The sequence below is a fragment of the Limimaricola sp. AA108-03 genome (genome assembly GCF_050847355.1).
Classification (GTDB): Bacteria; Pseudomonadota; Alphaproteobacteria; order Rhodobacterales; family Rhodobacteraceae; genus Limimaricola.
In genome coordinates this window covers 1813730-1871400 of record NZ_CP193755.1, presented here as the reverse complement: position 1 = coordinate 1871400, position 57671 = coordinate 1813730, and the positions used below count along the sequence as shown (strand labels likewise).

45 protein-coding genes and 3 pseudogenes (2 of these 48 running past the window's edge) are annotated in these 57671 nt (G+C 63.8%); 26 read left to right on the top strand and 22 right to left on the bottom strand.

Going from position 1 to position 57671, the window contains the following annotated elements; all coding sequences use genetic code 11:
• Positions 1 to 100, bottom strand: the 5' portion of a protein-coding gene (locus tag ACRAQ3_RS09160) for an ATP-binding protein (protein ID WP_432254411.1). 1307 nt of this gene lie to the left of the window's left edge; the window shows 100 of its 1407 coding nt (coding positions 1–100); it begins with the start codon at positions 98 to 100; its stop codon lies off the left edge, out of view.
• Positions 97 to 762, bottom strand: a complete 666-nt coding sequence (locus ACRAQ3_RS09155) for a response regulator (protein ID WP_269398574.1) — start codon at positions 760 to 762, stop codon at positions 97 to 99. Before ACRAQ3_RS09155 ends, ACRAQ3_RS09160 begins: the two co-directional genes overlap by 4 nt.
• Before the next feature lie 84 nt (positions 763 to 846).
• On the opposite strand from ACRAQ3_RS09155, the gene dsbD reads away from it, so the two are divergent.
• From dsbD to ACRAQ3_RS09125, 6 genes are all read left to right on the top strand, one after another.
• Entirely contained in the window at positions 847 to 2691 is a 1845-nt protein-coding gene (gene dsbD / locus ACRAQ3_RS09150) for a protein-disulfide reductase DsbD (RefSeq protein ID WP_432254410.1), read from the top strand.
• Positions 2688 to 3506: a prolipoprotein diacylglyceryl transferase family protein gene (locus ACRAQ3_RS09145; protein WP_432254409.1), complete on the top strand. Its 819-nt coding sequence runs from the start codon at positions 2688 to 2690 to the stop codon at positions 3504 to 3506. Before dsbD ends, ACRAQ3_RS09145 begins: the two co-directional genes overlap by 4 nt.
• Positions 3503 to 4255 (top strand): L,D-transpeptidase, encoded by a 753-nt coding sequence (locus ACRAQ3_RS09140; protein WP_432254408.1) that lies wholly within the window; start codon positions 3503 to 3505, stop codon positions 4253 to 4255. The genes ACRAQ3_RS09145 and ACRAQ3_RS09140 overlap by 4 nt, the downstream gene beginning before the upstream one ends.
• A complete protein-coding gene (locus ACRAQ3_RS09135; protein ID WP_432254407.1) occupies positions 4252 to 4884 on the top strand; it encodes a DsbA family protein in 633 nt (210 codons plus the stop codon). Before ACRAQ3_RS09140 ends, ACRAQ3_RS09135 begins: the two co-directional genes overlap by 4 nt.
• A gap of 77 nt (positions 4885 to 4961) precedes the next feature.
• Complete coding sequence (locus tag ACRAQ3_RS09130) at positions 4962 to 5540, top strand: L,D-transpeptidase (protein WP_432254406.1); 579 nt, start codon at positions 4962 to 4964, stop codon at positions 5538 to 5540.
• 99 nt (positions 5541 to 5639) lie between these two features.
• Entirely contained in the window at positions 5640 to 6596 is a 957-nt protein-coding gene (locus ACRAQ3_RS09125) for an MBL fold metallo-hydrolase (protein ID WP_432254405.1), read from the top strand.
• Positions 6597 to 6879: 283 nt separating this feature from the next.
• Here ACRAQ3_RS09125 and ACRAQ3_RS09120 read toward each other — a convergent pair whose 3' ends face one another.
• The 3 genes from ACRAQ3_RS09120 to ACRAQ3_RS09110 all read right to left on the bottom strand — a co-directional run bounded on the left by ACRAQ3_RS09120 (position 6880) and on the right by ACRAQ3_RS09110 (position 8958).
• Positions 6880 to 8217 carry an IS1182 family transposase gene (locus ACRAQ3_RS09120; protein WP_432256273.1) on the bottom strand — a complete coding sequence of 446 codons (1338 nt, stop codon included), beginning with the start codon at positions 8215 to 8217 and terminating at the stop codon, positions 6880 to 6882.
• A gap of 223 nt (positions 8218 to 8440) precedes the next feature.
• Positions 8441 to 8632: a hypothetical protein gene (locus ACRAQ3_RS09115; RefSeq protein WP_432254404.1), complete on the bottom strand. Its 192-nt coding sequence runs from the start codon at positions 8630 to 8632 to the stop codon at positions 8441 to 8443.
• A 143-nt stretch (positions 8633 to 8775) separates the two neighbouring features.
• Positions 8776 to 8958, bottom strand: coding sequence for a hypothetical protein (locus tag ACRAQ3_RS09110; RefSeq protein WP_432254403.1), 183 nt, complete (start codon positions 8956 to 8958; stop codon positions 8776 to 8778).
• A gap of 166 nt (positions 8959 to 9124) precedes the next feature.
• Here ACRAQ3_RS09110 and ACRAQ3_RS09105 point away from each other — a divergent pair, with 166 nt between their 5' ends.
• Positions 9125 to 9394 carry a hypothetical protein gene (locus ACRAQ3_RS09105; protein WP_432254402.1) on the top strand — a complete coding sequence of 90 codons (270 nt, stop codon included), beginning with the start codon at positions 9125 to 9127 and terminating at the stop codon, positions 9392 to 9394.
• An 841-nt stretch (positions 9395 to 10235) separates the two neighbouring features.
• Here ACRAQ3_RS09105 and ACRAQ3_RS09100 read toward each other — a convergent pair.
• The 5 genes from ACRAQ3_RS09100 to ACRAQ3_RS09080 all read right to left on the bottom strand — a co-directional run bounded on the left by ACRAQ3_RS09100 (position 10236) and on the right by ACRAQ3_RS09080 (position 15585).
• Positions 10236 to 12056, bottom strand: coding sequence for a DUF262 domain-containing protein (locus ACRAQ3_RS09100; RefSeq protein WP_432254401.1), 1821 nt, complete (start codon positions 12054 to 12056; stop codon positions 10236 to 10238).
• Between the two features lie 364 nt (positions 12057 to 12420).
• Positions 12421 to 14172 (bottom strand): recombinase family protein, encoded by a 1752-nt coding sequence (locus ACRAQ3_RS09095; protein WP_432254400.1) that lies wholly within the window; start codon positions 14170 to 14172, stop codon positions 12421 to 12423.
• Positions 14169 to 14309 (bottom strand): hypothetical protein, encoded by a 141-nt coding sequence (locus ACRAQ3_RS09090; RefSeq protein WP_432254399.1) that lies wholly within the window; start codon positions 14307 to 14309, stop codon positions 14169 to 14171. Before ACRAQ3_RS09090 ends, ACRAQ3_RS09095 begins: the two co-directional genes overlap by 4 nt.
• Positions 14310 to 14551: 242 nt before the next feature.
• Complete coding sequence (locus ACRAQ3_RS09085) at positions 14552 to 15025, bottom strand: hypothetical protein (RefSeq protein WP_432254398.1); 474 nt, start codon at positions 15023 to 15025, stop codon at positions 14552 to 14554.
• Positions 15022 to 15585, bottom strand: coding sequence for a hypothetical protein (locus tag ACRAQ3_RS09080; protein ID WP_432254397.1), 564 nt, complete (start codon positions 15583 to 15585; stop codon positions 15022 to 15024). Before ACRAQ3_RS09080 ends, ACRAQ3_RS09085 begins: the two co-directional genes overlap by 4 nt.
• Before the next feature lie 664 nt (positions 15586 to 16249).
• On the opposite strand from ACRAQ3_RS09080, the gene ACRAQ3_RS09075 reads away from it, so the two are divergent.
• Entirely contained in the window at positions 16250 to 17881 is a 1632-nt protein-coding gene (locus ACRAQ3_RS09075; RefSeq protein ID WP_432254396.1) for a hypothetical protein, read from the top strand.
• Positions 17882 to 17883: 2 nt separating this feature from the next.
• On the opposite strand, the gene ACRAQ3_RS09070 is transcribed toward ACRAQ3_RS09075, so the two are convergent.
• Positions 17884 to 18381 carry a hypothetical protein gene (locus tag ACRAQ3_RS09070; protein ID WP_432254395.1) on the bottom strand — a complete coding sequence of 166 codons (498 nt, stop codon included), beginning with the start codon at positions 18379 to 18381 and terminating at the stop codon, positions 17884 to 17886.
• Positions 18382 to 18702: 321 nt separating this feature from the next.
• Between ACRAQ3_RS09070 and ACRAQ3_RS09065 the strand changes: the two genes are divergently transcribed.
• From ACRAQ3_RS09065 to ACRAQ3_RS09055, 3 genes are all read left to right on the top strand, one after another.
• Positions 18703 to 18978: a hypothetical protein gene (locus tag ACRAQ3_RS09065; protein WP_432254394.1), complete on the top strand. Its 276-nt coding sequence runs from the start codon at positions 18703 to 18705 to the stop codon at positions 18976 to 18978.
• Between the two features lie 136 nt (positions 18979 to 19114).
• The gene (locus ACRAQ3_RS09060) at positions 19115 to 20572 is read left to right on the top strand and encodes a sensor histidine kinase (protein WP_432254393.1); all 1458 of its coding nucleotides are present in this window, start codon (positions 19115 to 19117) and stop codon (positions 20570 to 20572) included.
• A 42-nt stretch (positions 20573 to 20614) separates the two neighbouring features.
• The gene (locus ACRAQ3_RS09055) at positions 20615 to 20998 is read left to right on the top strand and encodes a response regulator (RefSeq protein WP_432254392.1); all 384 of its coding nucleotides are present in this window, start codon (positions 20615 to 20617) and stop codon (positions 20996 to 20998) included.
• Here ACRAQ3_RS09055 and ACRAQ3_RS09050 read toward each other — a convergent pair.
• The 8 genes from ACRAQ3_RS09050 to ACRAQ3_RS09015 all read right to left on the bottom strand — a co-directional run bounded on the left by ACRAQ3_RS09050 (position 20889) and on the right by ACRAQ3_RS09015 (position 30260).
• Positions 20889 to 22907, bottom strand: a complete 2019-nt coding sequence (locus tag ACRAQ3_RS09050) for a recombinase family protein (protein ID WP_432254391.1) — start codon at positions 22905 to 22907, stop codon at positions 20889 to 20891. The genes ACRAQ3_RS09055 and ACRAQ3_RS09050 overlap by 110 nt on opposite strands.
• Complete coding sequence (locus tag ACRAQ3_RS09045; RefSeq protein WP_432254390.1) at positions 22904 to 23311, bottom strand: recombinase family protein; 408 nt, start codon at positions 23309 to 23311, stop codon at positions 22904 to 22906. The genes ACRAQ3_RS09050 and ACRAQ3_RS09045 overlap by 4 nt, the downstream gene beginning before the upstream one ends.
• Before the next feature lie 102 nt (positions 23312 to 23413).
• Complete coding sequence (locus ACRAQ3_RS09040) at positions 23414 to 24616, bottom strand: IS256 family transposase (RefSeq protein ID WP_432254231.1); 1203 nt, start codon at positions 24614 to 24616, stop codon at positions 23414 to 23416.
• Positions 24617 to 24718: 102 nt separating this feature from the next.
• The gene (locus tag ACRAQ3_RS09035; protein WP_432254389.1) at positions 24719 to 24883 is read right to left on the bottom strand and encodes a hypothetical protein; all 165 of its coding nucleotides are present in this window, start codon (positions 24881 to 24883) and stop codon (positions 24719 to 24721) included.
• A gap of 246 nt (positions 24884 to 25129) precedes the next feature.
• Entirely contained in the window at positions 25130 to 25657 is a 528-nt protein-coding gene (locus ACRAQ3_RS09030) for a hypothetical protein (protein WP_432254388.1), read from the bottom strand.
• A gap of 407 nt (positions 25658 to 26064) precedes the next feature.
• Positions 26065 to 26514, bottom strand: coding sequence for a hypothetical protein (locus tag ACRAQ3_RS09025; protein ID WP_432254387.1), 450 nt, complete (start codon positions 26512 to 26514; stop codon positions 26065 to 26067).
• A complete protein-coding gene (locus ACRAQ3_RS09020) occupies positions 26511 to 27068 on the bottom strand; it encodes a hypothetical protein (protein ID WP_432254386.1) in 558 nt (185 codons plus the stop codon). Before ACRAQ3_RS09020 ends, ACRAQ3_RS09025 begins: the two co-directional genes overlap by 4 nt.
• Positions 27069 to 27689: 621 nt before the next feature.
• Positions 27690 to 30260, bottom strand: a complete 2571-nt coding sequence (locus tag ACRAQ3_RS09015) for a DEAD/DEAH box helicase (protein WP_432254385.1) — start codon at positions 30258 to 30260, stop codon at positions 27690 to 27692.
• Between the two features lie 456 nt (positions 30261 to 30716).
• On the opposite strand from ACRAQ3_RS09015, the gene ACRAQ3_RS09010 reads away from it, so the two are divergent.
• Complete coding sequence (locus ACRAQ3_RS09010) at positions 30717 to 31919, top strand: IS256 family transposase (protein ID WP_432254231.1); 1203 nt, start codon at positions 30717 to 30719, stop codon at positions 31917 to 31919.
• Between the two features lie 58 nt (positions 31920 to 31977).
• On the opposite strand, the pseudogene ACRAQ3_RS09005 reads toward ACRAQ3_RS09010, so the two are convergent.
• Positions 31978 to 32280: pseudogene (locus ACRAQ3_RS09005) on the bottom strand (transposase); the annotation flags it as partial.
• 59 nt (positions 32281 to 32339) lie between these two features.
• On the opposite strand from ACRAQ3_RS09005, the pseudogene ACRAQ3_RS09000 reads away from it, so the two are divergent.
• Positions 32340 to 32684, top strand: a pseudogene (locus tag ACRAQ3_RS09000) (transposase); the annotation flags it as partial.
• A gap of 56 nt (positions 32685 to 32740) precedes the next feature.
• Here ACRAQ3_RS09000 and ACRAQ3_RS08995 read toward each other — a convergent pair.
• Positions 32741 to 33355: a helix-turn-helix transcriptional regulator gene (locus tag ACRAQ3_RS08995; protein WP_432254384.1), complete on the bottom strand. Its 615-nt coding sequence runs from the start codon at positions 33353 to 33355 to the stop codon at positions 32741 to 32743.
• Between the two features lie 1261 nt (positions 33356 to 34616).
• Between ACRAQ3_RS08995 and ACRAQ3_RS08990 the strand changes: the two genes are divergently transcribed.
• From ACRAQ3_RS08990 to ACRAQ3_RS08965, 6 genes and pseudogenes are all read left to right on the top strand, one after another.
• Positions 34617 to 38276 carry a beta strand repeat-containing protein gene (locus tag ACRAQ3_RS08990; RefSeq protein ID WP_432254383.1) on the top strand — a complete coding sequence of 1220 codons (3660 nt, stop codon included), beginning with the start codon at positions 34617 to 34619 and terminating at the stop codon, positions 38274 to 38276.
• Positions 38198 to 39121: pseudogene (locus tag ACRAQ3_RS08985) on the top strand (VCBS domain-containing protein); the annotation flags it as partial. The gene ACRAQ3_RS08990 and the pseudogene ACRAQ3_RS08985, both read left to right, overlap by 79 nt.
• A 140-nt stretch (positions 39122 to 39261) precedes the next feature.
• Positions 39262 to 40164 carry a VCBS domain-containing protein gene (locus tag ACRAQ3_RS08980; RefSeq protein ID WP_432254382.1) on the top strand — a complete coding sequence of 301 codons (903 nt, stop codon included), beginning with the start codon at positions 39262 to 39264 and terminating at the stop codon, positions 40162 to 40164.
• On the top strand, positions 40091 to 43252 hold the full coding sequence (locus tag ACRAQ3_RS08975; RefSeq protein ID WP_432254381.1) for a VCBS domain-containing protein: 3162 nt from the start codon (positions 40091 to 40093) through the stop codon (positions 43250 to 43252). The genes ACRAQ3_RS08980 and ACRAQ3_RS08975 overlap by 74 nt, the downstream gene beginning before the upstream one ends.
• A 114-nt stretch (positions 43253 to 43366) precedes the next feature.
• Positions 43367 to 45433, top strand: a complete 2067-nt coding sequence (locus ACRAQ3_RS08970) for a type I secretion system permease/ATPase (RefSeq protein WP_432254380.1) — start codon at positions 43367 to 43369, stop codon at positions 45431 to 45433.
• 5 nt (positions 45434 to 45438) lie between these two features.
• A complete protein-coding gene (locus tag ACRAQ3_RS08965) occupies positions 45439 to 46749 on the top strand; it encodes an HlyD family type I secretion periplasmic adaptor subunit (RefSeq protein ID WP_432254379.1) in 1311 nt (436 codons plus the stop codon).
• A 166-nt stretch (positions 46750 to 46915) separates the two neighbouring features.
• On the opposite strand, the gene ACRAQ3_RS08960 is transcribed toward ACRAQ3_RS08965, so the two are convergent.
• Entirely contained in the window at positions 46916 to 47221 is a 306-nt protein-coding gene (locus ACRAQ3_RS08960; RefSeq protein WP_432254378.1) for a hypothetical protein, read from the bottom strand.
• A gap of 234 nt (positions 47222 to 47455) precedes the next feature.
• Here ACRAQ3_RS08960 and ACRAQ3_RS08955 point away from each other — a divergent pair, with 234 nt between their 5' ends.
• The 7 genes from ACRAQ3_RS08955 to ACRAQ3_RS08925 all read left to right on the top strand — a co-directional run.
• Complete coding sequence (locus ACRAQ3_RS08955) at positions 47456 to 51430, top strand: hypothetical protein (RefSeq protein ID WP_432254377.1); 3975 nt, start codon at positions 47456 to 47458, stop codon at positions 51428 to 51430.
• A gap of 751 nt (positions 51431 to 52181) precedes the next feature.
• Entirely contained in the window at positions 52182 to 53216 is a 1035-nt protein-coding gene (locus tag ACRAQ3_RS08950; protein ID WP_432254376.1) for an ABC transporter substrate-binding protein, read from the top strand.
• On the top strand, positions 53216 to 54019 hold the full coding sequence (locus tag ACRAQ3_RS08945; RefSeq protein WP_269397102.1) for an ABC transporter ATP-binding protein: 804 nt from the start codon (positions 53216 to 53218) through the stop codon (positions 54017 to 54019). Before ACRAQ3_RS08950 ends, ACRAQ3_RS08945 begins: the two co-directional genes overlap by 1 nt.
• A gap of 1 nt (position 54020) precedes the next feature.
• Entirely contained in the window at positions 54021 to 54836 is an 816-nt protein-coding gene (locus tag ACRAQ3_RS08940; RefSeq protein ID WP_269397103.1) for an ABC transporter permease, read from the top strand.
• Positions 54837 to 54869: 33 nt separating this feature from the next.
• The gene (locus tag ACRAQ3_RS08935; protein ID WP_432254375.1) at positions 54870 to 56231 is read left to right on the top strand and encodes an FAD-dependent oxidoreductase; all 1362 of its coding nucleotides are present in this window, start codon (positions 54870 to 54872) and stop codon (positions 56229 to 56231) included.
• The gene (locus tag ACRAQ3_RS08930) at positions 56231 to 57391 is read left to right on the top strand and encodes a CaiB/BaiF CoA transferase family protein (protein WP_432254374.1); all 1161 of its coding nucleotides are present in this window, start codon (positions 56231 to 56233) and stop codon (positions 57389 to 57391) included. The genes ACRAQ3_RS08935 and ACRAQ3_RS08930 overlap by 1 nt, the downstream gene beginning before the upstream one ends.
• Positions 57388 to 57671, top strand: the 5' end (the start) of a protein-coding gene (locus tag ACRAQ3_RS08925; RefSeq protein ID WP_269397106.1) for an enoyl-CoA hydratase-related protein. 490 nt of this gene lie beyond the right edge of the window; 284 of the gene's 774 nt are visible here — the first part of the coding sequence; the start codon lies at positions 57388 to 57390; its stop codon lies off the right edge, out of view. The genes ACRAQ3_RS08930 and ACRAQ3_RS08925 overlap by 4 nt, the downstream gene beginning before the upstream one ends.

Below are 57671 nucleotides of genomic sequence, written 5' to 3'. Positions count from 1 at the left end.
CCGAGCGGGTCGAATGCTGAATCCACCAGACCGCCGAGAGCCAGACCGCCCCCGTCGCCGCCAGCAGGATCACGAACAGCCGCGCGCGGATCGAACTCATGGCCGCGGCTCCGCGAGGCGGTAGCCGACGCCGCGCACCGTCTCGATGAAGCCCGCACCCAGTTTGGCCCGCAGCTTGTGGACATGCACCTCGACGGCGTTGCTCTCGACCCCCTCCTGCCAGCCGTAAAGGCGCTCCTCCAGCCGGTCCTTCTCGACGATCACGCCGGGGGTCTCGATCAGCGCGCGCAGCACCGCGAATTCGCGCCGCGAGAAGCGCAGTTCGCGCCCCTCCATCTCGCCGCGCATCCGCGACGGGTCGAGCCGCAGCCCGTTCCATTCGAGCAGCGCGCTGGCCCGCCCCTCGGCGCGGCGGATGATCGCGCGCAGCCGGGCGCTGACCTCGCCGAGATCGAAGGGCTTGCCGAGGTAGTCGTCCGCCCCGGCGTCGAGCCCGTCGATCCGGTCGCGCACTTGGTCGAGCGCCGTGAGCAGCAGCACCGGCAAACGGTCGCCGCCCGCCCGCAGCCCGGCCAGCAGGTCGAGCCCCGAGCCGTCGGGCAGCATCAGGTCGAGCACCACCGCCGAGAAGCCGCCCTGCGCCAGCGCCTCGCGCGCATCGGCGCAGCAGGTCACCAGTTCCGGGGTGAAGCCCTGCAACCGCAGCCCGACGCTCAGCCCGTCGGCCAGCGTCTCGTCATCCTCCACGATCAGAACCCGCATCGCGCCTCCGGTTGTCGTCCTTGTCGTCGCTGTTGCGCCTCCGGGCTTAAGGGCCGCTTAAGGAAGCGCGCCGATCCGGGCGCCATGACACGGACCCTTTCATACCCCGCCGCCCTGCGGCGCGCCATCATCGCCCCGCTTCTCGCGGCGCTGTCCCTTGCCCTGGTCGCCACCGCCGCCCTCGCGCAGGGCGGCGACGTCTTCGGCAGGTCATCGCCGCCGATGGACCCGCGCGAGGCTTTCGCGCTCGAGGTCGAGCCGCAGCCAGACGGCAGCCGCCTGCTGCGCTGGAACGTCGCCGAGGGCTATTACCTCTACCGCGAATACCTCGCCGCCGAGACCGAGGACGGAAGATCTCTACCGCTCGAGACCGAGCCCGGCGTCACCAAGGACGACCCGACCTTCGGCACGGTCGAGGTGTATTTCCATGGCACCGAGGCGCATCTCGGCGCGGCGGAAGGCCCGGTGCGCGTGACCTACCAGGGCTGCCAGGAGGACGGGATCTGCTACCCGCCGGTCACCGACACGCTACCCGCGATCAAGGCTGCGGCCCCGCCACCGGCTGCCGCGCCGGAGCCCGGCCCCGTCGAAGGCTCGGCGAAGTCCACGGTGTCGGAGGGCAGCATCACCCTCGCCGCGGGGGACGGTCTGCTCGACGGGCTGAGCGCCCGCGGCGGCCCGCTTCTCGTGCTGGCCGGCTTCTTCGGCTTCGGGCTGCTGCTCGCCTTCACGCCCTGCGTCTTCCCGATGTTCCCGATCCTCGCGGGGCTGCTGGCCGGACAGGACGGCACGGTCGGCGTCCGGCGCGGCGCGCTGCTCTCGGGCACCTACGTGCTCGCGATGGCGGCGGCCTTCGGCCTTTTGGGCCTCATCGCCGCGTGGTCGGGCCAGAACTTGCAGGTGGCGCTGCAATCGCCCTGGGCCGTGGGCATGGTCGCCGTGGTGTTCGTGGCTCTGGCGCTGTCGATGTTCGGCCTCTACGAGATGCGCCTGCCGCAGGCTTGGACGGGTCGGCTGTCAGGCATCGGCGCGGGTCGGGGCGGCACGCTGGGCGGCGCGGCGGCGCTCGGCTTCACCTCGGCGTTGATCATGGGGCCCTGCGTGACCGCGCCGCTGGCAGGGGCGCTCCTTTACATCGCGCGCACCGGCGACGCGTGGCTCGGCGCGGGCGCGCTCTTCGCGCTCGGTCTCGGACAGGGCGTGCCGCTCCTGATCGCGGGCACCTTCGGCGCGCGGATGCTGCCGCGCGCGGGCGCGTGGATGGAGGGCGTGAAGGCCGCCTTCGGCGTCGTCTTTCTCGGCATGGCAATCTGGCTCGGCGGCCGGCTGCTGCCCGGCCCCGCCACGCTGGCACTCTGGGCGGCGCTGCTGCTCGGCGCGGGCGTCTTCGTCGGCGGGCTCGACCGGCTGGAGCCGGCCTCCGGCGCGACGCTGCGCCTACGCAAGACCGCCGGTCTCGCCGCGATCCTCGCCGCCGGGCTCATGGGGTTCGGGGCGGCGAGCGGCGCGGAGGATCCCTTGCGCCCGCTGGCCGGTCTGCGCCCGGTCGAGGCCGCGCTCGGTGTCGCCAATACCGAGATCGCCTTCACCCCCGTCACCTCGGTGCCGCAGCTCGACGCCGCGCTCGAGGCAAGCGACGGGCCGTCGATGATCTACGTCACCGCCGACTGGTGCGTCACCTGCAAGGTGATCGAGCGCCGCCTCTGGCCCGACCCAATGGTCCGCGAGGCGCTGGCGGGCACCACGCTCATCACCGCCGACCTGTCGGAGTTCAACGCCGAGGGACAGGCGCTGCTCGATCATCTCGACTCGGTCGGGCCGCCCACCATGGTGTTCCTCGACGCCGAGGGGCGCGAGGCGCCGGGCAGCCGACTGATCGGCGAGCCGGGCGTGGAGGAGGTCGTGGCCTCGGCGCGGACGATCCGATGAGCGCGGTGGCAATCGGCCCCCTGGTGTTCTCGGGCGAGCGGTTCCTCGTCGTGATCGCGGTGCTCGTCTTCATCGGCGTCACCGAGATCGGCGCCTGGCGCCGCCCCGCGCAGGCCGAGCCGCTGCGGCGCTGGTCGCTCATCGCCGTGCTCGGCTGGGTGATCGCGGCGCGCGCGGGCTTCGTGGCGATGCAGTTCGACAGTTTCCGCGCGGCGCCGCTCGACGCCCTGAAACTCTGGCAGGGCGGTTTCGCGCCGCAGGCGGGGCTGTTCGGACTGGGCCTCGCGCTTTTCGCGGCGCTGCTGCGCCACCCCAGGGCGCTGACGCCGTTGCTGCTGGCCGCCACCCTCGCGGGAACAGGGGTCGCGGTGGCGCGGGTCGCGCTGCCCGACCAGGCGCGCGGACGCCTGCCCGCGATCCACCTTACCGAGCTGTCGGGCCGCCCGTTCCCGCTCGCCGAGACGGCGGGGCAGCCGCTTGTCATCAACCTCTGGGCCAGCTGGTGCCCGCCGTGCCGCCGCGAGCTGCCGATGATGATGGAGGTCGCCGCCGAGACGGAGGGCACGCGGATCCTTTTCGCCAACCAGCGCGAGGCGACGGAGGTGATCGAAATCTACCTCGCGGGGCAGTCGCTGGGCACGACCGGCGTGCTGCGCGATCCGGAGGGAGCGCTGATGGACACCTTCGGCCTGCTCGGCCTGCCCACCACCCTGTTCTTCGATGCCGACGGCCAGCTGCAAGCCGCCCATACCGGCGAAATCTCCCGCGCGCAGCTCCGCGCGGGCCTCGACGACCTCGAAAGGACCGCCCCATGACCGAGATCCTCCGCCCCTGGCGGCTGGCGTCGCTGGCGCTGCTGCCGCTCCTGGCAGCCTGCGCCGCCGCCCCAGTGCCCGAACCCGCCGCTCCTCCCGAGGCCGAACCCGTGCTCCCCGCCGAGGTCCGGGCCATGTATGCGGCGGTGGAGGACGAGGGCGAGGTCATTCCCGCCGTGCCCGAGCAGTATCTCGACGAACGCAACCGCCGCCAAGAGGTCGATTACTGGACCGACGAGGCGCCCGGCACCATCGTCGTCGATCCGCATGCGCGGTTCCTCTATCTCGTGATGGAGGGCGACCGGGCGATGCGCTACGGCGTCGCGGTGGGCGACCAGGGGCGCGGCTTCTCGGGCGAAGGCAACATCCCCTTCACCCGCGAATGGCCGCGCTGGACGCCGACGCCCAACATGCTGCGCCGCGATCCCGACCTCTACGGGCCCCATGCCGGCGGCATGGAGGGCGGCATCGACAACCCGCTCGGCGCGCGGGCGCTCTACCTGTTCAAGGACGGGCGCGACACGCTCTACCGCATCCACGGCACCAACGACCCCTGGTCGATCGGCAAGGCCACCTCGGCCGGCTGCATCCGCCTGTTCAACCAGGACATCATCGACCTGCACGAGCGCGCCCGCGCGGGCGCCAAGGTCGTGGTGCTGAGCGAAGCCGACAGCGGCAAGGGCACGGTGCCGCCGGGCACGCCCCTGTCCACTCCCCAGCAGACGACCAACCAAGGAGAGACCACATGACCAACCTCACCCGCCGCACCGCGCTCACCGGCGGCCTGCTCGCCATGGGCGGCACCGCGCTCTGGACCGCGACGCGCCCGGCGCGCGCGCAGGAGCAGCCGCTGCGCCCGACCATCGACGAGGTGATGTTCGACCCCGCGAACCCGGTTCTCGGCAACCCAGAGGGCGACGTCACCATCGTCGAGTTCTTCGATTACCAATGCCCCTACTGCAAGGCGAACCACCCGGTCCTGAACGAGGTGGTCGAGGCGGACGGCAATGTCCGGCTGGTGATGAAGGACTGGCCGATCTTCGGCGCGCCCTCGGTGCGCGCGGCGCAGCTGGCGCTCGGCGCGGCCTCGCTCGGGTCCTACCTGACCGCCAACGACGCGCTGATGGCGACCGAGGGGCGGCTGGACGACGCGCTGATCGAGGAGACGCTCAGCAAGGCCGGGCTCGACGTCGCGGCGCTCGACGCCGCCTATGGCGAGAACCGCGACAAGTGGGACGGGCTTCTCACCCGCAACGGCGCGCAGGCGGCGGCCTTCCAGCTGCGCGGCACGCCCGCCTTCATCATCGGCACGGTGATCTACCCCGGCGCGATGGACAAGGCCGGGCTCGAGAACGCGATCGCGATGGCGCGCGGCTGACCCCCCTTAAGGCTGGGATAAGGCGACCGTGGTCGACCTGTCCCGGCCTCCCAACCAAGAGCAGGACCACAGGCAAGATGAGCATCACCCCCACCCGCCGGCAGGCGCTTCTCGGCGCGGCGGCCGCCGCGACCGCGCTGGCCACCCCCTCGCTGTTGCGCGCGCAGGCCGCACGGCCTCCCGCGCAGGCGCCCGTGCAGCGCAACGTGTCGAGCTTCCGCACCCAGTATTGGCAGGATCACTTCGACACGCTTGGCGTCGCCACCATCGTCGCCGACACCCAGTCGCGCGCGCTGCACTACTGGAACGCCGACGCGTCGGACTACCGCGTCTTCCCGACCTCGATCCCGATCTCCGAGGACCTGACCAAGCGCGGCTACACCGAGATCGTGCGCAAGAAGGTCGGCCCCGACTGGACGCCCACGCCGAGCCAGGTCGAGCGCAATCCCGAGCTGCGCTACATGCCGCCCGGGCCCGACAACCCGCTTGGTACCCATGCCATGTATCTCAGCTGGCCTGCCTACCTGATCCACGGCACGCATGACACGCGCAAGATCGGGCGGCCCTCCTCGGACGGATGCATCGGTCTCTACAACGAGATGATCGCCCAGCTCTTCGCCATTACTCCGGTCGGCACGCAGGTCCGCATCATCTGAACACCTGCGGGTGGCAAAGACTGGACCAATGCCACCCGCCACACCATCCTCGCCCGCGAGACGGACCGCCCATCCCGCGGAGCGGAGGAGAGGACTTCGATGAGAAATATCACCGGCCTGCTGGCCGCCCTGACGCTGTTCGCCGCCACCGAGGCCCCGGCCGACGAGGACATCGCCGACCAGTATCCGGGCTCGCTGCTCTACGCCAAGCCAGTGGAGTTCATCCCCGGTGTCTGGACCGCCACCGGCGCCACCGCACCGCCGACCTACGAGAATGCCGGGCACAACAACAACCTGAGCTTCATCGTCACCGGCGATGGAGTGGTGGTGGTCAACGCCGGTGCCAGCCGCGGCTTGGCCCGCGCCCTGCACGACGAAATCCGCGCCGTGACCGCCCAACCGGTGAAGCTGGTGGTCGACGAGAACGGACAAGGTCATGCGATGCTCGGCAACGGCTACTGGGTCGACGAAGGCGTGCCGGTGCTGGCTCATGCGGAGGCGGCGCGCGCTTTCGAGGAAGATGGCGACGCTTCGTTCCAGGCGGGCGAGCGGCTGCTGCGCGACCGGTTCGAGACGACCCGGCTACAGGGCCCGACCGAAACCTTCGAGGACAGCTACACCGTGCCCTTCGGCGATTTCCCGATCGAGGTGCTGTATCTCGGCCCGGCGCACAGCCCCGGCGACATCGTGGTCTGGCTGCCCCAGCAGAAGCTGGTGATCTCAGGCGACATGGCGTTTCACGAGCGCATGCTGCCGGTGTTCGCCGACACCGATACCCGCGCCTGGGTCCAGACGTGGGAGACGGCCTTCGAGCCGCTGGGCGCGACCTATGTCATTCCCGGCCACGGCTACCCGACCAACATGGATCAGGTGCGACGCTACACGTATGACTACCTCGTGGACCTGCGCGAGAAGATCGGCGTGCATCTCGACGAGGGCGGCGATCTGGCCGAGGCCTACTACGTCGACCAGAGCGCCTATGCGCATCTCGACACCTTCGACGAGTTGGCCACCAAGAACGCGGGCCGCGTCTTCGAGCAGATGGAGTTCGAGTAATTTCTATAAATACTTCGCAAAGGCCTTACAGCACTTTGCTTCAATGTCTGGAATGCGCAGGGAGCGGAAGCTTCAAGATCCATCCTCGGCTTGCCGAAAGCGGGCGCGACTGGCCCACAGCGGCCATTCGGCTCCGCGCGCAGTGAATGTCCGCTTCCCGCCCATTCTGTTGAAAAAGTCGCTCGAGGACGACGGTTTTGTCAGCCCAAACGTCGGGGCGCCGCCGTTCCGATCGGGCAACTGCCCGTCTGTCCGCCTTGAGGCGGCTAATCGGCCGCTCAGCTCATGCCGTGGCCTCCCGCAGCACATTCTGGGGCCGTAGCTTCGCAAGTTTCCTGAGGTTCTGAGCGATAGCGGCGAGGAGGAATTCGTCCTTGGCGCCGTTGGGGCCGCGCAAGCGTAGCCGGGTCAGGCCAAGGATGCGCTTCAGGTGGGCAAAGAGCATCTCCACCTTCTTCCGCTTGTCGCGGGACACCTTGTAGGCCTTGGTCTTGCGGCATTCGCGCGCGAACTCGCGTGCTTCCTCGTGCGGCTCGCGTGTCACGTATCGCGCCTCAGCTTTCGGGCAGCAGACTTCCTTGGATAGGCAGGCTTGGCAGGTGGCCTTCAAGGCACAGTATTTCTTCCGTCCGCCGGCATCCTGCCCCCGGTTCGGATCGGAGTAGTTCCGGCGGAATTGCTTGAGAGCATGGCCCTCGGGGCAGATGTATTGACCGTTCGCCTCGTCCCATTCGAAGTCGGAGCGGGACCAGGTGCCATCGGTCTGCTCTGATTTATCGATGACCGGGATAAAGGGGATGATGCTGCGCTTCTCGACCAGCCATCCGAGGTTCTCGGCGTTGCCGTAGGCGGTGTCGGCGGCCAGCCAGTCCGGCCGGATACCGAACCGCTTCTCCGTCCTGTCGAGCATTGTGCGCGAGGCCCCGACTTCGGCCTGGCGGATTGCTCTCGTCGCCTCGACGTCCATGATGACCGCGCTCTTGGTGTCGATCAGGTAGTTGGTGGCATAGGCGAAGTATGGACGGCTTTCCTCGGCGCGGGTCCATTGCGCGGCCGGATCGGACTTCGCCACGAACTTCGGCTGGACAGGCGACGCGGCCCCGAAGGCGGCATCGTCGAGTGTCTCCAAGTGTTCCCGTGCTGCCCTGTTCCCGACCTCACGCGCGCGCTCCGGGCTCCAATCCTCGGCCGCGATCGACCGGACCTTGTTGGCGTCGGCAGAGATCAGGCTCGCGTCAACAGCGAAGCCCTCGCCGGACACGAGGTCTTCCTTCAGGCAGCGCTCCACCGTGGCTTCGAAGGCCTGACGCAACAGGTTGCTCTCCCGGAACTTGCCATGGCGATAGCGCGAGAAGGTCGAGTGATCCGGGACCTTTCGCTCCAGGCCCAGTCGGCAGAACCAGCGATAGGCGAGATTCAGATGGACCTCGTCACAGAGGCGACGTTCCGATCGGATGCCCATGACGTAGCCGATCACCAGCATCCGGATGATGAGTTCGGGGTCGATGGATGGACGGCCAAGGTGGCTGTAGAAGGGGCGCAGCGCCTCCCGCAAGCCGCCGCAGTCGAGAAACAAGTCGATCTCTCGCGGCATATGGTTGGCCGGGACGTGCCGCTCCAGATCGAACTCTTAGAACAGCTGCGCTGGAGCCTCCTGCCTGCCCATCATCTCGAAACCCTCCCATCCCCTCAGGATTGAGTGAATCGAAGGACTTGCCGCGCTGCAATACAGACTATTTCAACAGCATCCGCCCTTTTTACGCCAGTGCCGCAGGTGCAGCACTGATGGATGTTGCCGCCAATGGCGTAAAGGTCTGCACAGACGGTGTGCCAGGAGCGTCAGCTCAGATGAAATCCTGCCAGCGGGTCAGGGTTACGGCGCTAAAGATCATCAGCGAGGTGGCGACGAGGCCCAGCCCAGACGCGCGCATCTTGCTATCCCGATCCAATATGCGGACCAGCAGAAGACAGAGGAGCGGCACCACGAGCCAAGCCCAAGGTGCAACGCCGAACAGGTCAGGGGATACGGTTTTCATACCTTTCAAATAGATCGGTTCGATATCGTCTGCATCTGGGCAAAGGGGGTGCCGGTCGGGTCGAAAGTATAGCCCGCAAGTTTCCCACTCCTTGCCTTCTTGGCGAGACAAGACTGCCATGTCGAGAGGACGCGCTTGCGGCATCAGGACCATAGGCTCAGGGCCACGGTCCAGACGACGACCAGACCCGTGACGATGAGGTTCGCCCCTGCATCGCGCTCCCCAATGACCTGATCCCAAACGTAGATCATTCCAATCCAGATGATTGGAATCGACCACACGGTCCAACCGACAAGGTCGAGAAAATCGGAAACCACTGTTTTCATTTGCAAACACTCTCCAACGCCGGCCCGACGTATCGTCGGATTGTGGCGAACGGAAGGAAATTTGGGTGATAGCTCGCTTTCAGGGGGTCAGATTACACCTACCTGACCTCTGCCGATTGCATCGACTGCCATTCATCTCTAAGTTGCAGTTATACGGAGGAACGACATGACAGACGCTACCGTCGATAGCTCGTCCGACCCGATCCAAGTCGACTTTCTCATTGCGCATGAGAGCCAGCCGCTTGAGCTTTCAACGCTTGGCCCGCTCAACCTCCCTATGCGATCCTTCGTGCCGGAGATCGGCAGCATGGTCTCCGAGTTCCGGCCTGAGGGATCGAAACTTTATCAAGTGATCGGGCGGGAGCTCGATACCTCGGGGGACCGGGTTGCTCTGACACTGGAGCCGACCGAGAGCGGCCCTTCAGGTAGGGCTTGAGATCGGCTTGTTACGCAAGCGTCACCCCAATCGCATGATCCTCATCTGCGCCCTCAGATGATCGGCCGGACGAACTATCCGGCGGATTGCGGCGGTTCAGCCGAGTGACATGGAGCTACTTACGGGCGCGCTTGGTGGGCCAATTTGTCAGCATCACGTGCGTCACGCCGTTCGCGGATGATGCTGCCACTTTCCTGGCCGGTGCGCTCGATCTCCGGCATGCGCATCCAAGCGCACTGGATGAACTGGCAGCCCCGGGAGGGAAGCAAGTCACAGCTGCTGTCCGGCTTGGCGGTTGAAAGCGATGGCGGAGGCGATGACAGCGATCGTAAAAAGGCTCGCCGGAATAAGGCGAGCCGCACTCGTTACCCTACCGGGGAGGATGTAGGCCACGTGACAGCGAGCCCACAAAGAAACGGTCGGCGCCGATTGACCTTGGGTCAATGAGTCGCTGTCCTCAGCTTGAGGTCTCCACCAATGCGAGCAGAACTGGTGCAACAATGTCACACCCCGCTGATCCGACGAGGGGCTGCCAATTCATAACCATCGGTGGGCCGCGCCTCCACAAACGCCACGATCAGAGGAGGGCCAATGCGCCTTGCGCTCTGTAATAGCGCGGCAACCACCTGGCCTTTAGCGGTAATCGATGCGCTGAGCAGCGAGGGTCCGCTTCGAGCCCTTTCACAGCATTCGAAAAGCCTGAGCCGCTTTTCCTTTCTCCGCCAAGCAGGCCATCATGCCGAACGCGGCAAAGTTGAGGTCCCGACCCAATTCGCATAGCTTTATACCTATCGGCGCCGCCTTGTTTACGCAAGCTCAAGCGCGAGCGGGCACACTGACGTCAGCGCATCCAAATCCCTTTTGCGTCGCCAAATAATTGGTGAGCCCTCTTGGCTATTGACGTATCGTCCCACTCCTGGAAGTCATCCAAGATCTTTCTGTTAATCATTAGCATGGTGTGATCATGCAGGCCGCGCCGCTTGCCGGGCTGCTTTTCGCTCAGAGGTAACCACGGTCCATTTGACAAGCTTGGATTGAGCTTTTTACTCACCAAGGTTAGATTTCCGATTCCCTGCAAATTGGCCTTGCGCTCTTCGGCACTTATTCCTTCTGGAATTGGCCAGTGGACCTCCCAAGCTTGGGGTAAAATATGCTCAATTTGGAGCTGCGACCAATCGAAATGCATTAGCGGCTCGGCTTTGCCGTTCTGGGTTTGGTATCTATGCTCAAGAGCCTGAAGGAGCATCAGGACTCGGTCGCGCTTAAAATACCCATAGAATTGCCGAGACACCCAATTGCGCTGAAAGACTACATCGGAGGGCCATTCGTCGGAGCCAGTAAGCGACTTCAAGACGTCCTGAAGGATGTCACTTGTTCGCCGGTCGGCTTGCGCCCGGATTTCTCTCAAGATCGATAACGCCAAGCTACCATAGCTTCGTGTTTGAGCGCCGCAGACAAAGCGTCGAACCAGATAGCTCTCGAGAATTGCGCCGAATTCATCAGCATCTTGAGGGTCTTCTTCTGTGCGGGCGATCACTTCGAGCAATAGGGGGTGAAAGACGACAATATCAAGTCGCTTTAGGCGCTCCAGGAATAATTCGAATCGACGCGTTCCGCTCGGCTTGTCAATTTTCACAAACCGCAATGCATCGGCATGGATCAGGGACATTAGATCCGAAATCACGACTGGGTGATTGCTGTTTCCATGAATACCCTCTGCATATCGCAAAAATAGATCGTATAGATGTTTAGCTGAAACTGCCTCCCCGGTTTCCTTGGACAGCCAGTTCTGCAAGAAAGTGTCAACACGAGCGCGAGCGGCGTGACCGGTGCCCACTTTGGCGCGCCAGTAACTGTGATCGCGATCGAACAGGCGCCAATAGTTTTCGTATAATGCGGCCGCATCGAGCTTCTGCCTCGATGCCTCCCACAATAGCCAGTTCTTTATCAGGTCCGCAGGAAGAAGTGGTGTCCCGTGGGCGTTAAGTGTTTCGAAGATTGCCTGAGGTTCGTCGCCCCGATCGAGATCGAGAACAATGAGCCTCATATAGTTCCTAACGGCCTCCGATAGGACGCGTGCTGACTCGGCAGGCTCGCCCGTATTTATGAAATCTGTTGCGGCATCGAAAAAATAGCGGTAGGCCTCAGCCATTCGGCCGTTGCTCGCACATGGCTGACTGGAAGCATGGCTGTTCATGACTGCAATAAACGGCGCACGATCCTCATTCGTTGGCCAAACTTTATATACCTCTTCGTCGATAGCATCGTTTGCTGTGAGTTTAGCGATTTGACGTTTCGCAAGCTCAATCGATCTCCGATCATCCTCCGAGCAAGCTTCAAGAGATATGTCGATCGCATGTTCCACCGCCTTCAGCAGGATCTGGAGCGTGGTGAGACGCTGCTGACCGTCGATAACTTCTCGTTTCGGAAGGCTTCCGGTAGGTGTTGGCTTTTGTTCAAGGACTATCGTGCCTAAAAAATGGCTTGCTACAATACCATCGTCATGCCGTGCTCTCAGGCGATTCAATACCCCTAAAACATCGTCCCATAGAGGTGCCCATTGGTCCTCCCTGTTCCAAACGTAAGGCCTCTGAAAGAGAGGAACTGTATATCGCTGATCTTGGCTGAAAACCTGTGATATTTCTATATATGCCGGCTGCACCGCGATCCTCCTTTGGCCTCAGCATCAGGTTGCCCCAGCCCGTGGGTCCACGACAACCCGAGAGTGCGTAGCCCGTAGGTGTTCTCGCCCTTCTGAGATGCTCTCGACCGCCGAGCGACAGTTGACCTGCCGTTCCTTTGTTTTAGCTGCCGCTGGCTTGCCTGCTCGTCGCCGTGGGTTACTCAGTGTTGCCGTCATCCTGCGCTTTAGTGATTGCTCGAGGCGCGCGCTCCCCTTCGACGACCTCGCGGGTGTAAGGCAGATCGAGATCCCGCAGCGGACGGCAGGAAGGTCCGCACTGCGGACATCCGCCCGGACTGCGGCGAATGGCTGCTATCCGCCCAATCCGACGCCCACCACCGGGTCAGAACTGACCTGACCAGGCGAGAGCAATCTGTGGCACTTCGCCTCGGATCTCGACGGCCATGCCGTCTCTCGCATTCTCATCGGGCCGTACGATGATGGCTCCCAGTATCTCGCCGAGCAGCCGGTTCGCCTCCACCATCTGGTCGCTCTCGGCCAGAAGCTCATCGAGCTGTCGCACCTTGTGCTGGTAGATGGCCTTCATCTCCTCGGGTGTCGGCATGAGAGCCTTTTGCCGAGGTATCCGTGCTGCCTCGATCTCGAGGCGAAGGCGCTGACCTTCCTGCTCCCGGTCCGCCAGGCGTGCCCGTAGGGCGTCGCTTACGTTGTCACCCTCGAGCTGGTCGAGCAGGCGCTCGATCTTGCCTGTGACCTTGTCGAGCTGGCCTTGAAGGTTGGCGAGCGAGCTTCCTTCCTCGGTCGCCTCCTCGGCGAGCAGTCGTGTGACCTCCGCCGTGAACTGGTCGGCAAGGGCAGGCGTCAGCAGATCCGCGCGCAGCCGTGTCAAGGCACGTGCCTCGAGTTTGCCCCGGGTGATGGTCTTGCTGTTCGAGCAGACCGAGATCCCCTTGGACTTCCTGTTGTAGCAGCCATAGCGGTCCTTGCCGATAAGGGTATAGCCGCCTCCACAGCAGCCGCATTTGACAAGCCGAGACAGCAGGTACTTGGCACGATGGCTCGTGTTGAGGGGGGCGGCCTGGTCCGTATGCGCGGCATGGGTCGCTTCGAGACGATCCTGCACGATGTTCCACACCTCGTCATCGACGATCGCGAGTTCGGGGCATTCACCCCAAACGATGTCCTGCTCCCCGCCAGGCCGTGACAGGCGATTGCCGGTATCCGGGTCGCGGGAGAAGCGGTTCCGGCCGTAGACGATGTTGCCGATATAGGCCTCGTTCCGAAGCAGGCCGTCACGCTTCCTGGCGTTGCCGCGAAGCGTGCTGTCGCACCATGCGCTGCCGGACGGCGAGGGGACGCCTTCTTCGTTAAGTTTTGACGCGATCTTCCGCGGCGAAAGACCACTGGCATAGTCATTGAAGATGCGCCGCACGACCGCCGCTTCCTCAGGATTGATTTCCCGGTTCAGTCCCTTGGCTTCGACGATGCGGTAGCCGTATGCGTAGCCGGCTGCCACACGCCCCCGAGCGGTGGCCCCGCTCTGCCCGCGCCTGGTCTTGTCCGCAATCTCACGTGCTTGGAATTCGGCGCATGCGGCCAGGAAGGGCAGAAGCTTCCAATCGCACTTGCCTCCATTCGCAGCGTAGAGATCGACACCCCGGCTTTCGAACCAGTCTGCGACCTCATGGATGTCGCAGGCGCGGCGGCCAATTCGGTCGATACTTTCCACGATGATGGCCGAGATCCCGCCCCGGGCAACGTGAGCCTTCAGGTTCATCATCCCCTGACGTCTCGCTATTGGGGTTCGTCCAGTGGCCGCTTCGTCTCGATAGACACCCGCGACCTCGAAATCGCAGAGGCGCGCCGTCTCATGGCATAACGCAATCTGATCTTCACAGGAGTACTTGCTCTGTTTGTCAGAGGAATAGCGGGCGTAGATCACGACCTTCGGCTTTCCAACGAGAGCAGTGGCCGCTGGCTTTCCTGCGGCTGCGGCACGACGAGCCTTTCGGTTCGGCAGGATCACCTGGTGGTCTTCTGCGGGGGTTCGGAGAAAGCTCGCGCCATCGGCGTTCTGCCGGCGTCCATCCAGCGAGGCAGCGGCGGTGCGGGTTGCACGGGTCGAAGTGGTCATGCCACGGAGTCCTTCTTGCGGGCGGCCACGTAGGCCTTGGCCATGACGGTCACGAACGCCGTCAGGCGGATGTCGGTGGAGGTGGCGCCGCCGGGGTTGTCGTTGGCGGCAGTGAGCGTGCTGGGCTTGGTCGTCATTTTCGATCTCCAGATTTTTCCCCCACCTGTGCGGTGGTAATCTGTAAATCGTGCGATCCGTTTTCCCGCGGAAACGACGACCGTAAGAATCTTCGTTCGAACCGAAAAAAGTTGGCGCGCCGACATCCCAGCAGCAGGAGAAGTGTCGTCGGCGCGCCTGCGCCGCCTGATCCGGGGCGGCGCATCGATGGCCGGGGGTCCGGCCTCAAGGGTGGCACGCCTTCGAGGGCGTGCCATGTGCGTTACCGGTTTGCAGGGCGTGCCAGCTGCGCGGTTCGCCGTCGGCCCGAGGCCAGGATCTGGTCGAGATCCCGCCGATCGATGACGGCGTCGATGGCGTCGCGAAATACCGACAGTTCACTACGGAGCGTCGCCAGCCGGAGCGCCTCCGGCGGCCAGTACGTCTCGATCCAGCTGAGGCCCGAGACGTCGCATTCGTCGTCGAACCAATTTGCCACCTGCACGATCAGGCGACCGATCTCGTCGTTGAGGTCTTCGATGAGTTCATGCAGATCCCACGCCACCGCGGACTCGAAGATCTCGCGGCGTTCGATCGCGTCGGCGATGGACCGGGCGAGCTGTCCGGATCCGCCATGCAGCCTGACGGCGGAGTTTCCCCGCAAGTGGGGCAGGGCGCTCCGGCTCTGGGCGAGGGCATGCGCGGCCAGCGCCTCGATCGAGGACAGCTCGGCGCCTGTCGGGGTGCACGAGCTCATGCGTGATCTCCCGTTTGGAGCGATGCAGGTCGGCTCGGGTCTCGGGGTTCGAGGGCGAAGTCGCGACCTCGAACGAGGACCTTTCGGCGGAGCGGTCCGCGCGTGCGGCGCCTCTCATCGCGGATGTCCCGCAGCGCGTGAATGCGGCCCCGCACCTCGTTCATGCGCTCGTAGATCTCGCCGTCGATGCGGCCGAGCACGGGCGACTCCAACTGCCGGTCGAGCACGAAACCGCTATGCGTCAGCGCGACGAGGAGGCGCCGCGCACCGACGAAGCGGGTGGGCTCGTGCAGCCCTGCCGCGATGTAATCGGCACGCTTGCGAACATGCACCGCGTCGCCGACGTTCGACTTGCGCCGCGAGGTCGTGCCGTAAGCCAGCAGCGCGTAAGTTTGGTCGCCGATCTGCTCGATGTCGAGCACCAGGCAGGGGCGGGCCTTCGGCTTCGCGGTCTCGCCTTCCTCGGCGAGCGGGAACTTGAAAAGCACGATGTCCCCGTGGCGCAGATGATCCCGCCAGGCGGCGCTCATCCGCGGGTCGTATTGCAGTATGTCGAGCATGTTTGCTCTCCTTGTCAGCTTCGTTGCCGACACGCCCGAGCGGCCTTCCTCTCTCACCTTTCCGGCCGAGGTCGTCCGTCGTGCGCGTCACAAAGCGCGCGCACGGCGGAGGAGCCTTGGCCTCCTTGCGGGATCCCGTTTCAGACCGATTGCACATGCCTGGACGGGGCGCCGTTCTTCGCCGTCAGGCGATTTCGGGAGAGCGTCGAGAGGGTGAGGCAGCAGAGCGACCCCGGTGGGTGTCGCGGCGCTGCCGGGCCCTTTCGACCCGGCGCGGGGAGCGCGAGCAGGCGGGGGTTTGGGGGAGGAGTGCGGAACGACGCTCTCCCGGGAGCAAGGGGGTGTTGGGGCAGTGCGGAACGATGACCCGAGCCCGCCGGGAGGCGCCAGGGGGTTGGAGGGGGAGCGGCGAGCGATGGCCCTGCCGCCCTCCGCGCAGGAGCCTCCCGGGCAGGGCCCTCGGAGAGCCCCCGGAGGGCCGACGCGTATTGAGCCCCGAAGGGGCGTCTCGCAATACGCAAAGTCGGTCCCTACACCTTTTCTCCCGCAGCCCCGCAGGGCTGGTCTTGAAAGGATATCCCGAGGGCCCGGTTCGTTTTTTGCGTCACCCTCGGGGGACTAATTCCGCGTCGACGTAATCACTCGGCACGGAAAGAACACAGGAATGCAGGGCTATCAATTTGCTCACATGGAGACATGGTCCCGTCAAGGCGGCGCGGTTCAGAATGGACGCCAGGAAACGGTGCGGCGCAACGGGCAGCGCAGCTGGTCGGCGCAGCAGATCATCGACGAGGCAGAGCGCGTTCCGGATGCCTGCGAGCACGTGCCCTATACCGGCCGTAAGCCTCTGGTCTTGGAGGGCACCTGCCGCACATTCGACGAGTTGCGAAAGGCGCACGAGGCGGCCTCGACGGTGAAACTGTCATTCCCCTACCGCGACAAGAAAACCGGCAAGACCTCGACCCGGCGGCGCCAGCTGCGGGCGGACACGCACAGCCTCTACACCGCCGTCATCTCGCTGCCGGTGACGGCCGAGGAGGCACTCGCTGATCCAGAGAAGATGCGCGAATGCATGAGCACTTTCCGTATGGCCAAGACGTTCGAACAGCGCCGGATCGAGGCCGCCGGTGGCGAGTTCGCGATGGCGGTGATCCATTATGATGAGTGCCAGGTGCACATGCATCTTTACGGGCTCGACCGGGTCCGCGGCTCGGTCAATGCACTGCATCCGGGACGCGCGGCGCTGGACGATTTCCGCGAGCGGCATGGCGCGCGATGCAAGCGCGGCACCGACCTGTTTCAGCGATCCAAGCGGGCCTACTGCGATGCGATGAGGGAGTGGCAAGGCGACCTGCATCGGGAGGTGTTTTCCAAGGTCGGACTGCTGCGGTACGGGCCGAAACGCGAGCGTCTGAGCCGCTCGGACTACATGAGGACGATGCAGGCGGCCGAGGAGCGGGCACGCATGGCCGTCGATCTGGAGGACAGCCGGAACCACAGAAAAGCTCTCTCGGGCATCGCTGCACTGCTCGACGAGCGGGAGGCGGATATCGAAGCGCGTGAAGACATTCTCGACACGAGGGAAGCCCAGCTCACAGGTCTCACGGCATCGCTCGACGAGCGCAGCGAAGAGTTGCGGGAAACAGCCGAGAAAACGGCTCTGGCAGCCAAGGAAACAGCAGCAGCATCAGCTGGTCTCACTGCTCGCGAGGAGGCGTTGCAGGTCCGGGAATCCAAGGCCGCGAGTCGGAAAGCCAAGGTCAAGCGTCGGGAGAAAAAGGTAGACGAGCGAGACAAGCGCAGCATCGAGCGTGCTACTGAGCTGGATGCTTCCCTGGCGACCGTCGAGGCGATGACGACGGGTCTTGCCGTATACGATGAGACCAGCACGAGCCCCGGTATGCGCTCTACTGCGGCAGCCAAGAGCGACAGTGCGTGGCCTGATATCATGGCGCGAATGAAAGCGGCGCCCGCAGCTGCATGGGCAACCGCGGGACGCATCAGCAAGAGCCTGAGTGAAGCTCGCGAGAAGGCGGCCTCTGACGGACTTGCGGATGCACGTGCGTCAGCCCGCAAGGAGTTGCGCGATGCATTTGAAGCCGTCCGCAAGGCCTCGGACGCTTTGGGCGCAGTGCACCAATTTGCTCTCCAGATCATTGATCGGTTGACCGGCAAAGACGACCGCGCGACTGCCAGGGAGAATTTGGAGAAACTGACCAAGACGGCGGTGAAGGAGACCGTCGCGGTTCATGCCAAAGTGCCGAGAGCGGGTCTCGGGGACGAGGCGATCGAATGAACTCAGGTCGCTCCTCTCGGGGGCTTGGGCGGAGTCGGCAGGATGAGAGTCGGACGTGGCGCTGCTGCGCGCTGCAAAGTCTCGTAAGCCACTCGGAGGGTGCTGATCTCCTCGTAGAGCACATCGACGAGGTCCTGCAATTGATCGCGGTCCTTGCAGACGTCATCCAGCGCTTTGTCCAGCGCGGCAATCCGCCTGTTCAGACGCTCCACGGCTTCGCGGACGGCGCACTCGCGGATCTTTGCCAGTGCCATGCCGTGCAAGCGATAGACTTCGGTCATCTCCGCGGACATCGCTTCAGCTGCACCCTCGAAGAGGGGAAGGCAGTTGTCGTTCGCTCCGGAAACATGCCGCAGCCACACCTTCCAGTGTGTCGAGGGGTGTCCCCTGCGATCCAGTGCCTTGTACAGGCTGGCTTGGGTTGGCTCGGTGCCCTGCATGCGCAGGGTCATGCCTGCCGCAATGGTCTCGGGTTCAGAACAAGCGGGTTTCTGGGGCATGACGTTCTCCTGATTGCTGGTGATCAGGATGTTGGTTCAGCAGTGCCGACGCCAAAGCATTGCATGGCGGATCTAAGACCGCAGCATGCTCATGCTCATGCTCATGCTCATGCTCATGCTCCGGTACGGTGCAAACGGCCCATACCGGACCTTGGTGGCTGTGGCAGCGAACGTCCCCTCTTCCGGCCTATCCAATATTGCTCTCGAGGCTCGGCTGCACACCTTCGCTCTCTTTGTCACCGTGTCATGGAACCGGACCGGGACCAGAATCGTATGATCCCGATGGGCTGACCTGCCACTACCGACTGACAGGACGATTTGATGAACGGCTTCAACATGCGCGAGGCACAGGCGCAGGCCCTCAACCAGACCTGCGCCGTGCTCAGCCTTCGCCTCCGGGGGCTGTTTGCGATCGACCCCGCGATGCAGGAACTGCGCATGCTTGTGGCGCAGGTTCAGGAATTGTCCGGGTGCCTGGCTTTCACCGACCTCGATCCTCGAGCCGTCCACACGATGACGACGGAACTGGCGACCCTGAAGGAGCAGGTCGACCAGATGGTGGCAAACTGCAAGATGACAGATACGCAAGCAGCCTGATCGGCATGCCCGGTGCCGGACCGGTCCCAAGTGCCCCGTCTGGCAGTGAACTGGTGGTCATGCTCGCCGCGCCGATTTACCACTGGCGAGACATGCAGTTCGCAGTCCTCCAGACCTTGCAAGGTGGCCCTTTCCCATGAACGTCCTTTCCGCGCCGTCTGCCGCTAAAGGGGGCCTGCCCGGCGGTGATGTCCTGACTTCTGTGGCTATCCTCATGCCGCCCGGTGATGCCACAGCGAGAGCCCTCCGTGGTCCGCAGCAGGACAGCATCGCCTCGATCGAAGCCTCCTCCCTCGACCACTTGGCCGACCTTGTGGATAACCGGATTGGCGCTGTTCTGATCACTGAGGAAGCGCTCTGGGGTGTCGGCTTCGACCGACTGAAGCAGGCGCTTGCCGCACAGCCGCTGTGGTCCGACGTGCCGTTCATCGTTCTGGCGGACGGCACGACCGGCGACCGTAGTGAGGCTGCCAGCGAGCGAACCGACGATCTCGGCAACGCAGTGCTACTTCCCCGCCTTCTCCGGGCCGAGGAGCTTCTCCGCTCGGTGCGCTTCGCGCTGAAGGCCCGCGGGCGCCAGCACGAGGCTCGAGTGCGGATGGAGGAGCTCCAGAATCGTGACCGACAGGTGACCGAGAGCGAAGCGCAGTTTCAGGCCATCGCGAATTCGGTCGACCAGATGATCTGGTCCACCACCCCCGACGGCTTTCATGACTACTACAACAAGCGCTGGTATGAGTTCACCGGCGTGCCCGAGGGCTCGACCGACGGCGAGGCCTGGAACGGCATGTTCCACCCCGACGATCAGGAGCGGGCGTGGAAGATCTGGCGGCACAGCCTGAACACCGGTGAGCCCTACGAGATCGAGTATCGGCTGAGGCACTGCTCGGGTCGCTACCACTGGGTTTTGGGGCGCGCCTTGCCCGTGCGGAGCGCGGACGGCACGATCCTCCGTTGGTATGGCACCTGCACCGACATCCACGAGATCAAGATCGCCGAGGAGCAGCGCCAGTTGATGCTCGCGGAGATGAACCACCGCGTGAAAAACACCCTCGCCATGGTCCACTCGGTCGTGTCCCAGACCCTTCGGCACGCCAGCAATCTCGACGATGCCCGCGCCGCGATCCAGTCGCGCATCGGCTCGATGTCGCAGGCGCATGACCGGCTGATCCACTCGTCGTGGCTCGAAGCCCGTATTGGGGACATCGTGGACACGGCGATTGCGCCGCACCGCGCGGAGGTGAACCGTTTCATCGTCGAGGGGCCGAATCTGCTGATCGGTTCCAAGCAGGCGCTGGCTCTAACGATGGCGCTGCACGAGCTTGCGACCAACGCCGCGAAATACGGCGCCCTGTCCGGCGAGGAGGGCAAGGTCCGGATCGGATGGTCGGTCGGTGGCGAGGATGAGGTCTTTCACTTCATCTGGGTCGAGGAAGGCGGGCCCGAGGTGCGAGAACCGTCCAGCCGAGGTTTCGGCTCCAAGATGATTGAGAAGGCGCTTGCGGGATACTTCCGAGGAGCCGCGGACCTCGCCTATGACCCCGGTGGCTTACGCTTTCAGATGACGGCCCCGCTTGAGGGGCTGACGTCGTGAGCGTAGTCGACGGATATTTTTTGTCTGCTCGAGAGATTGATCATGAGGGCTGAGACCCGGGTATGCCCCGCGGTGCTGGTCGTTGAGGACGAACCGCTGATCCGCATGGAAGCCATCGACATGATGGAGGAGGCCGGCTTCCGCGTGTTCGATGCCGGATCGGCCGACGAGGCCGTGGCGCTGATGGAGCGCCACGAGGAGATCGGCATCCTTTTCACGGACGTCGACATGCCGGGGGCGATGAATGGGCTGGGGCTGGCGGCACATGTCCGCGATCACTGGCCCCAGGTGTTCATCGTGATCGCCTCCGGCGTGATCAACATCGACACGACGGCGCTGCCCGAAGGCTGCTCGGTCTATCCCAAGCCATACCCCACGAACCAGATCCTGGCCGAACTGAAGCGTGTCGCGTGCGTGGGCGAATAATCGCAACGCCGCTCACCCAGTTCAGAACCACACCAGGCTGATTGGCCATTGCGAAGCGGTCGTTTACGCCTTGAGCAGCGAACGGCCGCTTTCCGCCCTTTGTCGAAGTCCCGTGGCTCTGCGGGCGGCATTTACGAGCAAATAGAAATGTGCAAGCATTTGAGACATGGGTAACTGAGAGCATCCCCACTTCTGCATCTGAATAAGATTTCGGTGGAAGCGGGCTCCCGCAACCAACTTCAGCGAAAATATCGCCACGCACGGCGTCGAGCTTGCTCGGCGCCGATTTGCGTAGCATCTCCAGCAGGCTGCCCTCGATCGACAGCCAGTGCCCCCGGGCGTCCTCGTCCCAATGCACCACCACGCGGTCAACGAGCTCGTGCAGCTCATCCGCGGCGCGCCCGGCGACGGACTCGTCCGACAGCGCCGCCGCTAGGTCGGCGACCATGGCCCGGTAGAGCTCCGGCAGGTCCTCGGGCAGCTCGACCTCGGGCACGATGAGGTCGGCCCGCTTGCCCTGCATCTGCTGGAGCTCAGCCGAAATAGCGGTCAGGCGAGCGAGCAGGACATCCGGAACTTCGGCCTTGGATTCGATGACGCGGACGAGGTTGCTTTGCCTCGCCTCCAGTTCCCGCTGCCGTGCGTCATGAACCCGGAGCCGGTCGATGGCGGCCTCTTGGCTGCCCGCCAGCCTCACTTGGAACCGCTCCCGGAACCGGTCATAGGCCGCGGGCTTCATCAGCTCGGTGCGCAGCCCCGACAGGACGAGGGGCAGGGCGACGCTCTCCCGCAGTCCCCTGAAGCCCTCGCAGACGCTGGGGCCCATCTGCTTGGCGTTGGCGCAGTAGTAGGTCCTGTACTTGCTACTCCCGGCGACCGTCAGCTTGCCGCCACACAGGCCGCAATGCAGGAGACCCGACAGGAGGTACTTCCGCCGGCGCAGGCTCTGCCCGATCGAGAGCTTGTTGCGGTCCTTCGCCTCGGCCTTTCCCACGCGCTTGCGCTGTGCGTCCTGCCGCGCCTTGACCTCGTCCCACAGCTCCTGATCGATGATCCGCAGCTCGGGCACTTCGCTGATGACCCATTTGCTCTCGGGGTTCAGCTGCGAGACCCGGCGTTCTGTCTGCGGGTGCTTCATATAGGTCAGGCGGTTCCAGACCTGCCGACCGATGTAGAGCTCGTTGTTGAGGATGCCGGTGCCTCGCTCGCGGTTGCCATTGATCGTGTTCTGCTTCCAGCGTCCCGACGATCTGCGACCGGTCTCGGCGGAGGGGGAGGGGATGCCTTCGTCGTTCAGGCGATTGGCAATCGCGATCGGCGATTGCCCTGCGGCGTAGTCGCGGAAGATTCCGCGCACGACCGCGGCCTCGACCTCGTCGACCTCGCGCGCGCCCTTCACGGGAACGCCGCGCTCATCCATGCATTGCTTGTAGCCGTAGACCTTGCCGCCGGCGCTCAAGCCTTTCTGGGCGCGCCCCTCTAGCCCGCGGCGGGTCTTCTGGGCGAGCTCCTCAAGGAACACAGCCGCGAACATGGACAAGATGTTGAGCGTCATCGCGTCCATCTTGCCGCGTCCGGTGATATGAAGCTCGACGCGGTTGAAAAGCGCGTTCTTGTAGAAGCCCGCCATGTGCTCGGGATCTCGCGATATCCGGTCGACGGACTCGGCGAGCACCACATCGAACTTTCCGCGGGCGAGATCCGCGGACAGCCGCTGGAAACCCGGCCGGTCCCGGCTCACGGCGCCGCTGACCGCGTCGTCGGAAAAGCGCTCGACGACCGCCCAGCCCTGCTGCTGCGCGTATCTCTCAGCGATGCGAAACTGGTCCTCGACCGACAGGGGGTTCTGCATGTCGGTCGAATAGCGTGCGTAGAGGGCGACACGCAGTGGGCGCTTCGCGTCCGTCATGCGTTCACCTCGTTTCTCATGTCTCGAGCCCACAGGCGCATGGCATCGAGGCTTCGTTCGAAGGTCATGACGGAGCCGACGGGCGCGCCATTCGCGAACATGAGCTCCGCACCGTGCGCTGCGCAGAAATCGACGAGGTTCTCGATCACCTGCGGATCGCGAGCGATGCGGACCGGCTCCGTAGCGAGCGCGATCTGGGCTCGTCCTTCGGCGATGCAGGTCCGAAGAGCCGTAAGACCAGGGCGCTCGAGCATTCCGCCCACGCCGTTGTCCACGACCGTTTCACCGATACGCCAGCCTTGGCTCTCGGCAAGGGCCGTGCAGAGACTACGCTGCTCTTCGATTGCTGCATCGTTCGTAGAAGCGGAGCGCAGGTAGAGAGCGGCAACGGGCTGAGCAGGCATTTGCGTCTTCCTATGGGCTGTGACCGTGATGGCCCGGTGATCGTGTCCCACGACGTGGTGTAGCTCTTGGCTGGCCTGACTGGTGTCGGCGGGCCGAGCTGATCAGTCCGTCTGCGCGGCAGGCAGGCTGACGATGGGATCGTCGCAGACTGGCGCGAGCGTTTCCAGCGTCATGTAGCGGGAGCGCTGCACGGCCCATTCCTCGGTCTGCTCCATCAGGATCGCTCCCACCAGGCGACGGATGGCGGCCTCATTGGGGAAGATGCCGACGACATCGGTGCGCCGTTTGATTTCCCCGTTCAATCGCTCAATCGGATTCGTGGAGTGCAACTTTGCCCGGTGCTGCTGAGGAAAGGTCATGTAGGCAAGGACATCCTCTTCGGCCCCGTCCATGAGGGTGGCGAGCTTCGGCAGCTTGCCCCGCATCTGGTCGGCCACGAGGCGCCATTGCGTTCTGGCCGCGCTGTGGTCGGGCTGGGCAAAGGCCGTGGCGATGAAGGCCGAGACCACGCGCCGGCTGCTCTTGCCGGCATGGGCCAAGGCGTTTCGCTGGAAATGTACACGGCACCGTTGCCAGGTCGTGGACAGCACACGAGCCGTAGCGGCCTTGATGCCTTCGTGGGCATCGCTGACCACCAGCTTCACGCCGGACATCCCTCGGCGCACGAGATCGCGCAGAAAATCGGTCCAGAACGTCTCCGCCTCGGAGGGCCCGATGGCCATGCCAAGCACCTCGCGACGGCCATCGGTGTTCACACCCACGGCGATGGTGACGGCGACGGACACGATGCGGCCGCCTTGGCGGACTTTCAGGTAGGTGGCGTCGATCCAGAGATAGGGCCACTCGCCCTCGATCGGTCGAGTCAGGAAAGCATCGACCCGCTCGTCGATCTCCTCGCACAGCCGACTGACCTGGCTCTTCGAGATGCCGGTGCCGCCCATGGCCTGCACGAGATCGTCCATGGCGCGCGTCGAGACGCCATGCACATAGGCTTCCTGAATGACCGCCGTCAGCGCCTTCTCCACGGCTCGCCGGGGCTCGAGAAACGAGGGGAAGTAGCTTCCCGTCCGCAGCTTGGGAATGCGCAGCTCCACGTTCCCGGCCCGCGTCTGCCAGTCCCGGTCACGGTAGCCGTTGCGCTGCGCCCGACGCTCAGGGCTCTTCTCGCCATAGGCGGCGCCGGTCTGGCCGCCGACCTCGAGCTCCATCAGGCGCTCGGCGGCAAAGCCGATCATCTCGCGTAGAAGATCCGCATCACCGCTCTTCTCGACGAGCTCTCTCAGGTCCATCATGGGTTTGGTCATCGGGGGCATCCCTCGGTTCAGGTTGGCTTTCGCAACCCGACCCTACCGAGAAACCCGATGGCCGCCTCAGCTACACCACGCCCAGGGACATGACCGGCCCGGTCAGTGGATATATCTGGAAAGAATGCGGAAATGGTATGTCCAGTGGCGAAGTATCTTGTAGGTTGTGCGTATCGCGTCAGGCGTCGTTTCCTGCTTCTCCCGCTCCTGCGAGAGTTTGCGGGCAGCGGCTTCTGCGAGAAGGTCGATCAGCTTGTCGAGCGGCATCGGAGGAGTCCTTTCCTGTTCGGGCAGTATGCAACCGACACGGCGGACGCCGACCCGAGGTCCGGTGCGAGGGAATGGCCATCAGCGTCCGCAGGGTTCACCTGCGGACGCGTCTCTACTGGAAGCATATCTTCGGCAACCCCAACTTTCCAATGCGGAGGCGTTGCGATGAGATGCTTCCAAGCTTTTCGAGGTTAAAGAAGTAGGATCTCTCGGAAAACTCGTTTAAGAATATATTCGAGGCATTTACCTGTCGGCCGTCTTGCTGCCTAAGTCAGCGAGGATGCCCATTTTTGTCTTGTTTCTTAGTATCCATATGTCTTCACGGAGAGATGATATCTCCTTCAAATCTTCTTCGCTTCCATTCCCCAGTAGAACGCTAATGCTCCGTTCAATCTTTATGACCAATTTTTCATAGAAATCACCCTTTGCGGGGCAGGATAATATTATTCTTCTTGCCGCACATATCGCATCGTAAACTTGGTCGGGTGTCGGGGGGCGGTCAGTTTTTGCCAAATCGAGGACCGTGAGAAGTGTCGATGCATCTTCGGTTAGGGTGCGGACCTCGCGCAAGAAAAGATCAGATGACCTAAATAGGACTTCCTGATTTAGTTTGTACTCTTGAAAATAGCTCTCCGTTTCGGTCTTAAGTAAGTTTATCTGATGGGTGTTTTCATCTATTGCTAACTTCTCTTTCGCAGACCTTCGAGCAAGAAAGTTTCCAAGGGTGATTGCCACCGGTGAGGTTACTGCGGCGGTCAGCGCCATGGCCATTTTGGGGTCACTAAGTAGTTCGAGCATTTTTCTCTTGATTTCTGGATGAAGAAGCTTTCGATTGGCGGATATTGGCTGTCTCCGCAACCAAAATAGAACTTAAAACAGCGTGGTTTCCACGGTAATATCGATTTGCAGTGGCCTCACTGCAACACGGTAGCATTCACTATGTCATTTCTTAGCCATATTTGTTCGTATTGGGCTGATAAGTAGTTCGGCGGCTTAGTTTGGTGTGATTATCTAATATGTATGGCCATGTCGCTTAGCCGGATTGTAGCGCGCCGGCATCCTCGTAGCAGCGAAGGAGCGGGGCTCATCGCCGACGCGCTGAACGCCGGGGGATCCAGTCTCGGCGCCGGGGGCCTTTCGGTCCCTCAAGGAACGGCGCCCCTGCGGGCGCCGTGTATTCACTCCATACCGAGCAGGCGGATGCTCTGTCGTACCGCCTCTGCATGGTAGAGCGCCCTTCGGGCAGCGCCCATCAGTACCCCGATGGGCTGCATGGCCTCCCGCAACACTTCCTCCTCCGGAGTGAGCTGACGGTACGACACGAAGCTATCGCCGTCGCCGGGCCGGCAGCCACCTGAGCCCGCGAACCCACCATCATAGGCCTTCGGCGCGAGCGTTCTGCGGATCTCCCCGAGTGCGACATCGAGGAAGTACGGGAGATTCTCCTCTATGTCGGTCTCTTCATCGAGATACTCGATGACCTCCCTGACCACCTCCTGCCCTGCTGGATCGAGGTGCGGCAAGACCTGCTGTATCAGGTGCTGGCTCATGCCTGTCCGCAACTCGAGGACGGGGCGGACGAGATCGACCTGTTGCTCCATTAGGTTCTTGGCCGAACGCGCGTTCACCGCTGCACCTCCTTTCCCGCTGGGGCTGTCCGGTGTGGTCGTGGCTGGGCGCTATAGGGGGCCCGGCCTCGGGCGGTTCGGGAGCTGGAGCGATGCCCCGACCGGCGATCGGCAGCGATGTCTCGTTCCGCATGGATCCGGCCGCGCACGGCGTTCATCGCCGCAAGCGGCCTCCCATCGAGGCGTCCGAGAACGGCCGAACCGGTGGTCTGACAGATGCAGAAGCCGCTGTTCGTCAGTGGTACGAGCAGCCGCCGTGCGCCGACGAAGCGGGTGGGCTCGTTCAGCCCGGCGGGGACATACTCTGCTCGCCTCCGGGCGTGCACCTCGTAGCCGATATTCGACTGGCGACGAGAGGTAGTGCCATAGGCAAGTAGCGCGTATCGCAGTCCGCCATGCTCCTCGATATCGAGGACGAGACAAGGCCGGGCCTTCGGGCGCCCGGTGTATCCCTCCTCAGCCAAAGGAAAGCGGAACGAGACGATGTCGCCGGCGGTGATGTGATCCTGCCAGGCGGGGGTCATGGTGAGATTAGTCTGGATGCTGTCGAGCATTGTCGGTGTCCTTGGATGATGGATGTCCGACGCGCCCGATTTCCTTCCCTTCCAATCGGCCGGGCCCTTCCGTCGTGCGCGTCACGAAACGCGCGCACGACGGAACGGGATCGGCCCTGCTTCCTCGCCCGATCATCCTGCCTGCGCCGGTGGGGAGAGCGTCGAGAGGGGACGCCCCTTTCGACCCCGCCGGGAAGGCGAGCGAAGATGGGTTCGGGAAGAGGTGCGGAACGCTCTTCCCGGGAGTGGGGGAGGTTTGGAGGCGAGCGCGGAGCGGCATCCTCCGGGAGCAGGGGGTCTTGGGGGAGTGCGGAACGATGACCCGAGCCCGTCGGGAGACGCCAGGGGGTGCAGGGGGAGTGGCGAACGATGACCCTGCCTTGGGTGTCCAGAGGGGTGGAGCGTCCTCTGGTCCGGCTGAAGGCCCCAGGCGGGTTCGGGAGGGCGGAGCGCCTCCCGAGCGGCGCGTCAGCGGCGCCGGGGTCCGGGGGCGTCAGCCCCCGGCGAACGACAGCTGGAACGCAGGCCCGCAGGGCTGGAGTGCCAGCTGATTAGTGAGTACGTGCCTAAGCGGTGTACAGATTGGTATGAACTGTCCCACCATCTCTAAAGAGCGAAACTCTAAATAGCAGCCCGACGCGAGATAGCTACCGGAGCTAAGGCTTCGCGAAGCCCCTCCTCCTGCCACTCGCCCCTCATACTCATCGCTTCACATTCAATAATCCGCTCGGCAGGCGGAAGCCTGAACAGATTTATCATTGCTTGATCGAAAGATCTGTAAAATTCCCTCATCGAGTCGAGAAGAACGACCTTCATATCATCCGATGGGTAGGCTGTTGATACACATTCAGCGTCTGGGGCGAGAAAAAATAGTTCGTGTCTGACGCCGGGGTGTGCCGCTCGAAACCATTCGAGGTGTAAGTGGCCAGTGCCAATCTCTTCTCCATTAAGAGTAGAGTTGGAGTATTTCCTACTCTTGAGGGACCACAAGAACGCAGATTTTTTGTCCTTGCTTAGCCAGAGAACATCAAGCGTCGAGTTCTCATCAGATTCTTGCTCTGGTCTTGTGGCAGTGAAGCCGAGTATCTCCCCAAGTAGGCGCACAGCTTCTTCGTGTTTGTTGCTGGATGCTGTGTCGCTTAATATTTCCTTGATCTGCGAGTTGTACTTATCCCATGGGTTTCGAGCTACTGCCTTGTCGCTTGCAAAGAGTTGAATTAGCTGTTCATGAAACGCGTTTCTGGGCGTGATATCTTTCATTATGGATTTTTGGGTGGAAGGCTGAGGGAGAGCAATATCGAAGAATGTTCTCGATCTCGCATCTGAGTAGTGCTTCTTGGCAGTCTCTGAATCTCCCTCCAACTCGAAGGAATGGCCGATATGCATACTATACCAGCCTGCAAGTCGTCGGTCGGCAGATGCGACGGAATGAATGGCCTCCCCTAACGCCTCTCGTGCCAGTTCTGGTCGGCCATCCCACATCAGAGCAGCAAACTCAGCCTCGGCCAACGAGCCTTTCAACAGAGCTTCATCGGTGTCGCGAGCTTGCTGTCTATCTTCATCGCTAAGCTTGGAGGCGCCAATGGTATCCTTGTAGAAGCTAAGCCATCCTGCGTCTCGTTTAAGAACTTGGTCTGCCAGATTAGGTAGGCTGGCGGCGTCTTTGATTTTGAACTGATCCACCAGAACCCTGCCTAACTCGATCTGACTCTGAAGCAATGAAGGAAGGAGCGCCAGGTTTCTGTTCTTTTTGAGCCAGCTTATCAGCCTGTCGTCGAACGACAGTATTACGCTGTAATCGTTTCGGCCACGATTGGTCCGTCCAAATAGCTGTACAATTCTGTTCGCAATCCGTGCCGCGAATGAATTGCGCATTTCCAGGCTGTCGAACTGGAATCGTTCACAAAGACTGAATCCTGTCGGCAGGCCATCTACTATGGATACTCGACAGGTTCCATGCGGGAGATCAATGCCATCGACTCTGGCCACAAGAGAGAATGCGCCTGGCGAAGAACTCGATCGAAAATTGTCAAGAGCGGCGGAAAAGTCCTTCGCAGCGGGCGGTTTCGCGAGTGCTTCGTATTTCTTCGCAGAGGGGTAGGACGATGATGCAATAAGAACTTTGTGATGACTTGCTATCTCTTGGGCAAGTGCGGTGAACTCTGGATTGTCTTTCCCGTTTAGTGTGAGTTGATCTCGTCGGCGAAGAATAATCAGCCTTTCCCCAACACCGGCGTCGTTCTCCGGTACTATTCTCTCTGAAGGGCGCTTGCCAAAGGCTCGGCAAAAGTCGACCTCACTGGAAAGAGTCGCTGAGAGGTATATCCTCCTCACTTCGTTTGAGGCAAGAAAATCCATTCGCTTGGATGGAAGGAAAGCTGGGGCGATTTCAATGCCGTCTCTCGCGATAAAAATTGAGCAGGTGCTCAACTTATCTGCGAGGTGCCCATAGGCAAAACTCCCTGAAAGGCCGTGCTTGCTCAGCCAGTCGTTCAGTATGCCAGATCTGGCAATAGAAACAACCGCGTTGGGCGGGACTGCGGTGCAGGAGTATGTGCTTGCTCCGTTCGCTATGGCGATAAGAAACTCTCGCCTCATTATGCTTTCGAAGAACGGGAGTACTGTATGGATGAACTCTTTGTAGCCATCCTCATTCTCCTTGCGGCGGAGGGAGATCGTATAACAATCTCTTATGACCTTTTCCGCTACATGTGCGTCATCAAAAATGATTGCGCCAGGCCGCAAGTCACCTCTAAACTTCGTCCGAGAGTTGAAAAGTGCTTGATAGTTCGTAATGCAGAATGCGGTTCCGTTTTCGAATAGTTCATTCGAAAAGCTTCCTCCCATCCGTGTGGTACACTCAAATCCGAGCTTCGTCCGGCATTCGTTTTCAGTCTGTTGTACGAGATCGTTAGTGGCACAAGCATATACGACGTTTTGGATGCCCTCATTTACCAAGCTTTGGGCCATAATGATCCCAACCAGAGACTTCCCGGCTCCTGTATGTAGAGATACCAGAACATCCTTTTTGGCTCGTACGGTGTGCCATTTTTCGAGTGCCTGTGATTGCCCTCGCCAGAGATCGTTAGGGGTGTTTTCTAAAGATGATGCTGTTCGGAACACCTCAATTGGATCAATGGGTTTAGGGCCAATAGCGGGTCTACTCAGGCTATTAAAATCAAAGCTCGACATCGCATCCTCGTATCCTCTTTGGTGGCAGAGGACCTCAGTTGATCTGATGATGTCAAGTGAAGCGCTAAGGTTGTACTTCTTGCGGTTGAGATGAGTTCTCGGCCAGACCGTAAGTCTCTCAAGTACGATAGCTCCGGGGTCTGCTTCTGAAGGTCACCTCATCGACCGAAATCCTGAGTTCTAATGCTCAGGAGCTTGCACATGAACGTCTCAGTCCGTCTGACTGACTACCCTGTGGTTCTCAGGTTCGAGGGTCTCTACCCGCACCACCTTGCCGGCTACGAAGCTCACCGGCTACGGAAGGGCGGCGACCTCAGCCATGTTGATCGCTCGCGGACACACCTCAACGGTCCACGTGGATGGTCATGTCCCTGGGCGTGGTGTAGCTGAGGCGGCCATCGGGTTTCTCGGTAGGGTCGGGTTGCGAAAGCCAACCTGAACCGAGGGATGCCCCCGATGACCAAACCCATGATGGACCTGAGAGAGCTCGTCGAGAAGAGCGGTGATGCGGATCTTCTACGCGAGATGATCGGCTTTGCCGCCGAGCGCCTGATGGAGCTCGAGGTCGGCGGCCAGACCGGCGCCGCCTATGGCGAGAAGAGCCCTGAGCGTCGGGCGCAGCGCAACGGCTACCGTGACCGGGACTGGCAGACGCGGGCCGGGAACGTGGAGCTGCGCATTCCCAAGCTGCGGACGGGAAGCTACTTCCCCTCGTTTCTCGAGCCCCGGCGAGCCGTGGAGAAGGCGCTGACGGCGGTCATTCAGGAAGCCTATGTGCATGGCGTCTCGACGCGCGCCATGGACGATCTCGTGCAGGCCATGGGCGGCACCGGCATCTCGAAGAGCCAGGTCAGTCGGCTGTGCGAGGAGATCGACGAGCGGGTCGATGCTTTCCTGACTCGACCGATCGAGGGCGAGTGGCCCTATCTCTGGATCGACGCCACCTACCTGAAAGTCCGCCAAGGCGGCCGCATCGTGTCCGTCGCCGTCACCATCGCCGTGGGTGTGAACACCGATGGCCGTCGCGAGGTGCTTGGCATGGCCATCGGGCCCTCCGAGGCGGAGACGTTCTGGACCGATTTTCTGCGCGATCTCGTGCGCCGAGGGATGTCCGGCGTGAAGCTGGTGGTCAGCGATGCCCACGAAGGCATCAAGGCCGCTACGGCTCGTGTGCTGTCCACGACCTGGCAACGGTGCCGTGTACATTTCCAGCGAAACGCCTTGGCCCATGCCGGCAAGAGCAGCCGGCGCGTGGTCTCGGCCTTCATCGCCACGGCCTTTGCCCAGCCCGACCACAGCGCGGCCAGAACGCAATGGCGCCTCGTGGCCGACCAGATGCGGGGCAAGCTGCCGAAGCTCGCCACCCTCATGGACGGGGCCGAAGAGGATGTCCTTGCCTACATGACCTTTCCTCAGCAGCACCGGGCAAAGTTGCACTCCACGAATCCGATTGAGCGATTGAACGGGGAAATCAAACGGCGCACCGATGTCGTCGGCATCTTCCCCAATGAGGCCGCCATCCGTCGCCTGGTGGGAGCGATCCTGATGGAGCAGACCGAGGAATGGGCCGTGCAGCGCTCCCGCTACATGACGCTGGAAACGCTCGCGCCAGTCTGCGACGATCCCATCGTCAGCCTGCCTGCCGCGCAGACGGACTGATCAGCTCGGCCCGCCGACACCAGTCAGGCCAGCCAAGAGCTACACCACGTCGTGGGACACGATCTGCCTTGAGGTAGGTCGCGTCGATCATGACCGTCTTTCTCTCCGGGCTTTCGGCGGCCAAGCCTTCCATCATCCGGGCAAAGACGCCCTTGTCACTCCACCGCTTCCAGAGGTTGTAGAGGGTCTTGGCTGGACCATACTCCTTCGGAGCGTCGCACCACCGCAGGCCGTTGCGATTGACGAAGATGATGCCGCTCAGGACCCGGCGGTCATCGACGCGTGGCTTGCCGTGGCTTTTTGGAAAGAAGGGCTGCAACCGGGCCATCTGCTCGGTCGTCAGCCAGAAAAGATTGCTCATTGATCATGCTCCTCGGGGAGCCTGAATCACGCAGCCTCATCAAGATCAATGGGTCCTGAGCCTACGACACGCGTCGCTGCCACACCGCGATCATCGAGCGCCAGGCCACGGCGGTCATTCCGATCCGCAAGAACGGACGACTATGGAAAGAGGATGGACCGGCAGCCGTGGCCCGCAACGACATCCTCCGGGCCACACGGCACTTCGGACGCGCCTTCTGGAAGCGGTGGACCGGCTACCACCTGCGAAGCTGTGTCGAGGCAAAGATGCGCTGTCTGAAGGCGTTCGGAGAGCGCATCGCCGCGAGAGACCCCGACCGCCAGACCGCCGAAGCCCACATCCGCATCGCACTCATGAACCGCTTCTCAGCTCTTGGCGCCGCCGAAATCGTTCGCGTGGCATGACCTCATTGGGGAAAGGGGCAAGTGTGGCTCAAGTCTGAGCTCTGCAACAACGCCCATCAGGAGGCGAACCATGCGAGCAGCAAGGCGAGTTCCGCTTGGCGTCGAACCCCGGTTTTCGAGAACAACGATTTGAGCGTGAATTTCACGGTATTCTCGCTGACGTTATGGGCGGCCGCGATTTCCTTTGGAGCAAGTCCCTCGTGAAGGCGATCGGCGACGCGTAATTCCGCCTGGCTGAGACCGTATGCGGCCTTGAGTTCGGAGTGGAGGAGTCCCTGACCCTCCAGTGCCTCGATATGCAAAGTGGCAAGGAGCCGGTTTTCGCTGCCTCTTTGGGCTAATGCCGTAATCTCAAGGCGAAACAGATCGCCAGTTGCCGGCGCGCGTACCACCAGAAGCGACCGGGATGCCTTCTGTCCGTCGAGCGCTCGGAGGATACCACGCAATTCTGCGTCCACCCGAGCTTCTATCGCTACGAGGTGTCCATCGCTCCCGATCACAAACAGGCTCGACAGGGCGGAGAGATCCTGGCGACATTCGCTGATGATCCGAGCCTCGGGATCGAGGACGAAGGTCCAACGTTCGCGCTGGTTGGGGGCTTGGAGGTAGGGGGAGGTCGTAGGGGGGAAAGGCGGCGCAACTTCGGGCGCCGCAAACGAAGAATGCTGCACAACAAACTCTATAAGTGAAAAACGATAATCCGAATCAACTATATATATAGACTACTCTAAGTAGATCGAGATTCCACGCAAAATGACCTCTCAGGGGCACGCGCTCCATATGCAGGCAGTGGATTCTAGGCTGAGGACCTCTTGTAAGTCACTGTTATAAAATAAATTATATGGTTTATGCGGTCCGTCTGTGGTCTGGGCCCAAAGGAGCATCGGCGCCGCATAGCCACGGCAAGTCCTCCCTGAGTTGCTCGATTCGTTCCGGCGAAGGGTGGGAACTGGGGCAGATGACGCTCTCGACATGACCTTAACCTTTCAGGGTTAGGGATCTCTCCGCGGCCCTCATTGCCACGGTGAGTGGAGCTGCGCCATCACGAGCGAGGGGCAACGTGGTGACGCCGCACCGCGGAACGCCTCGCTTTAGAGCCCGTCGCTCACTTGCATCGTAGCCCGCTACGACAGTCGCCACGCTTCAATACTGCACTCTTGTACTGGCGAGTAGCTTAGCCAGGACACCGCCAGCCACGCTGGGGCGCCGTATTCGGTCTTGGAGCATCGTCCACAATTTTTGGCGGACGGGAAACGGCGGCGAACATCGTGAATATGCCCGTATGGGCTACTGCGCTTGTTGGCAGCGCGATGCTACGCAATTCGATACCAGGTCGTCGTTGAGAGGGGCGACCGAGAGAGTCGGGGAAGGGCCATCGACGCTGCGGGTCTCAACATGGTCGATAAAAACCGCGATTGATGCTGTCTCATATACAGCCGCGTAAAATTAGAGAAATTGTCCAAAAAATGCCATTTTCGGCGGATCTGGCTTTTCGCTTTTCCACAGTATTTATGCGAAAGCCTACCCGTTTGGGTGGCGCCAGTTAACGATTTCCGAGCGAGTGTGGCGAGACTGTGGCCGCACTGGGGCGGTTATGGGTATTGCAGTGCCAAAGCATTTTTCGGAGTTGTTCAAATGCCGTTCTCGTCCAAAATCTTCCCGTCCAGCGCTTCTGTTGACCTTCCTGTTGATCTCAAGACTTTCTTCGAAAGCCTTAGTGCGCGCATCAAGGAGATCCGTGAGCAAGGAAGTGAGCTTACCGAAGTCACTGCGCCGTCGATCGCAGCCCCGAGCAATGCGGGTTTTTCTCTCGGCGTATACCGCGGTGATGAGAGCCCTGAGCATCTCAGGGGTGAGTCGACCAACCTGATCAACATCGTTTCAGCCAAGGGCGGCGACGATAGGGTCATCGGCACCACCTCCATCGATATCGTGATCGGTGGCGCGGGCATCGACACGATCGATTACTCCTATCTGAATGGTTCGGACAGCGGCGTGTTCATCGATCTAGCGAACCGTTTCGCGGCCGTGGGCGGCGGCGATGTCGATATCGTGGGCGGTTTCGAGAATGTCATCGACTCGACCGGCAACGACGTCCTTCTCGGCGACTCTGCCGGCAACATCTTCCGCCTGCTCGGCGGCCACGACATCGTCAACGGCCGTGGCGGCACCGACGTGGTCCAGCTCGAAGGTAAGGCCGAGGACTGGAAATTCACGCTTCTCGAGGACGCCGAAGGAAAGCAGATCGGCGTCGAGGCGACGAAAGGGACGCACACGGTCAAAGCCTATGATGTCGAATTTTTCCAGTTCAAGGATGGCTCCTCTGGCGGGGATTCCATGTTCCGGGTCAAAGTTGAGCCCACTGACGAGGCCGAGGGTATCGCTCGGGACGACTCTGCTGATGTACAGCAAGACCGTGAAGTTGAACTGAATCTGGTCTCGAACGACGACTTTCTCGGCGCCCTCATGCCGAAGATCATTGCCGCAAGCTTCGGCGGCACTCCCGTGGATGGGTCCTCGCAGACTTTCACCGTAGAGGGGAAATACGGCACGCTGGTCATCGATGCCGAGAAAGGTACGGCTAAATACACAGCCAACAAGGCCGACTCGCTTGCCGAAGGTATCGAGGGTATCGATATCTTCACCTATGGGATCAATGGCGACGATGCCCAGATCACCATCACCATCACCGGCACCAACGACGCGCCGGTGATCGACGCGGCCGCCTCGACGGTGTCGGGCGGCGTGACCGAGCGCGCGGACAAGGCGACGGACGAGAACACGGCCCTCCACACGGCCAAGGGGGCGGTGGTCTTCACCGATGTCGATCTCACCGACACCCACACCGCGGGCGTCGTGGCCCAGGGGACGGAGTATCTCGGCGAGTTCAGCCTCGACACCAGCGCCATCAGCAGCGGCTCGGTCGGCTGGAGCTTTGCGGTGGCCGACGGCGCGCTCGACAGCCTCGCGCAGGGCCAGAAGCTGATCCAGTCCTACGACATCACCGTTGATGACGAAAATGATGGCGGCACCGCGGTCCAGACCGTGACCATCACCATCACCGGCACCAACGACGCGCCGGTGATCGACGCGGCCGCCTCGACGGTGTCGGGCGGCGTGACCGAGCGCGCGGACAAGGCGACGGACGAGAACACGGCCCTCCACACGGCCAAGGGGGCGGTGGTCTTCACCGATGTCGATCTCACCGACACCCACACCGCGGGCGTCGTGGCCCAGGGGACGGAGTATCTCGGCGAGTTCAGCCTCGACACCAGCGCCATCAGCAGCGGCTCGGTCGGCTGGAGCTTCGCGGTGGCCGACGGCGTGCTCGACAGCCTCGCGCAGGGCCAGAAGCTGATCCAGTCCTACGACATCACCGTTGATGACGAAAATGATGGCGGCACCGCGGTCCAGACCGTGACCATCACCATCACCGGCACCAACGACGCGCCGGTGATCGACGCGGCCGCCTCGACGGTGTCGGGCGGCGTGACCGAGCGCGCGGACAAGGCGACGGACGAGAACACGGCCCTCCACACGGCCAAGGGGGCGGTGGTCTTCACCGATGTCGATCTCACCGACACCCACACCGCGGGCGTCGTGGCCCAGGGGACGGAGTATCTCGGCGAGTTCAGCCTCGACACCAGCGCCATCAGCAGCGGCTCGGTCGGCTGGAGCTTTGCGGTGGCCGACGGCGTGCTCGACAGCCTCGCGCAGGGCCAGAAGCTGATCCAGTCCTACGACATCACCGTTGATGACGAAAATGATGGCGGCACCGCGGTCCAGACCGTGACCATCACCATCACCGGCACCAACGACGCGCCGGTGATCGACGCGGCCGCCTCGACGGTGTCGGGCGGCGTGACCGAGCGCGCGGACAAGGCGACGGACGAGAACACGGCCCTCCACACGGCCAAGGGGGCGGTGGTCTTCACCGATGTCGATCTCACCGACACCCACACCGCGGGCGTCGTGGCCCAGGGGACGGAGTATCTCGGCGAGTTCAGCCTCGACACCAGCGCCATCAGCAGCGGCTCGGTCGGCTGGAGCTTTGCGGTGGCCGACGGCGTGCTCGACAGCCTCGCGCAGGGCCAGAAGCTGATCCAGTCCTACGACATCACCGTTGATGACGAAAATGATGGCGGCACCGCGGTCCAGACCGTGACCATCACCATCACCGGCACCAACGACGCGCCGGTGATCGACGCGGCCGCCTCGACGGTGTCGGGCGGCGTGACCGAGCGCGCGGACAAGGCGACGGACGAGAACACGGCCCTCCACACGGCCAAGGGGGCGGTGGTCTTCACCGATGTCGATCTCACCGACACCCACACCGCGGGCGTCGTGGCCCAGGGGACGGAGTATCTCGGCGAGTTCAGCCTCGACACCAGCGCCATCAGCAGCGGCTCGGTCGGCTGGAGCTTCGCGGTGGCCGACGGCGCGCTCGACAGCCTCGCGCAGGGCCAGAAGCTGATCCAGTCCTACGACATCACCGTTGATGACGAAAATGATGGCGGCACCGCGGTCCAGACCGTGACCATCACCATCACCGGCACCAACGACGCGCCGGTGATCGACGCGGCCGCCTCGACGGTGTCGGGCGGCGTGACCGAGCGCGCGGACAAGGCGACGGACGAGAACACGGCCCTCCACACGGCCAAGGGGGCGGTGGTCTTCACCGATGTCGATCTCACCGACACCCACACCGCGGGCGTCGTGGCCCAGGGGACGGAGTATCTCGGCGAGTTCAGCCTCGACACCAGCGCCATCAGCAGCGGCTCGGTCGGCTGGAGCTTTGCGGTGGCCGACGGCGTGCTCGACAGCCTCGCGCAGGGCCAGAAGCTGATCCAGTCCTACGACATCACCGTCGATGACGAAAATGATGGCGGCACCGCGGTCCAGACCGTGACCATCACCATCACCGGCACCAACGACGCGCCGGTGATCGACGCGGCCGCCTCGACGGTGTCGGGCGGCGTGACCGAGCGCGCGGACAAGGCGACGGACGAGAACACGGCCCTCCACACGGCCAAGGGGGCGGTGGTCTTCACCGATGTCGATCTCACCGACACCCACACCGCGGGCGTCGTGGCCCAGGGGACGGAGTATCTCGGCGAGTTCAGCCTCGACACCAGCGCCATCAGCAGCGGCTCGGTCGGCTGGAGCTTTGCGGTGGCCGACGGCGTGCTCGACAGCCTCGCGCAGGGCCAGAAGCTGATCCAGTCCTACGACATCACCGTCGATGACGAAAATGATGGCGGCACCGCGGTCCAGACCGTGACCATCACCATCACCGGCACCAACGACGCGCCGGTGATCGACGCGGCCGCCTCGACGGTGTCGGGCGGCGTGACCGAGCGCGCGGACAAGGCGACGGACGAGAACACGGCCCTCCACACGGCCAAGGGGGCGGTGGTCTTCACCGATGTCGATCTCACCGACACCCACACACCGCGGGCGTCGTGGCCCAGGGGACGGAGTATCTCGGCGAGTTCAGCCTCGACACCAGCGCCATCAGCAGCGGCTCGGTCGGCTGGAGCTTCGCGGTGGCCGACGGCGTGCTCGACAGCCTCGCGCAGGGCCAGAAGCTGATCCAGTCCTACGACATCACCGTTGATGACGAAAATGATGGCGGCACCGCGGTCCAGACCGTGACCATCACCATCACCGGCACCAACGACGCGCCGGTGATCGACGCGGCCGCCTCGACGGTGTCGGGCGGCGTGACCGAGCGCGCGGACAAGGCGACGGACGAGAACACGGCCCTCCACACGGCCAAGGGGGCGGTGGTCTTCACCGATGTCGATCTCACCGACACCCACACCGCGGGCGTCGTGGCCCAGGGGACGGAGTATCTCGGCGAGTTCAGCCTCGACACCAGCGCCATCAGCAGCGGCTCGGTCGGCTGGAGCTTCGCGGTGGCCGACGGCGTGCTCGACAGCCTCGCGCAGGGCCAGAAGCTGATCCAGTCCTACGACATCACCGTTGATGACGAAAATGATGGCGGCACCGCGGTCCAGACCGTGACCATCACCATCACCGGCACCAACGACGCGCCGGTGATCGACGCGGCCGCCTCGACGGTGTCGGGCGGCGTGACCGAGCGCGCGGACAAGGCGACGGACGAGAACACGGCCCTCCACACGGCCAAGGGGGCGGTGGTCTTCACCGATGTCGATCTCACCGACACCCACACCGCGGGCGTCGTGGCCCAGGGGACGGAGTATCTCGGCGAGTTCAGCCTCGACACCAGCGCCATCAGCAGCGGCTCGGTCGGCTGGAGCTTTGCGGTGGCCGACGGCGTGCTCGACAGCCTCGCGCAGGGCCAGAAGCTGATCCAGTCCTACGACATCACCGTTGATGACGAAAATGATGGCGGCACCGCGGTCCAGACCGTGACCATCACCATCACCGGCACCAACGACGCGCCGGTGATCGACGCGGCCGCCTCGACGGTGTCGGGCGGCGTGACCGAGCGCGCGGACAAGGCGACGGACGAGAACACGGCCCTCCACACGGCCAAGGGGGCGGTGGTCTTCACCGATGTCGATCTCACCGACACCCACACGCGGGCGTCGTGGCCCAGGGGACGGAGTATCTCGGCGAGTTCAGCCTCGACACCAGCGCCATCAGCAGCGGCTCGGTCGGCTGGAGCTTTGCGGTGGCCGACGGCGTGCTCGACAGCCTCGCGCAGGGCCAGAAGCTGATCCAGTCCTACGACATCACCGTCGATGACGAAAATGATGGCGGCACCGCGGTCCAGACCGTGACCATCACCATCACCGGCACCAACGACGCGCCGGTGATCGACGCGGCCGCCTCGACGGTGTCGGGCGGCGTGACCGAGCGCGCGGACAAGGCGACGGACGAGAACACGGCCCTCCACACGGCCAAGGGGGCGGTGGTCTTCACCGATGTCGATCTCACCGACACCCACACCGCGGGCGTCGTGGCCCAGGGGACGGAGTATCTCGGCGAGTTCAGCCTCGACACCAGCGCCATCAGCAGCGGCTCGGTCGGCTGGAGCTTCGCGGTGGCCGACGGCGTGCTCGACAGCCTCGCGCAGGGCCAGAAGCTGATCCAGTCCTACGACATCACCGTCGATGACGAAAATGATGGCGGCACCGCGGTCCAGACCGTGACCATCACCATCACCGGCACCAACGACGCGCCGGTGATCGACGCGGCCGCCTCGACGGTGTCGGGCGGCGTGACCGAGCGCGCGGACAAGGCGACGGACGAGAACACGGCCCTCCACACGGCCAAGGGGGCGGTGGTCTTCACCGATGTCGATCTCACCGACACCCACACCGCGGGCGTCGTGGCCCAGGGGACGGAGTATCTCGGCGAGTTCAGCCTCGACACCAGCGCCCATCAGCAGCGGCTCGGTCGGCTGGAGCTTTGCGGTGGCCGACGGCGTGCTCGACAGCCTCGCGCAGGGCCAGAAGCTGATCCAGTCCTACGACATCACCGTCGATGACGAAAATGATGGCGGCACCGCGGTCCAGACCGTGACCATCACCATCACCGGCACCAACGACGCGCCGGTGATCGACGCGGCCGCCTCGACGGTGTCGGGCGGCGTGACCGAGCGCGCGGACAAGGCGACGGACGAGAACACGGCCCTCCACACGGCCAAGGGGGCGGTGGTCTTCACCGATGTCGATCTCACCGACACCCACACCGCGGGCGTCGTGGCCCAGGGGACGGAGTATCTCGGCGAGTTCAGCCTCGACACCAGCGCCATCAGCAGCGGCTCGGTCGGCTGGAGCTTTGCGGTGGCCGACGGCGTGCTCGACAGCCTCGCGCAGGGCCAGAAGCTGATCCAGTCCTACGACATCACCGTCGATGACGAAAATGATGGCGGCACCGCGGTCCAGACCGTGACCATCACCATCACCGGCACCAACGACGCGCCGGTGGCGACTGGGGAAACCTTTACGGGTAAGGAAGACACCACCGTTTTCGGGAATGTTCTCGGGAACGACACGGATGTCGACGGCGACGATCTGGAGGTAGTGCTTACCAGCGGACCGAGTGAGGACTTCGTTGAGAACTTCGAACTGCGCCCGGACGGTACCTTCACTCTCACGCCGAAGGCGAATGTCAACGACAACACATCCGGAGCATCGTTCAGCTTCACGTACAAGGTCGTCGACGGAAAGGGTGGAGTATCTGAAGTCGTTAAGGCGACGGTCAACATCACGCCCGAGAACGACGCGCCTGAGGTCATCCGGTCTACCGATCCTGACTACGCCGAGTATGGAAGATCCTTTCCCCAAGCTTTCCAGGAGGTCCGTGAGGGAGGCGCAAATCCGGAGGGGATAAGCCTTTCGACCAGCGGGTCCTTCCATGTCCGGGACATCGACTCCTTCGCCCAAGATGGCGACGGCATTCGCACGGACTTGGTGTCCATCGGATCAGAGCCGGTCAAGACGGTCTTCCTCCCTGCGAATGATGGGGCCAAGGCCCCGGACATTTCCGAGTTCGTCCAAATCCAGAACTTGAGTATCCAGACAGCCGATCCAGGGGCCACGGTCGCGCTTGTTACCTATACCTTCAAGGTTAATGACAGTGCGCTCGATTTCCTTGGCGAGGGAGACAAGATCACGCTCGATTACGTGGTCACGATCAGGGATGGACATCCGACGGATGAGAAGTTCGTGACCGAGACGGTTACGCTCGAAATCTTCGGGTCCGATGACAAGGCGGTACTCACCGTCGTCAATCCAGGGGACGTGCAGGAGGCGGACGTTGCCTCGGCCCAGTTGATCACTGCCTCGGGCTCCATCACCGTTGACGACGTCGACCAGAACGACGAGATTTCGACTTTGGTTCAGCGCAAAGCGGGATCGGCCAGCTATGAGGGTCCCGATGGTCCGGGCGTTCCTGCCAATGTGATATCGGACGAAGATCTCGCGATCCTGACCAATTGGGAGAACTTGAAATTCAAAGATACCGGGCTGGTGACGAACGGCGCAGGTAAAACCGTCAGTCTCAGCTTCGATTACGAGGCGCCCAGCGGGGTCAATCTCGATGCGCTCCCGGCGGGCGGGTCCCTTACCCTGACCTTCGAGGTCGAGGTAACGGTCGGGTTTGATGATCTTGGGCCCGTGAAGCAAACCAAGGACGTCACGATCACCATCCAGGGCACCAACGACGCCCCGGTGGTCTCCGACATCACGGTGGGTGACAAGACCAATGTCGATGCGGGCGCCAACGCGTCGGTGCAGGACAATGGCAATGTCTACGAGGACGGCGGCGTTGGCCCGGTGGGCACTGACGATATGGGTCAGCAAGAAGTCGAGGTGACCGGATACGCACTGGTGGACGCCTCAGCTTCGGATGTCGATGACGGGGATCAGCTCTTTGTCAGTGGCATCAAGAAGGATGGCATCTCCCTAAATGTGACCTCAGCTGAGACCACGATCGCGGGTACGTACGGCGCGCTCATGATCGCGGCCAACGGCAAATATACTTATAGTCTCTACCAGAATGGACACTCGGAGTACGGCGCGCTCAATGCGCTGGGGCACAACCAGCCGGCGGAGGAGACCTTCATCTTCACCGTGTCGGACGGAAACGGTGGTACTGCCGACGCCAATCTCACCTTCACGGTGATCGGGTCCAACGATCGCCCCGTGGTCAAGCCGGTGGCTGACGTGGTGGTGGACGAGGGCAGCGCTCCGGGTATCGTCCAGGCAAAGGGGCTGGTGACCGCCAGCGATGTCGACGACGGGGACAAGATTGACTTCAAGTTCACTGTTACCGGGCTCACCCCGAACGGCGAACAGATGGAGGACGACGAGAAGAACGCCCTTCTCAAGAAAATCATCGATACAGGAGCCTTCAAGGGCGTCAGCGACGGAAACTGGTCCTTCGAGCTGCCCTCAGCGGATGTGGAGTTCCTCAACGCCGGCAGCAGCCTTGCGATCGAGATCAAGGTCGAGGCGAATGATGGTCAGGTTCAGGCCAACTCTGTCGGAGAATCCAGCTTCACGATCACGATCAACGGGGAGAACGACGCGCCGACGGTGTCGCCGATCGAGCTCAACAACTTGGGCGAAGCGGCGCTCAATCCGCCGGTCATGTTCAACCTGATCGAGGAAGGCGGCGCGTCGGATCTGGATGGAGACACGGTCACTCTCGCAAAGGAAACGGTCGGGGGTATCGAGAAGGTAACGATGAACGGAAACGCTTTCATCAAGCTTTCCGACATCACCGGGGAGGAGACTGTCGGTGACGGCAGCATCGACCTTCAGATCCCGATCGAAACCCTGATCGGCGCGGGCGTGATCACCGTCGATCCTGACGGGAGCTTCACGATAGCTTCGGAAGTCGCGTCGGTCCTTCAGGATCTCTTGGGCAATGGCGACGCCATGGAGTTGGCGGGCACCTTCGGTGTCACCGATGGCACCGCAACCACGCCGGGGAGCTTCGACATCGAGATCCTGGGAGAGGGGGGAGCCGAGACACATACCGCCTATACCGACGATGGCGGCGCGAATATCCCGGACTTCCTGTCGCCCAACGAGCTGTCGGACAACGACGGCGGAGTCGCCGGCTAAGAAGGCGCGACGTTCCCGCCCGGTGATGCCCGGGGCGCCCCTCCATGCGAGGGGCGCCCCCTCATCCCGACGCTGGACACACGCCTTTGCGGATCGACGGCAAGGATGTCTCCCATGAACCGTAAAACCATCGCCCAACAGCAGAAGCTCTACCCCGCGCTCAATGTCGGAAAGGCCGCGCGTCCGGCCTTCTTCTGGGTCGGCTTCTTTTCCTTCTTCGTGAATCTCAGCGCGCTCGTCTCGCCGATCTACATGCAGCAGATCTTCGATCGCGTGATGCAGTCCCGTCATCTCGAGACGCTGTTCTTCCTGACCATGGCCGTGATTGGCGCGCTGGCCATGTTCGCCATGCTCGATGCCGTCCGTGGCGGCATCCTCGCGAAAATCGCCACGTGGTGGGACGAGGTCGTCCAGCCCGACCTGCTCCGCGCCACCGTGCAGACCGCCCGGGCGCGCGGCGGTCGCGAGCTCGGGGCGATGTCCGACCTCGCGCAGGTGCGGCAATTCGTCGGATCCTCGGCGATCCTGCCGATCTTCGACGCGCCCTGGATGCCGCTCTTTCTCTGTGCCATCGCGCTGATACATCCCGTTCTGGGGATCGTGGCGCTCGCGACCGCCATCTGCCTCTTCGCGCTCGCCGCCCTCAACGACTTCGTGGTGCGGCGACGGCTCGAAGGCGTGGGCGGCTTCCAGCGCCGTGCGACCCAGACGGCCGATCTCGCGGTCCAGAACGCCGAGACGATCCACGCGCTCGACATGCTGCCCGGCGTGCTCGCGAAGTTCCGGGCCGATAGCGGCTTGGCCGGCACCGCGCAGCATCGGGTGGCCACATATACCGCGCGGATGGCCGCCTTCTCGAAATTCCTGCGCATCACCGCGCAGATCGCCGTACTTGGCCTCGGCGCCTATTTCGCCATGCTCGGCGAGATGACGTCGGGCGGCATGATCGCCGCCTCGATCATCCTCGGCCGCGCGCTGGCTCCGGCCGAGCAGGCGCTCGGGGCATGGCGCAGCTTCGTCGCCGCCCGGCAGGCGCATGCCAGGATCCACCAGATCCTGGCCGGGGCTCCCGCCGACGAGGAGCGGATGCAGCAGCCGCCGCTCCGGGGCAGGGTGGAGTTCAGCGAGATCGGCCTGCGCCTGCCGGGGGCCCTGCGTCCGGTGCTTCGCGGCGTGACGCTCACCATTCCCGAGGCCACCATCGTCGCCATCGTCGGCCCCTCGGGCTCGGGGAAGTCGACGCTGTGCAAGATGCTGATCGGCGCGATCGAACCCTCGGCAGGCTCGATCCGGATCGACGGCGCGGAGGTGTCGAACTGGAACCGACCCGAGCTGGCGCGGCAGATGGGCTATCTCGGCCAGAAGGTCGAACTCTTCGACGGAACGGTGGCCGAGAACATCGCCCGCTTCCAGGAGCCCGATCCGGCCAAGGTGATGAAGGCCGCCAGCCTCGCGGGGTGCCACGATCTCGTCAATGGTCTGCCGGAGGGCTACGAGACGCAGGTCGGGCCCGGCGGGCTCAACCTCTCGGGCGGGCAGGCGCAGCGCATCGGGCTCGCCCGCGCGATCTATGGCGATCCGAAGCTGCTGGTTCTCGATGAACCCAATGCCAATCTCGACGCGTCCGGCGACGAAAGCCTGCAGCAGGCGATCCGCACCCTGCGCAAGGAGGGCGCGACCATCGTCATCGTCAGCCACAAGACGACCGCGCTCACGGATGTCGATCTGGTCGTGTCGATGAACGCCGGAACGATTGCCAAGACGCGCACGCGTGACGAGTTCCTGCGCGAGATCTTCACGCCGGTCTCCGAAAGCATCCGCAAGGCCGCCGGGGTCGCCGAGGCGCCGCAGCCCGAGGCAGAGACGCAGCCGGACACGACCGTTCCCGGCCCGGCACAAGAGGATGGAGCCAACGCCGAGAACCCGTCCATGACCAAGGCGGCCGCCGCGACGCAGGGCGTCGAGGCGAGTTCGCCTCAGGCCGCGAAAGCTCCGACCATGACAGTGAAGCGCGACCTGCGCGCCGAGCTGAAGCGCGCGATGCGCGAAGCGGCTGAGAAGAAGAACAAGCGAACAGTGCCCCCGGTCCCAGCATCTCCGGGTCGCACTCAGGCCGGAGCGGATAACGGCCCGCTCCGGCTGACCAACCGTGTTGATACGGGTGCAGGAGAGGAGGGATGAGTGCCATGAAGACTGCGGGTATCGGCACGGAAATTCGTGGCATGGTGATAGCGGGGCTCGCCGTGATCGCGGCAGGCTTTGGCGGCGTGGGGACATGGGCGGCGCTCACCCCGCTCGCCTCGGCCGCCATCGCCCCCGGAAAGGTCAGCCCCGACGGCGCGTCACGCACGATTTCGCACCTCGAGGGCGGCATCGTGTCTGAAATCCGGGTGCGGGAAGGGGACGTGGTCGAAAAGGGAGCCCCTCTGCTGGTTCTCGACGAGGCTCTCGCCCGGGCAGACCAGCGGTCGCAATTCCGCAAGCTCGCGCGGCTCGAAGTCCTTCGCGCGAGGCTCACGGCCGAAGCTCAGGGAGCGGAGGTATTCGTGCCACCTGTCGATGAGAATGCGAGTACGGATCAGGCATTCCTCGAATACGTCGCGAACGAACGCGAGACCTTCGCGCTGCGGCGCGAGCGCCGGGCCGAACAGCTCGAGATCTATGACCGCCAGCTCGCTCAGGTCGTCGAGGAAACCCGCTCGATGGCGCTGCAGGCGGCCGGTCTGGACGAACAGGTCGTGCTTCTCGAACGTGAACTCAAGACCAAGCAGGCCCTCTTCGACCAGGGCCTCTTGCGGGAATCCGAGGTAAATGCCCTCGCGCGCAAGCGCGCCGAGCTTTCCTCCGAGGCGGAAGCGCTTCGCGCCTCGATGGCGCGCGCTGCAATGAAGTCCGAGGAGATCGAAATCTCGAAGACCGCACTCGACACCGAGCTTCTCAACGAAGTCTCGGAGCGGTTGGCCGAGGTCAATGCCGAGGTCGCGCAGGTCGAAGAAGCCCTCAACGCGACTTCGGACATTCTCTCGCGGACCGAGATCCTTTCACCGATCGACGGCACGGTGCTCACGCTCAACGCCAAGACCGTGGGGGGCGTGGTCCGCCCCGGCGAGCCGATCCTCACCTTGACGCCCCTCGACGAAGACCTGATCGTCGAAGCGCGGCTCGACCCCCGGGACGTCGACAACGTCATGCCGGGGATGAGCGCGAGCGTGCAGTTCCCGTCTTTCCTCATGCGCCATGCGCTTCCCATGGAAGGCGTGGTTCTCACGGTCGGGTCCGACGCGATCGAGGATGAGGCCTCCGGGACGGATTACTACCCGCTGCGGGTGAAAGTGTCCGATGAGGATATCGCCGCGGCTATCGGGGGCGCGGAAATTCGGGCCGGCATGCCAGCCGATGTCTTCGTCGAGACCGGTCACCATACGCCGCTCCGATACGCCTTCGACCCGATCCTGGCATCCTTCTCGAAGGCCTTCCGCGAGGAGGTCGTGCGCTAATTGAACTCGGGCCAAGTGCAGCTGCGTGCTCCTTGGCCCGGAAGCCTTCAATCTTCGGTCCTGCAGGATCATCAGAGGGTGATGGAAGCTTCGGTTCCCGACGGCCGGGGATCCAGGTGGGTAGGGCAGGCGGCTGTCGAACTCTGCCTGCGCAATGTCGATCGCGTCACCCGATAGGTTCGGGTGGCGTTATCGACCCGGAAACATTCCGCGAGAAACCGTGGCCCTGACAGGGTTCACGGTTTTCTCGTTCCAGCGCCCTCATCTTTTTGGCCATCTCGGACGGCATGCCCGCGCGCGTGCCGCTATCGGATTCCGTCCTCCTGACATGCTCGTTCAAAGTCTGCGGGGTGCAGCCGATCCAGTTCGTGATCGACAGGAGGGCCGCCCATCGGCACCCATGCTGCGCTTCATTGCCCAGAACCACACGCTCGCGCATTTCAGGCGCGCAATCGTTGATCGTCGCGCCCATGCTCCGCCTAGCTCAGGAGTTGAAGCCCCCGACATGCCCGGGGCGGCCTACCGGAACCGAGCTTGGCTTGGCCAGACCGGAGATGACCCTCGGGGCCGACGGCACCTCGCAATCCGACGCTGCGTCATTGGCGGACACACAGGTGTCACGCCGCAATCTCCGCACATTGTCGCCCCCTGAAAATGATTTGCTGGTTCTTAACGATATCCGTGTCCAGCTACGCCGCGAGGTGCCATGAATCCCATCGGACCCATTACCGACAGTGACGGCGCGGATGACCGCCTGAACGAGACTGCCCATGTCGGCTCCACGGTGGGCGTGAAGGTTTCGGCCACGGACCCCGATGCTGCGGACACGGTGACCTATGCCACCGATAATGATCGCTTCACGGTGGATGCCGATGGCACGGTCCGGGTCGCCGACGGGGCCCACTTCGATCACGAGACCGAGCCCAGCATCTCCCTCACAGTGACGGCGACGTCGTCGGATTCCACGACGTCCGCCCATGTCTTCAATCTGACCGTCGACGATGTGAACGAAGCGCCGGTCATAGGCGTCGTTCAGGGCAGCGGCCGGATCGACAGCAGCAATTTTGCCGCTTCAGGCGCAGGCTACACCGTTTCCGCGCGCCAGATCACCGACAGCGGTGAGCTGAGCGCACCGTCCACGGCTCTGGTCACACATAGCAACCACGGCCTCGGCGTCCTGGGCTCGACCGGTTCGGGCGCACCCGCCAATCAGCTGGGTTACGATGCCGGTCGCCTGCTCTCCGAGGAAATCATCGTCTCGTTCGATACTGCGGTCGCCAGCGCCGAAGTCGGCATCGCGGCGCTTTGGAGCAGCGAGAATGGCAGCTACGAAGTCGGACATTACGTCCTTTACATGAATGGTGCCCAGGTCGGGAGCAGCGATTTTGCCTCGCCCGCGCACCATCAGGGTACGGTGCTTCAGATCGACCCTGGCGTCGCTTTCGACCAGATCGTGTTCAGCGCCACCCCCTACGGCGACCAAGGCAACATCACGAACAACAGCAGCGACTACTACATTCACGCCATCAACTACCACAGCGCCATGGGCGTGGCCGAGGATGCCGCCGCGGGCACGGTGGCCGCGAAACTGGTGGCACAGGACCCCGACACCGGCGACAGCGTGACGCTCTCGCTGGTCGACGGAAGCGGCAACGCCGTCATCGCCGGCAATTTCGAACTCGTCGGTGACGAGATCCGCGTGAAGGCTGGCGCCACATTGGATCGCGAGACCGCCGGGGTGCAACGGCTCACGGTTCGCGCCACCGACGACCAAGGGCTGTATCAGGACCGCTCGGTCGACGTTCATGTGCTCGATGCGAACGAGCACGCCATCGGCGCGATCAGTGACGCCGACGGCGCCACCCTCGACCGGATCGACGAGACCGCGGGGGCGGGCACGCTGGTCGGGATCGAGGCCCGCGCCGAGGATGCCGACGCCACCGCCACGGTGCGCTACGCGGTGGACGACGCGCGCTTCGCCATCGCCGCCGACGGCACGGTGCGGATCGCCGCCGGCGCCAGCTTCGACGCCGAGACCGAGCCGAGCGTCGCGCTGACCGTCACCGCGACCTCCTCGGACGGCTCCAGCGCCGTGCGGCGCTTCGACATCGCCGTGGCCGACATCAACGAGCACGCCATCGGCGCGGTCAGTGACGCCGACGGTGCCACCCTCGACCGGATCGACGAGACCGCGGGCGCGGGCACGCTGGTCGGGATCCAGGCCCGCGCCGAGGATGCCGACGCCACCGCCACGGTGAGCTACGCGGTGGACGACGCGCGCTTCGCCATCGCCGCCGACGGCACGGTGCGGGTCGCCGCCGGTGCCAGCTTCGACGCCGAGACCGAGCCGAGCGTCGCGCTGACCGTCACCGCGACCTCCTCGGACGGCTCCAGCGCCGTGCGCCGCTTCGACATCGCCGTGGCCGACATCAACGAGCACGCCATCGGCGCGGTCAGTGACGCCGACGGCGCCACCCTCGACCGGATCGACGAGACCGCGGGGGCGGGCACGCTGGTCGGGATCGAGGCCCGTGCCGAGGATGCCGACGCCACCGCCACGGTGAGCTACGCGGTGGACGACGCGCGCTTCGCCATCGCCGCCGACGGCACGGTGCGGGTCGCCGCCGGTGCCAGCTTCGACGCCGAGACCGAGCCGAGCGTCGCGCTGACCGTCACCGCGACCTCCTCGGACGGCTCCAGCGCCGTGCGCCGCTTCGACATCGCCGTGGCCGACATCAACGAGCACGCCATCGGCGCGATCAGTGACGCCGACGGCGCCACCCCGGACCGGATCGACGAGACCGCGGCCACGGGCACGCTGGTCGGGATCGAGGCCCGCGCCGAGGATGCCGACGCCACCGCCACGGTGAGCTACGCGGTGGACGACGCGCGCTTCGCCATCGCCGCCGACGGCACGGTGCGGATCGCCGCCGGCGCCAGCTTCGACGCCGAGACCGAGCCGAGCGTCGCGCTGACCGTCACCGCGACCTCCTCGGACGGCTCCAGCGCCGTGCGGCGCTTCGACATCGCCGTGGCCGACATCAACGAGCACGCCATCGGCGCGATCAGCGACGCCGACGGCGCCACCCCGGACCGGATCGACGAGACCGCGGCCACGGGCACGCTGGTCGGGATCGAGGCCCGCGCCGAGGATGCCGACGCCACCGCCACGGTGCGCTACGCGGTGGACGACGCGCGCTTCGCCATCGCCGCCGACGGCACGGTGCGGATCGCCGCCGGCGCCAGCTTCGACGCCGAGACCGAGCCGAGCGTCGCGCTGACCGTCACCGCGACCTCCTCGGACGGCTCCAGCGCCGTGCGCCGCTTCGACATCGCCGTGGCCGACATCAACGAGGCCCCGACGTGGTTGGACGTCAGCACTCTCGGCGTGGAGGAGAACGCGGCCGGCGCCGTGGTCGGCCGGATCACGGTGGCCGATGTCGATGACGGTTCACGCCATGATTTCACGGTTTCGGATGCTCGCTTCGAGGTGGCATCCGGCCAGCTGCGGCTGAAGCCCGGGGTGATGCTCGATTACGAGGTCGAACCGAGCGTCGAACTCCACCTGACCGCGACCGATACCGATGGGCTGAGCTTCGGTCGCGACCTGACCATCAATGTCGCCGACGTGTTCGACTTTGCCGTCACTGAATACGCCGATCATGTTGTCGGCAATTTCGAGGGGAATGAAGTCGACGCTCTGGGCGGCGACGATACGATCTTCGGTCGCGCGGGCGACGACCTGCTCTGCGGCGGGGCGGGCGATGACCGTATCGCCGCCGGTCGGGGAGACGACCATGCCCATGGCAATGATGGCGACGACAGCCTCAAGGGGGGCACCGGCGATGACCGGCTGCTGGGGGGCGCGGGACATGACACGCTGAATGGCGGTCGTGGCGCCGATGTCATCCTGGGGTCATGGGGCACGGACCTGTTGCGAGGCAAGGCCGGCCAGGATCAGCTTTTCGGTGGCCGTGAATCGGATTGGCTGGGCGGCGGTCGCGGCAGGGACGTCCTGTTCGGAAATCGGGGCGATGACGAGCTCCGCGGACATGTCGGCGCCGACAGGTTGCGCGGTGGCCATGGCGCGGATGAGTTGCATGGGGGCGTGGGGGCGGACAGGCTGAACGGCGGTCTCGGGAACGATGTCCTGAACGGCGGCAAGGGAGCGGACGTCATGCGAGGCTCCTCCGGACAGGACCGTCTGCATGGCGGCCATGGGCGCGACGAGATGTTCGGTGGCCGTTCGGCCGATATTCTCGGCGGCGGACGTGGCGGTGACCGCCTGCAGGGAGGCAATGGGGACGACACTCTGAATGGGGGAAGAGGGAACGACCTCCTTCGGGGAGGGAACGATGACGATCACCTGCACGGAGGTCGCGGCGCGGACCGGATCCTCGGCGGCATCGGCAATGACACGGTGTCGGGAGGACAGGGGGGCGACGTGTTCGTGTTCAAGAGATTGCGGGCGGGGGAGGTCGAGACGATCCGTGATTTCGAGGCCGGGATCGACGTCATCGAACTCCACGGCCTGGCCCCCGAATTGGTTCGAGAGTCGATCTTCGATGCAGTTCGCGACGGCGACTATGATCATGCCGAGGTCGTCATTAAGGGTCAGACCCTCAAGTTCAAAGGGATGGATGCCAGCAGCCTCTCCCTGGACGATTTCGTTCTCGTCTGAGAGCAGAAGGGTCGCAGGACATCCGCCTGACAGGGTTCAGAACGGATCGGCCGCATCGAAAGTCGGCACGATGAGACCTGTCCCTGACGGCTGCCGCACGACGAACTGCTTCATCTGCAACACCGCGCTGCGCTCGTGCAGCTCGCTTCGGCCTGATGCGATCCTGAGAGGGGCGGGGACGCCCACCCGACTGGCGGGCGCGGGTGACCTGAGACCGTCTCGGACACACCGATGCAGGCCAGTTGGACCTAGTATGAGTCCGCCGGGCTTTCTTCCTGGTAGACGGTTGGGTCGGGCGAGGGCTTGATTGGGAGACGGTGCCCGAACGGCGCCCGACTGGCCGGTTCCAGACTATTCACCGCTGCGCCGGTGACGGGTGCCCCTCGCGGTGCAACTCCAGTATAAGACCTCGGGGCAGCTGCACCGATCGCTAATTGGCAAGCATCCATCCCCGGCCATCGCTCCGAGATCGATGTCAGAGGGCAGCAAGCGCCACGGTGATGGCGGCGGCCATGACCTGAAATCTGTCCTTCCTGCGAGCCGGGGGAGAATCCGTGAGTGATTTCCGGAGCCATGCGGCCTGCCGTTCCGATGGTGCTGACCTGCAACTCGGCGGATTCCTTAGATTGCCGAAATTAGATCGCGGTGGCGCAAAGTTTGTTCTTTATTGGAACGCGCGAGCCCCGCATCATCCCGCTCGATGGTCGGCGTCGGGAGGGATGCCGGTGATCGAAAACAGGGAGACGTCACGATGCCGAACACCAAACTCACCAAGCGCCGGTTCTTGCAATATGCCGGGGGCATGGCCGCTGCAACCGGCCTGCCGGCCGTCATCGGCGTCGGCCCTGCCTCGGCAGCCGGGCTGAGGACGGTGGATATGCAGCTTGGCTGGCTCGCCTCCAACGGTCTCCTGGGCGAGGTCGTGGCGCAGGCCAAGGGCTTCTACGAGGAAGAGGGGCTGGAGCTGAAGATCACGCCGGGCGGTCCGAACGTGGACGGCGTCGGCTCGGTCGCGGCCGGGCGCTCCGAGGTGGGCCAGATCTCGTCGAGCCCCTCGGTGATGCTGGCCCGCGCCGCGGGCATCCCGATCAAGGCCTTCGCGGCCGGATACCAGAAGCACCCCTTCACCTATTTCTCGCTGCCCGACAACCCGATCCGCGAGCCCAAGGACATGGTCGGCAAGACCATCGCCACCCAGCCCACCGCGCATATCCTCTTGAAGGCGCTGCTGGCGGCCAACGACATCTCCGAAGATGATGTCGAGATCGTCAACATGGGCTCGGACATGAACCAGCTGATGACCGGGCAGGCCGCGGCCGTGACCGGCTGGCTGACCAACATCGCGGCGCTCGACGTGCTCGGCGAGGAGCGGGTCGACCTGATGCTGTGGGACACCGGCATCCAGCTCTACGCCACCGTCTACTACGCGACTGACGAGACCATCGAGACCGACGCGGAATCACTCGCGGGCTTTACCCGCGCCACCGCGCGCGGCTGGCACTATGTACGCGAGAACCCCGAGGAGGCGGTCGATCTGCTGATCGCGGCCTATCCGAACATGGACCGCGAGGCGGAGATGCGCGCGGTCGAGCAGGTGCTCGGTTTCGTCTTCACCGAAGCCACCGCCGAGAATGGCTGGGGCACGATGAACCACGAAAACTGGGAGACGCAGATCGCGGCCTATGCCGATCTCGGCCAGTTCGACGGCGACGCACCGACCGTGGACGAGGTGATGACGCTGAAGATCCTCGAAATGACTGCCGACGCGCGCAAAGAGGTCTCCTGATGGTCGCGGCAGAGCTTCATACGGCAGCGGGGAATCCCGCTGCCACGCCCGATCCGGGCGCGATCCGGGTCGAGAATGTCGACGTCACCTTCGCCGAAGGCACTGTGGTCGCGCTCAAGGACGTTTCGGTGGAGATCCCGCAGGGCGCCTTCGTGACGATTCTCGGGCCTTCTGGCTGCGGCAAGTCCACGCTGATGCGCGCCATCGCCGATCTGGTCCCGGCCGCCGCCGGGGTGGTCGATGTGCAGGGGCAGTCGCCCCGGGACGCCCGGCGCGACCGCAACTTCTCCTACGTGTTCCAGGACGCGACGCTGCTGCCGTGGCGCACCGCCCTGGAGAACGTGCAGCTTCCGCTCGAGGTGGGCGGCGGCGGCGATGCCCATGCCGATCCGCGCGATCTCCTCGAACTCGTCGGGCTCAAGGGCCGTGAGAACGCGCTGCCGCACGAGCTGTCGGGCGGCATGCGCCAGCGCGTCGCCATCGCCCGCGCGCTCGTCACCAAGCCCAAGATCCTGCTGATGGACGAACCCTTCGGCGCGCTCGACGAGATCACCCGCGACAAGCTCAATGAGGAAGTGCTCAGGATCTGGCGCGAGACCGGAACGACGATCCTCTTCGTCACCCATTCGATCCCCGAGGCGGCCTTTCTCGGACAATACGTGCTGATGCTCGCCGCCCATCCGGGGCGGGTGAAGGAATTCATGAAGGTCGAGCTGCCGTCCGAGCGGCGGCTGGCGGATCGCGACACGCTGGAGTTCGTCCAGATCACCGCGCATCTGCGCAAACTGCTGGAGGAATGCTGAGATGGCCGAGGCAAGCCAAATCCCGATGCCTGTACCGGCGCCGCGCATGAGCCGGGTGCTCGACGCGGTGCTCGACCGCGGCCCCGCGCTCGCCGCCGTCGCGGGCCTGCTGCTCTTGTGGCAGGGCGTGGTGTGGTTCTTCGAGGTGCCAGAATACATGGCGCCGAGCCCGATCGCCGTTCTCGGTGCCTTCCAGGACAATGCCGGGACGCTGTGGCTGAACTTCTGGCCCACCTTCTTCGAGGCGGCGCTGGGCTTCGTCGCGGGCAACCTCGTGGCGATCCTGCTGGCGGTCTGGTTCGTGCACAACACCACCGCCGAGCGCGCCTTCTTCCCGATCGCGGTGTTCATCAACACCATCCCGATCATCGCGCTGGCACCCGTTCTCGTGCTGATCTTCGGCAACGGCTTCGCCCCCAAGATCATCATCGCGGGCCTGATCTGCTTCTTCCCGACGCTGGTCAACATGGTGCGCGGCCTCAAGGCGGTCTCGCCCGCCACGCTCGACCTGATGCGGGTGCTCTCGGCCTCGAACTGGGAAATCTTCTGGAAGGTGCGTCTGCAAAGCTCGCTGCCCTTCCTCTTCGCGGCGCTCAAGATCGCCTCCACCACCTGCGTCATCGGCGCCATCGTGGCGGAATGGATCGGCTCGAACTTCGGGCTCGGCGCGCTGATCATCGAGGCGACCTTCAACTTCCGCTCGCCGCTGCTCTACGCCACCGTCTTCACCGCAGCCCTTCTGGCCGTGGTCATGTTCGCCCTGGTGAGCTTTGCCGAAGCCAAGTTCATCCGCTGGAAGACCTCGGACGTCCACTGAACGCCGCGCAATAGAATATTTAGGAGAATCAAGATGTTGAACAAAACCATCAGGGAGAGTCTGCGCGACGTGCCCGTGGTCGACCGCTCCGACGTCGTCGTGGTCGGCGGTGGCCCCGCCGGGATCTCCGCCGCCGTCTCCGCCGCCCGCAACGGTGCCTCGGTCACGCTGCTGGAGCGCTACCCCTATCTCGGCGGCCTCGCCGCCGGCGGCATGGTGCTGCTCCTCGACGACATGCACAACGACACCGAGATCACGGTGAAGGGCATCTGCATGGAGATGATCGAGCGGATGCGCGCCATCGGGCTGTGCCACACGCCGCCCGAGGAGGACCGGATGCCCGGCCGCCGCGAGACCCAGGAGAACTGGAAGAAGTATTCGCGCTGGGGGATGTTCGACTTCCACACCCAGTCGATGCCGCACCCGGTCTGCTTCGCCGCCGCCTTCGATCCCGACGGCTACAAGAAGGTCTCCTACGACCTGATGGAGGAGGCCAAGGTCAAGCTGCGGCTGCACAGCTGGTTCTCCGAGGCCATCGTCGAGGACGGCGTCGCCAAGGGCGTGATCTGCGAGACCAAGGAAGGCCGCCAGGCGATCATGGGCGGCGTGATCATCGACGCCTCGGGCGATCTCGACGTCGCGGCCTCGGCGGGCGCCAAGTTCCAGGAGGCGAGCTTCATCGTCACCACCGTCTCGCGCTGGGGCAATGTCGACACCGACAAGGCCGAGGCCTGGCAATACGCCAACCCGGAGGAATTCCAGCGTCTCGACCACGAGGCCAAGCGGATCATCGGCGGCTGCTGGAACTACTGGTGGCTCAAGACGCCGCTGCCGGGCGTGATCTGGCTCAACTGCCCGCACATGCCGCAATATAGCGGCCTCTCGGTCGAGGGGCTCACCGGGGCCGAGTTCGAGGGCCGCAAGCGGATGGAGAAGCTCATGACCTTCGCCCGCGAGAACCTGCCGGGCTTCGAGAAGGCGCATGTGGTGGATTTCGCGCCGCAGACCGGGGTGCGCACCACCCGCCTGCTCGAAGGTGAGTACGTCGTCACCAAGGACGACGTGATGAAGCGCCGTCACTTCGCCGACACCGTCTGCCGGGGCCGCGACTACTACACCCCCTACGGCGCGCTGGTGCCCAAGGATGTCGACAACCTGCTGGTCGCTGGCCGCCACTACTCCTGCACCCCGCAGGCCCAGAAGAAGAGCCGCGAGATCCCGCCCTGCATGGCGCAAGGCGAGGCCGTGGGCGTCGCCGCGACCGTCGCGCTCAACGCCGGCGTCACCGTGCGCGAGGCCGACGTCTCCGCGATCCAGAAACAGATGCGCGCGCAGGGTGCCGATCCCGGCGACGTGCCCTCGTCCAACGCCCTCGTCATGGAGGCCGCAGAATAATGACCCAACCGCTCCCCCTCGATGGCATCAAGGTGATCGATTTCACCCAGGTGATGCTCGGACCCTCCTGCACCCAGGTGCTTGCCGACTACGGCGCCGAGGTGATCAAGGTCGAAAAGGAGAAGATCGGCGACCTGTCGCGCTGGTCGCTGGGCGCCGACCCGGACGGGCTCAACAACCCGATCTTCTGCTCGCTCAATCGCAACAAGAAGAGCTTGGCTCTCAACCTCAAATCCGAGGAGGCCCGCGCCCAGGTGCTCGAGCTGATCGACACCGCCGATGTCGTGGTCAACAACTTCCGCCCCGGCGTGATGGAGCGGATGGGGATGGGCTACGAGGACCTGAAGAAGCGCAACCCCGGCATCATCTTCGCCGTGGGCACCGGCTTCGGCCTCGAAGGTCCCAACAAGCACAAGGGCGGGCAGGACATCCTCGCCCAGGCGATGAGCGGCGTGATGGAACGCCGCTCGGACCCCGAGCTGCCGCGCGCGATTTTCTCGACCGCGCTGTGCGACTACACCGCCGGCATGCACCTCGTCCAAGGCGTGCTGCTGGCGATCCTGCAGCGCCAGAAGACCGGCGAGGGCCAGCAGGTGGCGGTGAGCCTCTATTCCTCGATGCTGGCGATGCAGATGCAGGAGGCGGCGGCGCACATGATGCGTGGCCGCGACCTGAACTGGGGCGCGTTCCCGCTCACCGGTGTGTTCGAGACCACGACCGAGCCCTTCGTCATGGTCGGCGCGTTCAAGGAAAACCCGCTGCGCGACATCTGCACCGCGATCGGGATCGAGGACCTGTCGAAGGAAGAGCGTTTCCGCGACTTCGACGCGCAGGCCGCGCACCGCGCCGAGCTGCAGGCGATCTTCAAGCGCGAATTCGCCAAGAACAGCCGCGAGCACTGGCTGCAGCGGCTGGAGGAGGTCGACATCCTCTGCGCGCCGGTGCGCACGCTCGCGGAGGCGCTCGATGACGAGCAGACCATCGTGAACAACATGGTGATCGAGGCGGGCGAGACGCCGGCGGGCAAGATCCGCCTCGTCGGCAGCCCGATCGACATGTCGGCCGCGCCGCTCAGCGTCCGTCAGGGCCCGCCGCAGCTCGGCGAGCACAATGGCGAGATCCTCTCCGGGCTCGCCCCGAAGAAGGCGCAGGTGGCATGAGCGTCCATTACGAAGTCCGCGACCGCGTCGCCCGGGTCACCATCGACCGGCCCGAGGTGATGAACGCGATCGACCAGAAGACCGAGGCCGCGCTGGAGCGGATCTGGTGCGACATCGAGGAGCGCGACGACATCTCCGTCGCGGTCCTCACCGGGGCCGGGGAGAAGGCCTTCTCGGTCGGCGCCGACATGAAGGACTCGTCGCTTTCGGGCCTCGAATACTGGGCCGCGCCGCGCCCCAACGGCTTTGGCGGCATCTCGTTTCGCCGCTCGCTCGACGT

Coding starts and splice junctions, on each gene's coding strand:
- ACRAQ3_RS09155 (WP_269398574.1), bottom strand. CDS start 762: ATGCGGGTTCTGATCGTGGAGGATGACGAGACGCTGGCCGACGGGCTG.
- dsbD (WP_432254410.1), top strand. CDS start 847: ATGACACGGACCCTTTCATACCCCGCCGCCCTGCGGCGCGCCATCATC.
- ACRAQ3_RS09145 (WP_432254409.1), top strand. CDS start 2,688: ATGAGCGCGGTGGCAATCGGCCCCCTGGTGTTCTCGGGCGAGCGGTTC.
- ACRAQ3_RS09140 (WP_432254408.1), top strand. CDS start 3,503: ATGACCGAGATCCTCCGCCCCTGGCGGCTGGCGTCGCTGGCGCTGCTG.
- ACRAQ3_RS09135 (WP_432254407.1), top strand. CDS start 4,252: ATGACCAACCTCACCCGCCGCACCGCGCTCACCGGCGGCCTGCTCGCC.
- ACRAQ3_RS09130 (WP_432254406.1), top strand. CDS start 4,962: ATGAGCATCACCCCCACCCGCCGGCAGGCGCTTCTCGGCGCGGCGGCC.
- ACRAQ3_RS09125 (WP_432254405.1), top strand. CDS start 5,640: ATGAGAAATATCACCGGCCTGCTGGCCGCCCTGACGCTGTTCGCCGCC.
- ACRAQ3_RS09115 (WP_432254404.1), bottom strand. CDS start 8,632: ATGAAAACCGTATCCCCTGACCTGTTCGGCGTTGCACCTTGGGCTTGG.
- ACRAQ3_RS09110 (WP_432254403.1), bottom strand. CDS start 8,958: ATGAAAACAGTGGTTTCCGATTTTCTCGACCTTGTCGGTTGGACCGTG.
- ACRAQ3_RS09105 (WP_432254402.1), top strand. CDS start 9,125: ATGACAGACGCTACCGTCGATAGCTCGTCCGACCCGATCCAAGTCGAC.
- ACRAQ3_RS09095 (WP_432254400.1), bottom strand. CDS start 14,172: ATGACCACTTCGACCCGTGCAACCCGCACCGCCGCTGCCTCGCTGGAT.
- ACRAQ3_RS09090 (WP_432254399.1), bottom strand. CDS start 14,309: ATGACGACCAAGCCCAGCACGCTCACTGCCGCCAACGACAACCCCGGC.
- ACRAQ3_RS09085 (WP_432254398.1), bottom strand. CDS start 15,025: ATGAGCTCGTGCACCCCGACAGGCGCCGAGCTGTCCTCGATCGAGGCG.
- ACRAQ3_RS09080 (WP_432254397.1), bottom strand. CDS start 15,585: ATGCTCGACATACTGCAATACGACCCGCGGATGAGCGCCGCCTGGCGG.
- ACRAQ3_RS09075 (WP_432254396.1), top strand. CDS start 16,250: ATGCAGGGCTATCAATTTGCTCACATGGAGACATGGTCCCGTCAAGGC.
- ACRAQ3_RS09070 (WP_432254395.1), bottom strand. CDS start 18,381: ATGCCCCAGAAACCCGCTTGTTCTGAACCCGAGACCATTGCGGCAGGC.
- ACRAQ3_RS09065 (WP_432254394.1), top strand. CDS start 18,703: ATGAACGGCTTCAACATGCGCGAGGCACAGGCGCAGGCCCTCAACCAG.
- ACRAQ3_RS09060 (WP_432254393.1), top strand. CDS start 19,115: ATGAACGTCCTTTCCGCGCCGTCTGCCGCTAAAGGGGGCCTGCCCGGC.
- ACRAQ3_RS09055 (WP_432254392.1), top strand. CDS start 20,615: ATGAGGGCTGAGACCCGGGTATGCCCCGCGGTGCTGGTCGTTGAGGAC.
- ACRAQ3_RS09050 (WP_432254391.1), bottom strand. CDS start 22,907: ATGACGGACGCGAAGCGCCCACTGCGTGTCGCCCTCTACGCACGCTAT.
- ACRAQ3_RS09045 (WP_432254390.1), bottom strand. CDS start 23,311: ATGCCTGCTCAGCCCGTTGCCGCTCTCTACCTGCGCTCCGCTTCTACG.
- ACRAQ3_RS09040 (WP_432254231.1), bottom strand. CDS start 24,616: ATGACCAAACCCATGATGGACCTGAGAGAGCTCGTCGAGAAGAGCGGT.
- ACRAQ3_RS09035 (WP_432254389.1), bottom strand. CDS start 24,883: ATGCCGCTCGACAAGCTGATCGACCTTCTCGCAGAAGCCGCTGCCCGC.
- ACRAQ3_RS09030 (WP_432254388.1), bottom strand. CDS start 25,657: ATGGCCATGGCGCTGACCGCCGCAGTAACCTCACCGGTGGCAATCACC.
- ACRAQ3_RS09020 (WP_432254386.1), bottom strand. CDS start 27,068: ATGCTCGACAGCATCCAGACTAATCTCACCATGACCCCCGCCTGGCAG.
- ACRAQ3_RS09015 (WP_432254385.1), bottom strand. CDS start 30,260: ATGTCGAGCTTTGATTTTAATAGCCTGAGTAGACCCGCTATTGGCCCT.
- ACRAQ3_RS09010 (WP_432254231.1), top strand. CDS start 30,717: ATGACCAAACCCATGATGGACCTGAGAGAGCTCGTCGAGAAGAGCGGT.
- ACRAQ3_RS08970 (WP_432254380.1), top strand. CDS start 43,367: ATGAACCGTAAAACCATCGCCCAACAGCAGAAGCTCTACCCCGCGCTC.
- ACRAQ3_RS08965 (WP_432254379.1), top strand. CDS start 45,439: ATGAAGACTGCGGGTATCGGCACGGAAATTCGTGGCATGGTGATAGCG.
- ACRAQ3_RS08960 (WP_432254378.1), bottom strand. CDS start 47,221: ATGGGCGCGACGATCAACGATTGCGCGCCTGAAATGCGCGAGCGTGTG.
- ACRAQ3_RS08955 (WP_432254377.1), top strand. CDS start 47,456: ATGAATCCCATCGGACCCATTACCGACAGTGACGGCGCGGATGACCGC.
- ACRAQ3_RS08950 (WP_432254376.1), top strand. CDS start 52,182: ATGCCGAACACCAAACTCACCAAGCGCCGGTTCTTGCAATATGCCGGG.
- ACRAQ3_RS08945 (WP_269397102.1), top strand. CDS start 53,216: ATGGTCGCGGCAGAGCTTCATACGGCAGCGGGGAATCCCGCTGCCACG.
- ACRAQ3_RS08940 (WP_269397103.1), top strand. CDS start 54,021: ATGGCCGAGGCAAGCCAAATCCCGATGCCTGTACCGGCGCCGCGCATG.
- ACRAQ3_RS08935 (WP_432254375.1), top strand. CDS start 54,870: ATGTTGAACAAAACCATCAGGGAGAGTCTGCGCGACGTGCCCGTGGTC.
- ACRAQ3_RS08930 (WP_432254374.1), top strand. CDS start 56,231: ATGACCCAACCGCTCCCCCTCGATGGCATCAAGGTGATCGATTTCACC.